Origin of the sequence: Tissierella pigra (genome assembly GCF_009695605.1) — a bacterium.
Lineage (GTDB): Bacteria > Bacillota > Clostridia > Tissierellales > Tissierellaceae > Tissierella > Tissierella pigra.
This window is the reverse complement of sequence record NZ_VUNQ01000003.1, coordinates 115,344-173,014: the sequence shown is the minus strand read 5'-3', so window position 1 is coordinate 173,014 and position 57,671 is coordinate 115,344. Positions and strand designations below refer to the sequence as shown.

General features: G+C 29.9%; 50 protein-coding genes, 2 pseudogenes and 2 other annotated features (2 of these 54 cut by a window edge). Of the genes and pseudogenes, 39 read left to right on the top strand and 13 right to left on the bottom strand.

Translation table 11 applies throughout. From position 1 onward, the window contains the following. Together FYJ83_RS03000 and FYJ83_RS02995 are read left to right on the top strand one after the other, a co-directional pair. A protein-coding gene (locus tag FYJ83_RS03000) for an ABC transporter permease (RefSeq protein ID WP_229768470.1) crosses the window boundary here: on the top strand, positions 1-992 show its final stretch. It extends 1,030 nt beyond the left edge of the window; only the last 992 of its 2,022 coding nucleotides appear in the window; its start codon lies beyond the left edge, outside the window; it ends in the stop codon at positions 990-992. Positions 993-1,031: 39 nt separating this feature from the next. Next, entirely contained in the window at positions 1,032-1,943 is a 912-nt protein-coding gene (locus FYJ83_RS02995) for a sensor histidine kinase (RefSeq protein WP_154438855.1), read from the top strand. Positions 1,944-2,231: 288 nt separating this feature from the next. Here FYJ83_RS02995 and FYJ83_RS02990 read toward each other — a convergent pair whose 3' ends face one another. Continuing rightward, positions 2,232-3,425, bottom strand: a complete 1,194-nt coding sequence (locus FYJ83_RS02990) for a saccharopine dehydrogenase family protein (protein WP_154438854.1) — start codon at positions 3,423-3,425, stop codon at positions 2,232-2,234. Positions 3,426-3,880: 455 nt separating this feature from the next. Between FYJ83_RS02990 and FYJ83_RS02985 the strand changes: the two genes are divergently transcribed. The 10 genes and pseudogenes from FYJ83_RS02985 to FYJ83_RS02940 all read left to right on the top strand — a co-directional run bounded on the left by FYJ83_RS02985 (position 3,881) and on the right by FYJ83_RS02940 (position 16,882). Beyond that, complete coding sequence (locus FYJ83_RS02985; protein WP_154438853.1) at positions 3,881-5,989, top strand: NINE protein; 2,109 nt, start codon at positions 3,881-3,883, stop codon at positions 5,987-5,989. Continuing rightward, complete coding sequence (locus FYJ83_RS02980) at positions 5,979-7,307, top strand: ATP-binding protein (protein WP_154438852.1); 1,329 nt, start codon at positions 5,979-5,981, stop codon at positions 7,305-7,307. The genes FYJ83_RS02985 and FYJ83_RS02980 overlap by 11 nt, the downstream gene beginning before the upstream one ends. Beyond that, complete coding sequence (locus FYJ83_RS02975) at positions 7,307-9,433, top strand: DEAD/DEAH box helicase (RefSeq protein ID WP_229768469.1); 2,127 nt, start codon at positions 7,307-7,309, stop codon at positions 9,431-9,433. Before FYJ83_RS02980 ends, FYJ83_RS02975 begins: the two co-directional genes overlap by 1 nt. A 244-nt stretch (positions 9,434-9,677) precedes the next feature. After that, positions 9,678-10,046, top strand: a complete 369-nt coding sequence (locus tag FYJ83_RS02970) for a BlaI/MecI/CopY family transcriptional regulator (RefSeq protein WP_154438850.1) — start codon at positions 9,678-9,680, stop codon at positions 10,044-10,046. Position 10,047: 1 nt separating this feature from the next. Further along, positions 10,048-13,263 (top strand): M56 family metallopeptidase, encoded by a 3,216-nt coding sequence (locus FYJ83_RS02965; protein ID WP_154438849.1) that lies wholly within the window; start codon positions 10,048-10,050, stop codon positions 13,261-13,263. 168 nt (positions 13,264-13,431) lie between these two features. Further along, positions 13,432-14,301 (top strand): annotated as a pseudogene (locus tag FYJ83_RS20610) (DUF6688 domain-containing protein); the annotation flags it as partial. Next, positions 14,284-14,703 (top strand): DUF6688 family protein, encoded by a 420-nt coding sequence (locus tag FYJ83_RS20605; protein ID WP_425335894.1) that lies wholly within the window; start codon positions 14,284-14,286, stop codon positions 14,701-14,703. The pseudogene FYJ83_RS20610 and the gene FYJ83_RS20605, both read left to right, overlap by 18 nt. Before the next feature lie 151 nt (positions 14,704-14,854). Next, positions 14,855-15,367, top strand: coding sequence for an RNA polymerase sigma factor (locus tag FYJ83_RS02950; protein WP_154438846.1), 513 nt, complete (start codon positions 14,855-14,857; stop codon positions 15,365-15,367). Positions 15,368-15,528: 161 nt separating this feature from the next. After that, positions 15,529-16,056, top strand: coding sequence for a zf-HC2 domain-containing protein (locus FYJ83_RS02945; RefSeq protein WP_154438845.1), 528 nt, complete (start codon positions 15,529-15,531; stop codon positions 16,054-16,056). Positions 16,057-16,060: 4 nt separating this feature from the next. Continuing rightward, on the top strand, positions 16,061-16,882 hold the full coding sequence (locus FYJ83_RS02940) for a YfjL-like protein (protein ID WP_154438844.1): 822 nt from the start codon (positions 16,061-16,063) through the stop codon (positions 16,880-16,882). 170 nt (positions 16,883-17,052) lie between these two features. Here FYJ83_RS02940 and FYJ83_RS02935 read toward each other — a convergent pair whose 3' ends face one another. The 7 genes and pseudogenes from FYJ83_RS02935 to FYJ83_RS20180 all read right to left on the bottom strand — a co-directional run. Further along, positions 17,053-17,997, bottom strand: a complete 945-nt coding sequence (locus FYJ83_RS02935) for an alpha/beta hydrolase (protein ID WP_154438843.1) — start codon at positions 17,995-17,997, stop codon at positions 17,053-17,055. Between the two features lie 199 nt (positions 17,998-18,196). Then, on the bottom strand, positions 18,197-18,925 hold the full coding sequence (locus tag FYJ83_RS02930) for an amino acid ABC transporter ATP-binding protein (protein WP_154438842.1): 729 nt from the start codon (positions 18,923-18,925) through the stop codon (positions 18,197-18,199). Then, positions 18,918-19,583 (bottom strand): amino acid ABC transporter permease, encoded by a 666-nt coding sequence (locus tag FYJ83_RS02925; protein ID WP_216585587.1) that lies wholly within the window; start codon positions 19,581-19,583, stop codon positions 18,918-18,920. Before FYJ83_RS02925 ends, FYJ83_RS02930 begins: the two co-directional genes overlap by 8 nt. Before the next feature lie 2 nt (positions 19,584-19,585). Further along, positions 19,586-20,428, bottom strand: coding sequence for a transporter substrate-binding domain-containing protein (locus FYJ83_RS02920; protein ID WP_154438840.1), 843 nt, complete (start codon positions 20,426-20,428; stop codon positions 19,586-19,588). A gap of 50 nt (positions 20,429-20,478) precedes the next feature. Continuing rightward, positions 20,479-20,700, bottom strand: a binding site (T-box leader). Between the two features lie 7 nt (positions 20,701-20,707). Next, positions 20,708-21,553: a transporter substrate-binding domain-containing protein gene (locus FYJ83_RS02915; protein ID WP_154438839.1), complete on the bottom strand. Its 846-nt coding sequence runs from the start codon at positions 21,551-21,553 to the stop codon at positions 20,708-20,710. A 55-nt stretch (positions 21,554-21,608) separates the two neighbouring features. Next, positions 21,609-21,843, bottom strand: a binding site (T-box leader). Positions 21,844-22,006: 163 nt separating this feature from the next. Beyond that, complete coding sequence (locus tag FYJ83_RS02910) at positions 22,007-22,210, bottom strand: TOBE domain-containing protein (protein WP_154438838.1); 204 nt, start codon at positions 22,208-22,210, stop codon at positions 22,007-22,009. Between the two features lie 34 nt (positions 22,211-22,244). Then, positions 22,245-22,436 (bottom strand): annotated as a pseudogene (locus FYJ83_RS20180) (SelT/SelW/SelH family protein); the annotation flags it as partial. Between the two features lie 276 nt (positions 22,437-22,712). Here FYJ83_RS20180 and FYJ83_RS02900 point away from each other — a divergent pair. Continuing rightward, positions 22,713-23,486 carry an alpha/beta fold hydrolase gene (locus FYJ83_RS02900; RefSeq protein ID WP_154438836.1) on the top strand — a complete coding sequence of 258 codons (774 nt, stop codon included), beginning with the start codon at positions 22,713-22,715 and terminating at the stop codon, positions 23,484-23,486. 69 nt (positions 23,487-23,555) lie between these two features. Continuing rightward, positions 23,556-24,929 (top strand): erythromycin esterase family protein, encoded by a 1,374-nt coding sequence (locus FYJ83_RS02895; RefSeq protein ID WP_154438835.1) that lies wholly within the window; start codon positions 23,556-23,558, stop codon positions 24,927-24,929. Positions 24,930-24,983: 54 nt separating this feature from the next. Here the strand turns inward: FYJ83_RS02895 and truA are convergent, their stop codons facing one another. Next, positions 24,984-25,721, bottom strand: a complete 738-nt coding sequence (truA, locus tag FYJ83_RS02890) for a tRNA pseudouridine(38-40) synthase TruA (RefSeq protein WP_154438834.1) — start codon at positions 25,719-25,721, stop codon at positions 24,984-24,986. Between the two features lie 110 nt (positions 25,722-25,831). On the opposite strand from truA, the gene FYJ83_RS20175 reads away from it, so the two are divergent. The 4 genes from FYJ83_RS20175 (at position 25,832) to FYJ83_RS02870 (ending at position 28,290) form a co-directional block, all read left to right on the top strand. Continuing rightward, positions 25,832-25,963, top strand: coding sequence for a hypothetical protein (locus FYJ83_RS20175; RefSeq protein WP_268233501.1), 132 nt, complete (start codon positions 25,832-25,834; stop codon positions 25,961-25,963). 57 nt (positions 25,964-26,020) lie between these two features. After that, complete coding sequence (locus tag FYJ83_RS02880; protein WP_154438833.1) at positions 26,021-26,338, top strand: hypothetical protein; 318 nt, start codon at positions 26,021-26,023, stop codon at positions 26,336-26,338. A 65-nt stretch (positions 26,339-26,403) separates the two neighbouring features. Next, the gene (locus FYJ83_RS02875; protein WP_154438832.1) at positions 26,404-26,949 is read left to right on the top strand and encodes an SF0329 family protein; all 546 of its coding nucleotides are present in this window, start codon (positions 26,404-26,406) and stop codon (positions 26,947-26,949) included. A gap of 111 nt (positions 26,950-27,060) precedes the next feature. Further along, positions 27,061-28,290 (top strand): glycosyltransferase family 4 protein, encoded by a 1,230-nt coding sequence (locus FYJ83_RS02870; RefSeq protein WP_154438831.1) that lies wholly within the window; start codon positions 27,061-27,063, stop codon positions 28,288-28,290. Between the two features lie 70 nt (positions 28,291-28,360). On the opposite strand, the gene FYJ83_RS02865 is transcribed toward FYJ83_RS02870, so the two are convergent. Continuing rightward, positions 28,361-28,552, bottom strand: a complete 192-nt coding sequence (locus FYJ83_RS02865; protein ID WP_154438830.1) for an H-type small acid-soluble spore protein — start codon at positions 28,550-28,552, stop codon at positions 28,361-28,363. Positions 28,553-28,727: 175 nt separating this feature from the next. On the opposite strand from FYJ83_RS02865, the gene FYJ83_RS02860 reads away from it, so the two are divergent. From FYJ83_RS02860 to FYJ83_RS02830, 7 genes are all read left to right on the top strand, one after another. Continuing rightward, entirely contained in the window at positions 28,728-29,666 is a 939-nt protein-coding gene (locus FYJ83_RS02860; protein ID WP_229768468.1) for a DMT family transporter, read from the top strand. A 188-nt stretch (positions 29,667-29,854) separates the two neighbouring features. After that, on the top strand, positions 29,855-30,679 hold the full coding sequence (locus tag FYJ83_RS02855; RefSeq protein ID WP_195837903.1) for a pyruvate, water dikinase regulatory protein: 825 nt from the start codon (positions 29,855-29,857) through the stop codon (positions 30,677-30,679). 21 nt (positions 30,680-30,700) lie between these two features. Beyond that, on the top strand, positions 30,701-33,331 hold the full coding sequence (gene ppdK, locus FYJ83_RS02850) for a pyruvate, phosphate dikinase (protein ID WP_154438828.1): 2,631 nt from the start codon (positions 30,701-30,703) through the stop codon (positions 33,329-33,331). Between the two features lie 144 nt (positions 33,332-33,475). Next, entirely contained in the window at positions 33,476-34,309 is an 834-nt protein-coding gene (locus tag FYJ83_RS02845) for an MBL fold metallo-hydrolase (RefSeq protein WP_154438827.1), read from the top strand. A 271-nt stretch (positions 34,310-34,580) separates the two neighbouring features. Beyond that, positions 34,581-35,879 (top strand): MATE family efflux transporter, encoded by a 1,299-nt coding sequence (locus FYJ83_RS02840; RefSeq protein WP_229768467.1) that lies wholly within the window; start codon positions 34,581-34,583, stop codon positions 35,877-35,879. Next, on the top strand, positions 35,849-36,004 hold the full coding sequence (locus tag FYJ83_RS02835) for a hypothetical protein (protein ID WP_154438825.1): 156 nt from the start codon (positions 35,849-35,851) through the stop codon (positions 36,002-36,004). Before FYJ83_RS02840 ends, FYJ83_RS02835 begins: the two co-directional genes overlap by 31 nt. A 336-nt stretch (positions 36,005-36,340) precedes the next feature. Beyond that, positions 36,341-38,017 carry a methyl-accepting chemotaxis protein gene (locus tag FYJ83_RS02830; RefSeq protein WP_154438824.1) on the top strand — a complete coding sequence of 559 codons (1,677 nt, stop codon included), beginning with the start codon at positions 36,341-36,343 and terminating at the stop codon, positions 38,015-38,017. 102 nt (positions 38,018-38,119) lie between these two features. On the opposite strand, the gene FYJ83_RS02825 is transcribed toward FYJ83_RS02830, so the two are convergent. Further along, positions 38,120-39,409, bottom strand: a complete 1,290-nt coding sequence (locus FYJ83_RS02825; protein WP_154438823.1) for an L-cysteine desulfidase family protein — start codon at positions 39,407-39,409, stop codon at positions 38,120-38,122. 318 nt (positions 39,410-39,727) lie between these two features. On the opposite strand from FYJ83_RS02825, the gene FYJ83_RS02820 reads away from it, so the two are divergent. Further along, positions 39,728-41,458, top strand: a complete 1,731-nt coding sequence (locus FYJ83_RS02820) for a sigma 54-interacting transcriptional regulator (RefSeq protein WP_154438822.1) — start codon at positions 39,728-39,730, stop codon at positions 41,456-41,458. A 25-nt stretch (positions 41,459-41,483) separates the two neighbouring features. Here FYJ83_RS02820 and FYJ83_RS02815 read toward each other — a convergent pair whose 3' ends face one another. Both FYJ83_RS02815 and FYJ83_RS02810 read right to left on the bottom strand, forming a co-directional pair. Next, positions 41,484-42,383 carry a DUF2935 domain-containing protein gene (locus FYJ83_RS02815; RefSeq protein ID WP_154438821.1) on the bottom strand — a complete coding sequence of 300 codons (900 nt, stop codon included), beginning with the start codon at positions 42,381-42,383 and terminating at the stop codon, positions 41,484-41,486. Positions 42,384-42,446: 63 nt separating this feature from the next. Beyond that, the gene (locus FYJ83_RS02810; RefSeq protein WP_154438820.1) at positions 42,447-44,009 is read right to left on the bottom strand and encodes a hypothetical protein; all 1,563 of its coding nucleotides are present in this window, start codon (positions 44,007-44,009) and stop codon (positions 42,447-42,449) included. A 248-nt stretch (positions 44,010-44,257) separates the two neighbouring features. Between FYJ83_RS02810 and FYJ83_RS02805 the strand changes: the two genes are divergently transcribed. From FYJ83_RS02805 to FYJ83_RS02745, 13 genes are all read left to right on the top strand, one after another. Then, on the top strand, positions 44,258-44,497 hold the full coding sequence (locus FYJ83_RS02805; protein WP_154438819.1) for an NAD(P)H-dependent oxidoreductase subunit E: 240 nt from the start codon (positions 44,258-44,260) through the stop codon (positions 44,495-44,497). Continuing rightward, entirely contained in the window at positions 44,497-45,984 is a 1,488-nt protein-coding gene (locus FYJ83_RS02800; RefSeq protein WP_154438818.1) for a 4Fe-4S dicluster domain-containing protein, read from the top strand. Before FYJ83_RS02805 ends, FYJ83_RS02800 begins: the two co-directional genes overlap by 1 nt. Positions 45,985-46,415: 431 nt before the next feature. Then, positions 46,416-46,892 (top strand): NADH-quinone oxidoreductase subunit NuoE family protein, encoded by a 477-nt coding sequence (locus FYJ83_RS02795; RefSeq protein WP_154438817.1) that lies wholly within the window; start codon positions 46,416-46,418, stop codon positions 46,890-46,892. Next, a complete protein-coding gene (locus FYJ83_RS02790; protein ID WP_154438816.1) occupies positions 46,893-48,764 on the top strand; it encodes an NADH-quinone oxidoreductase subunit NuoF in 1,872 nt (623 codons plus the stop codon). A gap of 2 nt (positions 48,765-48,766) precedes the next feature. Beyond that, a complete protein-coding gene (locus tag FYJ83_RS02785) occupies positions 48,767-50,470 on the top strand; it encodes a [FeFe] hydrogenase, group A (protein ID WP_154438815.1) in 1,704 nt (567 codons plus the stop codon). Between the two features lie 83 nt (positions 50,471-50,553). Beyond that, entirely contained in the window at positions 50,554-51,612 is a 1,059-nt protein-coding gene (hydE, locus tag FYJ83_RS02780; protein ID WP_154438814.1) for a [FeFe] hydrogenase H-cluster radical SAM maturase HydE, read from the top strand. Then, positions 51,605-52,975 carry a [FeFe] hydrogenase H-cluster radical SAM maturase HydG gene (hydG, locus tag FYJ83_RS02775; RefSeq protein ID WP_154438813.1) on the top strand — a complete coding sequence of 457 codons (1,371 nt, stop codon included), beginning with the start codon at positions 51,605-51,607 and terminating at the stop codon, positions 52,973-52,975. The genes hydE and hydG overlap by 8 nt, the downstream gene beginning before the upstream one ends. Positions 52,976-52,989: 14 nt before the next feature. Continuing rightward, positions 52,990-54,204 (top strand): [FeFe] hydrogenase H-cluster maturation GTPase HydF, encoded by a 1,215-nt coding sequence (gene hydF, locus FYJ83_RS02770; protein ID WP_154438812.1) that lies wholly within the window; start codon positions 52,990-52,992, stop codon positions 54,202-54,204. A gap of 163 nt (positions 54,205-54,367) precedes the next feature. Beyond that, positions 54,368-54,832, top strand: a complete 465-nt coding sequence (locus tag FYJ83_RS02765; protein WP_154438811.1) for a pyridoxamine 5'-phosphate oxidase family protein — start codon at positions 54,368-54,370, stop codon at positions 54,830-54,832. A 158-nt stretch (positions 54,833-54,990) separates the two neighbouring features. After that, entirely contained in the window at positions 54,991-55,758 is a 768-nt protein-coding gene (locus FYJ83_RS02760) for a nucleoside phosphorylase (RefSeq protein WP_154438810.1), read from the top strand. A gap of 273 nt (positions 55,759-56,031) precedes the next feature. Further along, a complete protein-coding gene (locus FYJ83_RS02755; protein ID WP_154438809.1) occupies positions 56,032-56,889 on the top strand; it encodes a hypothetical protein in 858 nt (285 codons plus the stop codon). A 166-nt stretch (positions 56,890-57,055) separates the two neighbouring features. After that, positions 57,056-57,385: an SHOCT domain-containing protein gene (locus FYJ83_RS02750; protein WP_154438808.1), complete on the top strand. Its 330-nt coding sequence runs from the start codon at positions 57,056-57,058 to the stop codon at positions 57,383-57,385. Positions 57,386-57,467: 82 nt separating this feature from the next. After that, positions 57,468-57,671 carry the 5' portion of a hypothetical protein gene (locus FYJ83_RS02745; protein ID WP_154438807.1) on the top strand. Its footprint extends 456 nt past the window's final position, so the window shows 204 of its 660 coding nt (coding positions 1-204); it begins with the start codon at positions 57,468-57,470; the stop codon falls past the right edge of the window.

The window sequence follows — 57,671 nt, the reverse complement described above, 5'->3', positions numbered from 1 at the left end:
GGATAAATAGTAATAAGTATAATGTATTAAAAGAAGATGATAAATATAGGATCATAGTTAATCTAGTAGGATTAAGTGATGAATCATTTAAGAAATATTGTAAAGACATTGGAGCTGACTATGAAAAATATAATACAGAAAGTACAGTATCAGGTATATTGATAAATGCAACATATCATACTTTTGATGATTCCAAAATAACAGAGGAAGTGCCCTTATTAAATATAAAAGAAGGTAGTCAAATGTGGCTATACGAAAAAATAGATGATTCTATGCGTACGAATAATAATTTTGATATAAAAATAAGTGATATTACAGATAAATATCCTACTGAAATAAATAGTAATAGATACAATTTAGCTTTAATAGTACCCATGGAAAAGTATATAAAAATAGTTGATGATTTTTCCTCAGAACGTATTTTAGAATCTAACAGAATGTCAATTAGTTTGTTAGTAGGAGACGATGCTAGTCCAAGAGTAAAGAAAGAACTAATACAAATTGCAAGTTCTTATTTAGGCGCAGAAGATTTTAGTATATGGACTTTATTAGAAGAAAAAAATCATAAGGAATTAGTTCAGCAGGCAATTAAGATTAGTATTTCTGCTATTGCATTGATGATTGGTATAATTGGTATTTTTAATGCGTTTTCTATTGTTACAAATAATATGAGATTACGTAAAAAAGAATTTGCTATGTTAAGGTCAATAGGACTAACTCCAAAAGGATTAAATAAAATGCTTACATTAGAAGGTTTGCTATTTGCATTAATGCCGATTCTTATTAGTATACCTATAGTGTTTATTATCTGTTGGTACATGTTAAATTTAACACCGATAACATGGGGTGAATATATAAGTGTTTTTCCAAGTAAATCAATCTTAATATATGCTATACTAATATTTATGGCTATATCTTTTTCATATTGGATTTCTTCTAGGTCAGTAAAAAGAAGTAATATTATAGAATCAATGAGAGATGAAGTATTATAGAATTATAGATATGAGTTGACTAAGGTAAAGGAGCATAATATGGGAGATATTTGGGTAGTTACAACTTTTTTTCTTATATTTTTATTAATTATACTAATTATTTATCATTTATATTATCGTATGAATATTAAACATATAACTAAACAATTAGTAGAAATTATGAATATTACTGACACTAATGGACTTCTAACAGTAAAAGCAAGACAGAAAGATATTTTACAGTTAGTAAATATACTGAACAGATTAATTAAGGACATAAGATCATCTCGTATACAAATCAAAAGATTGAATATGAAATTCAGAAAAGGAATAACAAATATTGCACATGATTTACGGACGCCACTTACCACTGCCCGTGGATATGTTCAATTGCTTCAGACAAATGTTACAGAAGAAGAAAAACAAGAATATTTAAAGATAGTATTAGAAAGACAAAATATGGTTCAAATACTTCTGGAACAATTATTTGAATATGTACGTATTGAATCAGGGGAAACTACTTATGAAAATGTACCTATAGATGCAAAAAAAGTTTTTATAGACACTCTTACAATGTATTATGATGATTTTAATAAAAAAGGAGAGGAGCCCATTGTTAAATTATTAGAAAAACAATGTATAATATTAGGAGATGAACAAGGATTAAAAAGAATCTTTTCTAATATATTATTTAATTCAATTATACATGGTAAAGGAGAATATTCTTTTCAGATAATTGAAGAAGAAAGTTATATTTTTACCTTTTCTAATATTAGTGACCCAATGACTAGGGAGGATTTAGATATAATATTTAATCGTTTTTATACAAAGGATCAAGCTAGAAATAAAAACAATACTGGTTTAGGTTTGACAATAGCTAAAGAAATTACGATGCAGTTTAATGGAAGAATAGCAGCCTTTTATAATGATGGGAAATTTTCCATATCTGTTTCTTTGCCTAAAGCTGAATAAAAATAAATGAAAGTTCATTTTAGACCCAGAATGTAGGAGGCATATTATAATAATATGAGTATGAGTATAGATAAATTAACTTGTTGTACTAGTTAAAATTTACAAATATAAAAACTCCAGCAATTATGTTAACCTATCATTAATAACACTCATGAAATTAATGATAGGTTAATATATACTAGAGTCTAATAATATTTTACAAACAATATAATTGGCGAACTAATGACCATTGATTATGAAAAAACTTGATTTAATTTTTGTGAAAAAATTTAAGAAATTTGTTTACTATTAATATACTTCTCTAACAGTAAGTTCTTCGTTAATAGTAAATCCAAATCCATCTTCACGGATTCTCTTTACTGTTTCTTTTACAAATTTATCTGCATTTTCTATAGCTTCTTCAGCTACCATAATACCTTTTTTAGTTATTTCACCTTTGGCTAACATTTCAGCACCGATAATCAGTGGTATTGCTGTAAGTGGAGCCATGTTTCCTGCTACCCTTCCTATATAAGACGCACTTTTACCATCTTTTTTACCATGTAGCTCTGTGGCTGCACATGCAGTAACTCCTTTTAAAAATTCCTTAAGTTCTTCTTCTGTCATTGCTGGTTTGCTTGCTTTTTGTGCTAATAATACGGCTAGTGCAAAATCACGAGGTGATACAGGATTACCATTGATATCAAGTGGATAATTAGACGTAAGGCCTGCTAAGCTAAGGTCTTTAAAGCCTTCGTATGCTGATACTGGTTCAAGGCTGAATCTTACAGATATGTTTTGAATTCCTGGTGAGTATTTTGGGAATGTAAATACTTCAGGATGGCCTATTCTAGTGACTTTACGAACACCATATGGTTCACCAAAATCAAAATCCCATTCTTCACGGAATGAAGGTTCATTTAATTTTTCTCCGTTTTTAATATATGGAGCATTGTGTACACATTCCAACATATGTCCAAGTACTGCAGGGCCACCTGGTTCTTTCTCGTCACATGCAAAGTAAAATATAGCTTCATTTAGTGAGTCAAAGTAACGTTGCTCTGCACTACATGCTAGTACTGATAGAAAACCTGGACTTGCACCAAGACCCATTATCATACTAAGATTTTTTTCTTCAGCTTTCTTTGGTAAGTCTGATTCAAATATTTTATGAAATGCTTCAATATCATCGCAGAAATCAATATAGTGTTTTCCAGCCTTTATTGTAGTTTCTATAATCTTATATGCAAGAACATGATAAGGACCTGTACAGTTAGCAACTACATCACAATCCTTTATAAGTTCGTATAAGGCTTCCTCATCAGAAACGTCAACTTCTGCAGCTTTTACTATTGGTGAGTTAAGACTTTCTACGATTTTCTTGTTCTTTTCAAGATTACGAGATGAAATTATTACCTCGTCAAAGATACTACCATGATTGATTAAATCCCTAATTCCATAAAGTGCTTGAGAACCTGCTCCACCTAATACAACTAATTTCATAATAATCCCCCTTAAATAGTTTTAACGTATTTTATTATCACCTTATTGTTAATATTATATCACCAGTAATTGGAAAAGTCTAACTGTTAAGGGATAGTGTCAATTAACTTATTTGTCTTATTTAGTGTAACCTATCCATCATAATTATCAAAGTATTAATTTTAATATACTTTAAAAAGTTATAGAAAATAACTTAGAAGATTTTAAGGAATTTATTTATTTAATCAATAAACTTTAAATAAGAGATAAACCTTATAATTGCTAAAAATAGCTGTTATAGGGTTTGTTTTATGTTGTATAAGTTTAAGTTTAGAGTAATTAATAATCAAATTTAGCTCATATCACTTTATATACTTATTATTCCTATAATGGACAAAAAATTATCTATAAATTATAATATAGTTTAATGGGAAGGTTTCAAGTTAATGAGGTTTAAAGAAAGGGGGATATAGGTTATGCAGATTAGTAAAAAAACAAACTATTTTGTTAGTGTGATTGAATTTAAAGAAATCAATAAAAATCCTTTCATAGCAGGACTATTATCAATATTTTTAGGAATCTTTGGAGTACATAGATTTTATCTTAAAAGAAAGCTAACTGGTTTTATATTTTGTATAATAGTCATTACTTCTTTACAATTTGGAGATGCAAATATTGTTGCTATATTACTGTTATTATCTTTTATAGAAGGAGTGATATATATAATTAAGGGAATAGGATGGTTGAAAGATAAACTTATAAATAATAGTATTAGTAATAATGAATATATGGACAAACTACAGAGAGTAACTGATGAAGAAAAAATTAATATGGATGGAAAAGAGACGAGAGATGGACTAAATGAAAAGGAAAAAATAAATGAAATAGAGATAATTGAAGTATCTCATATTGAACCTAAAAAGATACATACAGAAACAAAATCAAGTAATAAATATCAAAATAATTGGACAAAGAAGCTAGATATACCTTATGAAAGGTACATAATGGAAATATCTCAAGTTAAAGATGAAACTATAAAATTTTATGAGAAACTATGTAATTACCTTGATGAAGAATTAAGAAAAAAACAAATATCTCTCAACAAGGAAATAAAGAGGATATTAGAAGAGGGAGGACGTTATAACAATATTTTATATACCATTTATTGTATATCAGAAGGTCATGTAACCAAAGCATATAGTGGAGGATATGATTATTATGATCCTGGATATTCATATGGAATACTAGAAGAACATTTAGGAAAAGATATTAGAGATAAAGTATTTGCTAAAGCACAAGGGCTTGAAAAGAATGTAGCACCTCCAATGGACGAGGTATTAATCTATTTCAATCTAACAGAAAATGGATTGCCAAAAAAATGGTGGGATAATGATGGGAAGCTTAGGAAAAACATGGAATTTAATACTAAAGACCTAAATGTTTTAACAGCTACTCCATCAAGAAATACAATAGTATGGGATATTTATAGTGCAAAGAAAAAAATTATAAGTTTATATTTGGTATTATGGGAATCCATATCTAATGGATTAGAAGCAGATGTAAAATGGATAAAAAAGAAAAAAGATGTTCTTAAAAAGATAATTGATGGAGAATATAGGTACTATATAGATTATGAAAATGAAAATATTTTAGCATCACTAATAAAGATTTCAGAGAATACATTAAGAGAAGTTATTCCCAATACTCAGATTTTAAATATTACTAATGATCAAGAGAATATCGATAAGTACTTACCAAAAGAAGTTGTAAAGGACATAAATAATAAAATTATAGAGTATAAAAAAGGTATAAGTAGAAAAGAGATAGAAAATATATTAAATGAAATGATTGAAAAAAGGCCTAGTGATTGGAAACTAAAAGCAGAAAAGATATTGATGGCTGATATTGATATGGGGTTAAAGGATTTAATAAGTTATGAACAAGATGAAAATTTTTTAAAGATAGCAAAAGAGATAATTAAAAAATCGGATTATAAGGAGTTACTATTGTTGTCTTTATATGGAATAGGAAAGCAGGAAAATTTAAGTCAAAAAAATATTAAGTTGTTGGAAAGTATTATATATTCCAGTAACTTATCCATATATAAAGAACTTGTAGAGGACAAAATAGCATTATCTATGGAGTTATTAAATAGATTAGTAGAACTTACGATGCCCATTAGAAAGAAGATAGAATTGGATATGAACAAAGTTGAATTATCGAAGAAGGAGCTTACTGAAACTGTAAATATTGTACAAGAATACATAGGGGAAAATGAAGATAAAATAATTGAAACTGAAAATAAGAATCCAATAGAAAAAATAGTAGAAGAAATTGACGATAAATTAGATTTTAAGTATGGTGAATTTTTAAATTTGATATTAAATATAGGTGCTATGAAGATTGAAGATGGAAAAAGAATAGCTATGGATAATGGCACTTTATTAAATGCTTTTATAAGTGAAGTTAATCGTGAATTATATGAATATATACAGGATCAAACTATAATAATTGACGATGATTACATTAAGATAGATGAATTTTATGTAGATATGGTAAGGGAGTTGATAAAAAATGAAGAATAGGGTAAATCCTAAGGAAGCTGATAATATTATAAAGGCACTAGAGGGAGGAGTAGTACCACGAAGAGGAATTCAACATCTTTTAGTCGGACGAAATGAAGAGGTTCAGGAGATTATTTCAATTTTAGAATCTATAACTCAAGGCGGCAGTGACATAAGATTTTGGATAGGAGATTTTGGTAGTGGAAAAAGTTTTATGCTAAGAACCATAGAATCTATTGCTGTACAAAAGAACTTTGTTGTATCTACAGTGGATTTAACACCTACAAGAAGATTCTATTCATCTGATGGTAAAGCAAAGTCTCTATATAATGAGATAATAAATAATATAGTTATACAGACCTCGCAAGACGGCAATGCTATAAATACTATAATAGAAGAATGGATAAATAGGATTATCACAAACATATCTGAGAGAGACAATATACCTATTAATCAATTGTTAATGATAGAAAATAAAAAAATTGTAGAAAATGAAATACTAAATATTACTAGTTGTTTTAAATCAGTAGGACTATCTTATGAATTAGGACAGGCTATTTCTAAATATTATGAAGGTATAGCAGAAGATAATAAAGTGTTGAAGTTAAAGGCTCTAAGATGGATACGTGGAGATATAGACACTAGAACTGAATCTAAAAGAGAATTAGGAATAGAAAGAATAATAAATGATGACAATTGGTATGATGCTATTAAAAATTTAGCAGAATTATTTTCTGATATAGGATATTCAGGATTTGTAGTAAATTTTGATGAGGCTGTTAATTTATATAAATTGCCTATGGCTCAGACAAGAGAAAGGAATTATGAAAAGATACTAAATATATTTAATGAATGTAAATCCAATACTGCAAGAGGATTATTTATAAATTTTGGAGCTACAAGAAAGACTATATTTGATGAACATCGTGGTATGTCTAGTTATGGTGCTTTAAAAGGAAGATTAGGAAGTGATGGTAACTTAAATTCAAGATTAATAAATACAAATAAAACTGCTTTGCTACTCAAACCTTTGACTGTAGAAGAGATATATACATTACTTGATAATCTAAATAGTATTTATAATATACACTATAGAAAAAATATATCCATGACAACTGAAAATATACAAATATATATGGAAGAACAATTAAACAGACCAGGTGCAGCTGAATTTTTAACTCCACGTGCAGTTATTAAGGATTATCTAGAAGTACTGGATTTAATTAGGCAAAATCCAGATGAAGAGATTGAAAGTATAGTTTATGGAAAGTTTGGTAAAGAACCTATGCCAGTAACCAAGGATGAAGCTAATAAAGATGATGATATTGAGGTTCTATGATGAGCAGCTATAACTTGTTGCGAAGAGAAATTAGAGAATATATATATGATGAAGGTTGGGAGGCATTAAGAAAAATACAAGAGGCATCAATAAAACGTGTCAATGATACGGAAAATAATTTAATATTAGCTGCACCTACTGCTTCAGGAAAAACAGAAGCAGCGTTTTTACCAGCTATAAACGCAATAGAAAACTGGGATTCTGGTCTTAAAATTATGTATATATCTCCCTTAATAGCACTTATAAATGATCAATTTAAAAGAATACATGATTTATGTGATTATATGAATATACCTGTAACATCTTGGCATGGAGAAGCATCTAAGTCTAAGAAAAATAAGTTGTTGAAAAGGCCACAAGGAATACTTTTAATAACTCCAGAATCTATGGAGGCTATGTTATCTTTGAAATCAGGAGAAGCAAAGAGTCTTTTTAATGGTACGGAATGGATAATAGTTGATGAAATACATAGCTTTCTAGAAAATAATAGGGGTATACAGTTAAAGTCCCTGATGGAAAGAACAAAACTATATATGACAAAAGAACCTAGATTTATAGGTATGTCAGCTACTTTAAATAGAGAAGATTATAAGATAGTTAAGAATTTTTTTATCAGCAATAGAGATACAGATGTATTATTAGATAGTAGTAAAAATCCTTTAGAAGTTACCAAGAGCTATTATAAATCAAATATAAAAAAAGAATCAATTGAAGCATTAAATGAGATATACGATTACTCGCAAAGAGAATCCATGTTGATTTTTCCAAATGCAAGAAGCGAAGTAGAAAGATTATCAGTGAGTCTCAGTAGATTAGCACAAAAGATGGGTTCAAACACTAGATATTTTGCTCATCATTCTGCAGTAAGTAAGGATACGCGACTTACTGCAGAAAATTTTGCTAAGAATAGTAAAGAGGAATTATTCTCCATATGTTGTACATCTACTTTGGAATTAGGAATAGACATAGGTTCGGTAGATAGTATAGTTCAATATAACGCTCCACACTCCGTAGCAAGCTTAGGTCAAAGATTAGGAAGAAGTGGTAGAAGAGAAAGAAAAAACGTATTACATTTTATTGCAACTGATGAATGGTCATTACTACAAGGTCTAGCTGCATTATCACTTTATGAAGAAGGAATAATAGATAGAATTGATCCAATAATAAAACCTTATGATGTTTTGGCACATCAAATAATATCTATTTTATTGGAGAATACTGGAATTCCATTTGAGAATTTAAAAGCTTTAAATAAAAAATTTAATTCATGGCAAGATATAGAGGATAATGAGTACCTAGAATTATTAGAATACTTAATACAAAAAGAATATATAGAGATATTAGAAGATGAGGCAATAACAGGTATTGAATCAGAAAAATTATTGAGGGGTAGAGAGTTTTTTGCCCATTTTGAAACAGAAAATAATTTCTCTGTTTATAATAGCCAAAAAAAGATAGGAGAGATTCCACTATCTCCTAGTGTACAAATTGGAATAAATATATTTTTATCTGCACAGATATGGAAAATAACAGATATAGAATTGAAGGGTAAAAAAATATATGTAGATAAAGCCATAGACGGAAATCCACCTATGTTTTTTGGAGATGGTGGTAACATAACCAATGAAATAAGAAATCGAATGAAAACTATATTGAAGAATGAGGGGCATTGGGAGTGCTATAATGATGACATTAAAGAGGTCTTATTAAAGCTTTCAGAAGAGAATTTAAAGTATGACGGTTTTCACTGGGTAGAGAAAGATGATAAAGTTGGGCTTAGAACATTTCAAGGGACAAGAATAAATAGAACTTTACAGCTCTTATTAAATATGCTAAATAATAGTATAAACTATAAGCTTGAAGATAAAGAAACCTTTATATATGGATTGAACATAAGAGAAGCTATAAATAAGGTAATGGAAAGAAATTTTAATGAAAATGATATTTTTTTATATTTAATAACTCATCCAGAAATAGTGGAATTATATTTATCTTTTAACAAATATAGAGCACTATTACCAGATAATTTAAAAGTTAAATATGTGATTAATAATAAATTGGATTTAGAAGGAGTAAAAAAATATTTGAGTAATTCAGTAACTAACACTTTTAATGGATTCTTTTAATTTAGAGTCAGATTTTTTGAAATCACCAATATACTTTAAGTTGTTTAATATTAGTTGGAAGTAATTAATAAAGGTTTTGAAGTCCTTTTAAGTAGGGGTTTCAACCTTTTTTATTTTGAGAAAAAAATATAGTTTGATGACCTTAGAAAATGATTTATAGGTAATCTTTAAACTTGACTTTGTATTCTACATGATGTAAAATAACTGCAATACTACATAATGTAGAATAAGAGGAGTGATAGGATTGGATATAATTAAAATTTCAGATGCAGAATATGAAATAATGGAAATTATTTGGAATGAGGGTAGGGAAGTTACTACAGTTGATATAATTGAAAAACTGGGAGAAGATAATTTTTGGAAACATACTACTATACTTACATTAGCTAAGCGATTAGTAGATAAAAATGTATTAAATGTAAGAAAAGAAAAGAGAGTTAATTATTATTCTCCAAATATTAGTAAAGATGAATATAAATCCTACCAAGCTGACGGATTTATAGAAAATATGTATGGTGGCAGCATAAAGTCTTTAGTAGCGTCATTATATGATAATAAGAAGATAGATGAAAATGACTTAAAAGAGTTAAAAGACTGGATTAGGAGGTTATGATATGGAAACTCTAAATACAGTATTTAATATGTCTATTACAGGGAGTATTATATTTTTTATATTTTTATTCATAAAGCCTATAACTAAGAAACATTTCAATTCATCTTGGCATTATAAAATGATTATCTTAACATTAGTTTTCTTTATTATACCAGTAGGAAATTTTATAAAAATTCCTATAAAATCAATTCCTAATATTTCTAATTTAGAAATTCAAGATTCAGATGGAGAAAAGGATATAATTAAAAATGAGACAATAAGGGATATAGGCAATAGTCCAAATACAGAAAAACAGAATCCAGAATATGAAATGAAAGGTAAAGTAAAAAATAATTATACCAATATAACAGAAGCAGAAAATCATAATCTTCAAGATATAAAATTTAATATGAGTTTTTATATGGACATAATTAAATATATTTGGATAATTGGTATGGTTATTTTATTGTTATTAAAAATCATACCATATATAAGGTTTAAATTTTCTGTTTTAAAAAACAGCATAGAGATAGAGGAAAGTTCTGTTTTAACAGTGTTCAATCTATGTAAAGATGAGTTAAATATAAATAGCAGAATACCTTTAAAGGTTTATGATGTTATTAGCTCTCCAATGTTAATAGGAATATTTTATCCTATAGTACTAATTCCAAAGATTGATGAAGACTATAAAAGATTGAAAATGATATTCTTACATGAACTAGGTCATTATAAAAGAAAAGACATTATAATAAAGACTTTTAGTCTTATTGTAAATGCTATACATTGGTTCAATCCACTAATATATATATTGCTAAAAGAAATGGATAAATACTGTGAATACTCCATAGATGAAAAGGTAGTAGAAAAAATGGATATTAGTGATAGAAAGTATTATGGAGAAACTATTTTAAATTTAATAGGTAATTCCATGATAAAGAAAAGTTCTCTTACAACAGCCATGGGAAGCGAAGGAAATCTATTAAAGTCTAGATTGGAAAATATGATATTTTCATTTAAAACAACTAGAAAAAAACATATTATTTCATTATTTACAGGAATTCTGATATTAATATCAGGAATCACCTTAGCTTGTAGTATTTTGCCTAATAAAGTAATAAAAGAAAATGATTCTTTTGTAGTATATATCAAAGAAGATGGACTTTATTATTCTTATTTAAATAGTGAAGAAGAGATAAAAGTCCATGAAGGAAAAGAATTTATTTATCCTCTTATTTCCAAATCTGGAAGTTATATAGCTTATACTAATAAAAATAGTCTTTATATTTATGATATAAAAAATAAAACCTATGAAAAGACAGCAGATAATATTAATCATTATTATATTTCCTATGACTGGATAGATGATAAAACCATAGTATATTCTACAGATAATCCTGGTTTTACAATATATAATGTATCAACCAAAGATAAAAAAGAGCATTTAGACGAATATTATTATGATAACCTTAGGTCAGCTAATAAAGATACCATTTATGGTATAAAAATCAGCAAATGGACATCAGAAGGAACAGATTATGCTGCTAATAATGGTGTAGTAGAAATAAGTCTAAAAGATTATGATTCCAAGATAAAAATGTTCCCAATAAACACCATAATAGAGTCCAGAGAAACTACAGATGAGGTGATAGGGTATAATCCTATTATATGGGATGTAACAAAGGATGGGAAATATGTTTATATAATGGAAAAACCTGCTTCTGGTTCACTAAGTACTGATGGAATAGGTATTGGAGTATATGATGTAGAAAAAAAGGAACATACAGAATTTACAGATATAACATTATTACCATATAAGGATAATCTTTCTATAAATCCTAAGAATAATGATTTAATTGCAATAGTAGAGGGTTCAGGCAGAGAAATGATTTTATCTAAAGAGGTGATTTTATTAGATATAAATAAAGATAAAACATTTAAAAATATTGAATTCATGGATAAAGACTTAGTAGCCATGACTCCAAGTTTTACATTAGATGGAGAAAAATTATTATATTCAGCAACTAATGGGCAAGATGAGTCTTGGGATTTTGATTATAATAAGGCTTTTGAGGACTGGGAGGTTCAACCTCATCATATTTATGAATATGATTTAAATACATCTTCAGTAAAAAATATAACTGAAGGAAATAATTTTGATTTCATGCCTATAAGTATATCAAAGGATAATATACTGTTTTGCAGATATAAAGGTGAAGGGTACCATAGTCTAATAAAACTAGTTAATGGAAAAGAGGAAGTATTAGCAGATAACATTGTTATTGATTATGAACTTGAAGAATCAGGGTTTGGATTTTATGGGCATTTAGATACGGAAAAAGGAATAGATATTTTTATAAATAAGAATACAGATTATATGGAAGAAAAAAATAAAGATATTAGTAAAATAGATGATTTATATAAGCTTAAAGGAACCTATATAGGAGATAATTCAAAAGTTAGTAATATAATTAATTTTTTAGATTTCCCAGAAGAATTAATACCAGTTGGAATAGAATTATTTACTAAGGAAGAGCCTTATGGATTACAGATTAATTTTAAGTCTAGTGTTGAAACTAGATCAAAGTATATAGCTACGAGTTCTGACCATATTTGGAGATCTCAATCTTTAATTTTATTCTCACTTATTGATAATTTAGACTATATTAAATATGCTATAGACGGTGAGGATATGAATATTATTGTGTCCTATATAAATAGGGAGGTTGGCGATAGCCTAACTATGTCAACATTAGGACATAAAACTTCTGAAGTGGCTAAAAATAAAAAATGGTTCAAAGAATTTTATAAAATATGGGGTGAATATAATACAAAAACAAACCAACCAGAGGCATTAGTAGGGAATATAGTAATAAAGGATAATACATTGTATTTTAACGAAGTGGAAATCGTAGAGTGGGAAGATCAAGAAAGAGTAAAAGAACTGGGTTTAAATGAATATGATATGCCAAGTGGATATATGATTATTGACAAGAATAAAGGTGAGAGAGTCTTTGAATTAGCAGATGAAGTTATATTTACTTTTACTGATGTTAACCTTAATTTTGTAAAAGATTCAGAAGGTGATAGACTATATACTACAACGAAAAAGGATGAATTCATAAAACATTTAGGAAAGTTAAATGAATTTCCACTATCTGAACAAAACTTACCATTTTTCATTGAAGTAAAAGATGGAAAGATAATTAGTATTACTGAAAAATTTAAATATACAATTTAAAATATAATAAAATATTGAAAAAGACAATATTAGAGAGAACAAATCAGAAAAGTAATCTCTAAATTCTATCCATTTGTATATGACAAGATGTTATAATAATTACATGTAAGTAAGGTATATGATAAAAATGTAGAAGTTGTTTATTTAGAATAAATAGAGGTGTTTTAAATGAAAGTTATTTTCAGGAAGATAGGAAAGTATTTTTATATAGCTCCTATTTTAACCACACTAATACTTAGCTTTATAGGCTCATTTTTCATTGTAGCAACATTATTGATTATTAGTATAATCCAAAATTCATCAAATTTTCTTTTTCAAGATATATTGCCTGGACTATTGATATATTCATTATTAACTTTACCTATTGTTTTAACAATTGAAAATATTATTTTACTTTTTATCAAACCTAAAACAGAGGAAAAAGAAAAGGCAATAAAAATATGGGAAGTTGTAGCAATGAGTATTGGGGTGACATTTACACTTTTTTATGTGTCATTGGTTAACATTGTTTTTGACGATTAGAATGTGCAATTGTATAACCATGAAATACATACTCCAATTGCGACAAAATCATTTTTGACTATGGGTATTATTGCTTTAGTAGCTGTTCTTGGATATATGATTCTTAGATTTTCCCCCATTGAAAAAATGCCTCCGCTTTTTGCAGTGCTATGTATTTCTGCACTATACCTTGGTATTGCAGAATGTATTCTATGGTGTGTTCAAATATTTAATGCACTAGATAAAGATATGATTTTACTCTGCTTATTCCCCTTAAACTGGGTTTTGATCGCTATAAGAACAATAAAAGATGTTGTGCATCAACAAACTTTCAAAAAAGAAAATGTCTCTCATAAATATAAGCATCTTGTGATATTACTAAATAATACCTCTAACTGGCCATGGATTGCTTTTCTTGCTGCAATTCCTCTGCTTGGTATTTTAGTTGCTGTATTGATTCTTTTTGGTCAGGAGCCAGACAGCTTTATAAAAGCGTGGACAGAAACTGCCGATTGGAATTTGTCACAGAAAGTTGCACCTCAAAACATTTATAGAGATGAACATTATTTATGTACAGTTGCTGCAGGCGGACATCCAACAATTGTAAAACCCATGCGTACTGGGAAACGACATGGCCATAGAGTGATTGTAAATCGACAGTTATGTATCGCCAATGCTTTTGAACAGCTTCTTGAAGAACGGACACCAAATTTTCATCGTTTTGTGAGGACTTTATATGATAAAACTGGCTATCCAATAGCAAAGCATATACAGTCTCCATATATTGCTGATGCTATATATTTTATAATGAAACCACTGGAGTGGATATTCCTTTTCTTTCTATATATGTTTGATGCAAAGCCTGAAAATCGTATTGCAGTTCAATATCCCCATTCAGTCCCACCAACATTAAACTCTGCCTTCTACCAGCAAAAGTAGAAAGAATGGTGAAGATACTTTGTATAACATATGGAATCTAGGCAGGATTTATATAATTAATACCAAGCTGTTTGCTTAAGCAAACAGCTTTTTAAAATAGTTTGTAACAAATCTTTTGAAAACAACACTAATATATTGAAAGGGGGAATTTATGCTGTTTATAAAAAAACTTTATGAAGACTATAAATCAGATGTATTTTATTACCTTGTAAGTATAACACATGATTCTGACCTTTCTGAGGACTTGACATCAGAAACATTTTTAGCTGCAATAAAATCCATTTCTAGATATAAAGGTAATGCAGATATTAAAACATGGCTATTTTCTATTGCAAGATATAAGTGGTATGAACATTTGAGAAAAAGAAAAAATGAAGTTTCATTCGATGATTTAGCAGAAATTTATATTCAGCAAAACGAAGATATAGAAAATCGACTTTATCGAAGTGAAATTGCAAAAATGTGTTTAACTGTTTTAGATAAGGAACCTGAGCAAGCAAGAAATATAGTTAAGATGCGTATTGAAGGGTTTTCGTATTATGAAATAGCTAAAAGATATGGAATCAGTGAAAGCTCAGCAAGAGTAATTAATTTTAGAACAAAGAAAAGAATAAGGCAGATTCTTGAAAAGAGATATGGTGATATGTCAGGAGATAATTTCTAAAAAGAATCAAAGAAGTGTCCTTTGTTAACTATTCTTGACTATATTTTAGCATTAGGATATTTCAATCAAAATTGTATTTAAATATTTAATATAAAAAATAATAATATGCTTAGACCACTTATAAAAATGTTTCTAAATATATTATAGGAGGAGGGAAACTTATGAGTAAAATAACCTGCAATATTTGCATGGATTTGATTCCTCTTGTAAAAGACGGGGTTGCCTGTACTGATAGTGAGAAGGCTGTGTTTGAACATTTAAAAGAATGTGCTGATTGCAACAGCTTTTTTAAGGACCTTGATCAAAAGCCAATAATAAACGATAAAAAAGCTTTTGGAAAAATCAAAAAGCAGGTTAATTTATCAATTTTAATTATAACTGTACTGAGTATTTTATTTGGTATCGGATTATCAATGAGTGAAAACATGTTTTATAATATAGTTATTATGCCTGTTATCGGAGTTGTCAGTTTTATAATTTTAAAAAACAGAGCATATGTAGTTACTGTATTTGTTTTTGTAGTATCATATATCTGGCATTTTGTTATGTTTTACTCAGAAATCAGTTATGGAGGTTTTTTAAGTAATTTAATAGCTTCGTTATATTGGGCTCTGATTTATTCTGGTTTATGTGCTCTTGGGACACTGATTGTATTCTTATTGTACTTTGCTTTTAAAAAGGAGGATTGATATTATGAAAAAGCTTATGAAGATTTTAGCTGCAATTGTAGCATTTGCTATTATTGTTGGTATATTGTGGTTTGCTAATGGTTTTTTGGGAAATCCTGTTTCAAAAATACTTGCAAAAAATGCAGCTAAAAATTATATCGCTGAAACTTATGCTGATAGAGATTTCATTATTGAAGAACTTAATTATAATTTTAAAGATATGGGTTATTATGCTCATGTAAAATCTCCATCAAGTGTAGATACTTATTTTTCAGTATATATTTCAATGCTTGGCAAGATTAAACGTGATTCTTATGAAAATGTATTAAATGGCTGGAACACCTATCAAAGAATTGAAGACGAATATCGTCAAATGGTTAACAGTGTGTTCTCTTTACCAGAATTTCCACTGGTAAGTAATATAGATTACGGTACAATTGAGATAATGGAAAAAGATACAACTGGTGGATTTGATAAAGCAAATTATGGAATAAAGATGAGTGAGCTTGAACTTGATAAGGAATATAATATAAAAGAACTGGCAAAAACGGCAGGTCACATTGTTTTCTATGCGCAAGATGATGAAATATCATTTAAAAGGGCAAGTGAAATTCTTTTAACCCTAAAAGAATTTTTAGATAAAGCAGATGTTCCTTTCTATGCTATTGACTTTATTTTGGAAAAACCTCGCAATGAAGACGAAACTCCTAATCAAGATAGAACCACCATTAATACGGCTAATTTTTTATATGGCGATATTTATGAAGAAGACCTTGAAAAACGTTTAGAGGAAGAACACAATGCTTTGATGGATTACTACAAAGAACAAGATGCAAAAGGAAAATAACAAACAGTTCTGTGGGCTTATGGATTTTTCATGGCAAAAATGTATTGACGTGAATATCTATGGATAAAGATGAAATCGCAAATTTAAAAGAAATAAAAATAATATTATATAAAGAAATATTTCTACTTCAAATAGTAGAAATATTTCTTTTGGATTTAGATTTATCTTCATTAGTAATTGTTATTTAAGAAGTCTAAAATAGAATTACTAAATTCAGTATCTTGTAATGGATTGTTAAAGTATTCTTCATAACAAATAAAATGTTCATCTCCTTCACGAACAAATGTAGAAGTATCTATATTATATTTTTCAGCCTGTTTTTGCAAGCGCTGAAAACTAGGATAAGGTACTTGAGAATCTTTGGTGGAATGCATCAATAACAAAGGTCTGTTATCAAAGTTTTTAAGTGCTTTTAGTGGAGAATAATTAGTAATATTAAATCCATAATGAATCCCTGAATATAGCCTTACAAATGGCTTTTCTAATGTACAAAATAATTTAGGAGCATCCATTAAATTCATATTGTCTGAAAAAACATCTTCCCAACTAGAAAAAGCTGAAACAGCAATAACCCCATCAATACGAGAATCTTTACCTGCTGCCATAATACTAGTAGCACCTCCCATGGAAGTTCCCATGGCAATAATAGGAAGGTCAGATACTTCCTGATTACTTGATAAGTAATTTACTCCAGCAACTACATCATTCCACTCTGTATAACCTAAACCAATTTCTTTACCCTCACTAAGATTTCTTCCACGCATCTCAATTAATAAAGAATCCCAGCCATTATCTGCAAACATCTTCGCATATCCAAAGAAAGCTGTTACTGATGGATTTTCTATTCCAGATAATATTATGACTGTTCCCTTAGTGTTATTAGCCTTGGTATGCCATGCTGCAAGTGAAAGACCATCTTCAGTTTTAAGAGAAATATGCTCAGCTTCAATACCATAGTCTGAGGATTTATATTGTGGACGTTCTACTCGTTTGCCTAAAATAGGTCTCATAATAAAATGAGGAATTACCGATAAAAAGATTAAAAGTAAGATAATAGCAACAATCACAATAGCAATAATAATACGTTTAAATTTATTTTTTTTACTTAATTCCATCTACCTTTTCATCCTTTCCATAAGATTTTATACATAAATAATTGTATCATAAATTTAAATAAAAAGAATCAGTTATAAATAAAATATGCTCCTTTCTAGTTTTCATCTTATTTTGAATCCTATTAGATAAGAGAACTTACTTTTACTTAGGCATAGACCTAATTAAATTTAAACGCTTTTATTTATTCTATTTATTGTCTTAATACTCTAATACCTTTGATAAAAATTCTTTAGTTCTAGGATTTTGTGGATGTTCAAATAAATCTACAGCCCTATTTATTTCTACAATTTCACCATCAGCCATAAATATTGCCCTATCAGCTACTTGTTTTGCAAATGCCATTTCATGAGTTACTACTACCATTGTCATACCTGTTTTTGCTAATTCCTTCATTACATTTAAAACTTCCCCAACCATTTCTGGATCAAGAGCAGATGTAACTTCGTCGAAAAGTATTACTGTTGGGTCCATGGCAAGAGACCTGGCAATTGCTATTCTTTGTTTTTGTCCACCAGATAGAGAGGAAGGATAGACATCTTTTTTATCTAACAAGTCCATGGTTTTTAAGAGGTCAATGGCTTTTTGTTCTGCTTCAATTTTTGTTAGTTGTCCCGTTAAGATTGGGGCTAAAGTTATATTTTCGAGAACTGTTTTGTGAGGAAATAGGTGGAAATGTTGAAATACCATTCCTATATTCTGTCTTATTTTATCGATCTCTTTCCCAGATGTAGCTATATTTTTACCATTAATATATATGGACCCGGAAGTAGGTTCTTCTAAATAATTTATACATCTTATAAGTGTGCTTTTACCGGAGCCAGAAGGACCGATAAGACTAATAACTTCGCCATCATTTATTTCTAAGTTTATATTTTTCAATATATGTTTATCTCCAAAAAATTTATTTAAGTTTTGTATTTTAATCATTATGTGACAATCTCCTTTCAAATAAACCTATTAATTGTGATAATGTAAATGTAAATATAAAGTATATTACTGCTACTATTATTAATGGATTAAAGGGTTGAAAACTATTACTTTGAACTATTTTTGAGGCATACATAAGATCTGCTACTCCGATTGTAGAAGCTACAGAAGTCTCTTTTATTAAAGTAACAAATTCATTTCCAAGAGCAGGTAATATATTCTTTATTGCTTGTGGCAATATTATATGTTTCATAGTTTGTTTATGGGAAATTCCTAAGCTTCTACTGGCTTCTGCTTGCCCCTTATCTATTGATTGAATCCCAGAACGGATGATTTCTGCAACATAGGCAGAACTATTTAAAGAAACCGCTATTAGGGCAGCTAAAAATCCATCTATATTTACACCCAACATTACATAGCTTCCAAAATATACTAAGGCAATTTGCACCATCATAGGTGTTCCACGAAGAGTCTCAATATATACAGTAGAAATAAATCTTAAAATCCTATATTTTGATAACTTTAAGAGACTGATCAATGCTCCTACAGTACTTCCTATAATAAGAGATAAAAAAGATATTAATAAAGTTATTTTAATTCCTGTTAAATAATAGTATTTATATTTTATAAGTAATTCTATAACGTTCAAATCATTCACTCCTAATCATTCTTTATTTCTTTATCACTTAATTCTTTAGCTTCCGCTTTCCACTTTTCAACTAAATCTAGTTCTATTAATTCATCTATTATTTCATTTAAATACTCGGTCAATTGATCATTACCTGTTTTTAAGGCTATACTTGCACCACCATTTTCATGGGTAAGATTTATTTTTTCCACTATGACTATATCATCATTAGTTTGTTCATAGGATTCAGCAACTTCTTTTGAGATTACAATTCCATCTACTTTTTCAGTTTTAAGTTCCATAATAAGAGTATTTAAAGCTGGAAGTTCTTTAACTTTGGAACCTTCTATATTTTCAGCTATATTTTTTTGTATGGAACCTGTTTGAACACCTAAAGTTGCACCATTAAAATCTGATTCAGACTGAAACTTATCTTTATCTGACTTTCTTATTAAAATTTTATGAATTTCATCTATATCATAGGATTTTGTAAAATTGGCATCTCTATCAGGTTCATTTACCATGCCAGCTATTACAATATCTAACATACCAGTAGATAGGCCACCTAGTAAGTTATTAAACTCCATATCTTTTATTTCTAACTCAACACCTAATTTATCAGCAATATATTTTCCAATGGATATGTCGTATCCAACTATTGTATCCTTTCCATCTAATAAGACATGGAATTCATTTGGTGGGAAATCTGCACTTGTTCCCATTATTAATTTGCCTTTACTCTTTATTCCTTTTAAAGAATAGCTTTTAAACTCTACACTGTTTGAGTCTGAATTTATTTGTTTTCCATTATTACAAGCAATAAGTAGGTTAAAACATATAATAAATCCTATTAATAAACTGATTTTCTTTTTCATCTCATTCACCTCATAATATTAATTAATAAAAAAGCCTCATCTCTATATATAATAGAGACGAGACTTCCCGCGTTGCCACTCTAATTGGTTTTGTTAAAACCCAACTCAATTTAAATAACGCTTTAAATGCGAAATAAGATACTGACCTAATAGGCTTTGTCTTATTTGTTTCTACAGCTCTTTTCCTTATAAATTCAATCACCTGGTTCTCAGCTTTTCCAGTTCTCTGTAGGATTTACTAATATAATTACTCTCTGTATCATAAACTTTTATATTTAATTATAAACCTTCACTACTAAGTTTATCTGCTTCAATTAGCCATTTATCTATTAAACCTTCAGATTTTAGTTTTGCTATTATTTCATTTAATTTTTTCGTTAGTTCATCATTTCCTTTTTGGATAGCAATTGCAACTCCTCCTGCACCACTATCAATAGTTAAATTCTCCACTACCATTAAATCATCATTTGCCTTTGCAAAGGATTCAGCAACTATTGTTTCCATGACTGCACAATCTATTTTTTGGGTTTTTAGATTCATTACTATATCTGGGTTTGTACTTAAACTTTTTACTTCAGCATCTTTTATAGTTGTTTGGACTATATTTTCTTGAGTTGTACCAATTTGTACACCTATACTTTTTCCGATTAAATCATCAATGGTGGCAATACCAGATGGATTATTTTTAGAAACTAAAACGGAAAGGTCTGCTTCATAATAAATATCTGTAAAATTAGCCTCTCTGCCATCCTCTGGAGTCATACCAGCTATTACAATATCCAACATTCCAGTTGCCAGTCCACCTAAAAGTTTATCAAATTCCATATCTTTTATTTCCAATTCTACTCCAAGTTCATCTGCTATATATTTTGCAATTTCAATATCCAGACCAACTATTGTATCTTTGCCATCTATCATAGTGTGGAATTCAAAGGGTGGATAATCTGCACTAGTTCCTAGTACGATTTTTTTCTTTTGAATAATTGAATCTAATCCTTGTACCTCTGATTCTATATTGTTTTCTTCATTGTTTATCTGTCTATTGGATGAATTCCCTCCGCAAGCCGTTAAAATAATACTAAACAACATGATTCCTGCCAATACTAAACCAATTTTCTTTTTCATCTTAATTTCCTCCTTAGTAAATAATATTTTAAAATAAAAAAACTCGTCTCTTACTATAAGAGACGAGTAATATACCCGTGGTGCCACTCTAATTATATTTTAACTTAAATAGAAAAAATATAACTTGTAACAAATAACGCTTTGAATGCGGAATAAGATACTAACCTTTGGCTTTGTCCTATTCATTTCAGCAACTCTTTTCATTAAGCTTTCCATTATCTGGCTCTCACCTTACCCAGTTCTCTGTAAAATGTACTTATCATAACTACTCTTTGCTTCACCAATATTTTAAATTATTTTTTTATAATGTATACTATCATAAATAGATTTAGAGAATTTGTCAAGTAATTTTTTATAATTATAATAATGAGGTTTATAAAGAGAGGTTAAAAGCAGATTTTAATAATAGAAAGTAACTTTTTTGAGTAAATGGTTTTCTAGTTTGTATTAACTTTATTTTCCAATCATTACAGAACTAGCTTTAATAACAGCGGTAGCTTCATCACCTATATTAAGGTCAAGGCTTTCTGCTGATCCTGTTGTAATACTAGAAACAATATTTAATCCATTTATATCAATAACGACCTCTGTTGAAACTGGACCTTTTTTAATATCAATTATTTTTTCTTTGAGCTGGTTTCTAGCTGATAGCTGCATAATATTCCTCCTTAAATAATCTTTAGTTTAATATTTAAGCTAGTTTAGTTCTAACTATTTCTTCTATTTCGTTTTCTTCAGGATAACGGTCTAATTCTTTCTTTGAAAAAATTAATTCATCGTTAAATGTTACTTCAAATACTCCTCCAGAAGAAGGGTATAAGATAACTTCAGATATTTTTTGTTTTTGCTCACTTAAAATAGATTGAGTTAGAGCAACTGCTCTTCCAAGATAGCCTCAACCAGTACAATATTCAATAGTTAGTATATTTTTCATTTAATCATCCTCCTAATATTAACTTTATCTATAAATACCCGTTTTACTATAAATAAAAACTATAATAAAACAGTTATATCATATCCATTCCCATAAATAATATTCTAAGATTTAATATTATAAATTTTAGATATGATATAATATTGTAAAATATGGTATCAATAAAATTAAGATGGAAATATTTAAGATAGAAATATAAGAACAGTAGAGAGAAAGGAGTTTAGCATGACTAATTACTTAAAATCTAATAATATAATTGAGGATAAAATCAAAATAGGAGAAATTCCAGCTATTTTGTTCAGACCTAAAGACGAAAGAGAGCTAATTCCAACGATAATTTTTTATCATGGTTGGAGTTCAAATAAGGAAATACAAAGAATTAGAGGGTTTATACTGGCTTCCGTAGGTTATCAAGTAATAATTCCAGATGCCATATATCATGGAGAAAGAAAGGCTTTAGATAACTATGGAGGAGAAAATGCTGCAAAGTATTTTTGGGATATAATATTTAGTAATATAGAGGAATCATATAGTATAATAAATGAAATAATATTAAATTATAATGGAGACCCAAAAAGAATAGGGGTTATGGGTCATTCTATGGGTGGTATTACAGCAGCAGGAGTATTTACTCATAATCCTAATCTAAAAACTTTGGCTGTCCTCAATGGTTCCTGTGGGTGGCAAGATTCTAATAATAGATTTAAGGAGTTTTTAGAAGTAGATTCCTATGAAAGAGAATTAGAAGAAAAAGTAAATAAAATGGATCCAATGAATAATCTCAATTTATTAATAGATAGACCTATTATTTTGCTGCATGGAGATAGTGATACCTTAGTTCCTATAGAAAGTCAGGAATTATTTTATGAAAACCTAAAGCCGTTATATAATCACAAAGAAAAATTAAAGATTATGAAATATTTAAATTTAAATCATTTTGTAACAACTGATATGATGGAACAAAGTATAGCTTGGTTCTATAAATATCTATTAAACTAGTTTAATAGATATTTATAGAAAGTAGAGGAGTATGGATTGGAGAATAGATTTAGATAAGGGGGAATCTAAATGTATAAAAGATTAACTATATTAACATTAGTTGTGATTATTTTCACAACCTTTATGGGAACAGGGGCCAATACAGAAAGTAATTTAACTACAGAGTTGAAAGAAAATTTAATTCCGTTAAAGACTGTAGAAGCAGAAAGTGGATTTGAGGATCTTATGCCATTGAAGGAAATCCTTAAAGATAAACGAATTATAGGTATGGGAGAAGCAACTCATGGAACTAGTGAATTTTTTAAGATGAAGCATAGAATGTTTGAATTTTTAGTGGAAGAAATGGGATATAGGGTATTTGCCATAGAAGGTGAATTTGGTGGAAGTCAAGTTGTAAATGAGTATATTCTTTATGGTAAGGGAGATATAAATAAAAGCTTAGAGGCTATGAACTTTTGGATTTGGAGTACAGAAGAAGTAGTTGATATGATTGAATGGATGAAGAAGTATAATGATGATCCAAACAATAAAAGAAAGATAAAATTTTATGGTTTTGATATACAGTCAGCAGATAATAGTCTAAGTTATGTTCTAGATTATTTAGAGAAGGTAGGCTCTAATAATATTGATGGATATAGAAAAGGTATAAAAACTTTAGAGGAGATATACGCTGAACTTAAAGAAAATAAAGATGAGTATATAAAAAATAGTTCAGTAGAAGAGTATGATTTAATATTTCAGCATGCAGTAGTTATAGATCAATGGATTGATTTACAAAGAACTAAAGAAAGGTTTGAAACCAGAGATCATTATATGACAGAGAATATAAAATGGATTTTAGATTATGAAAATAAACATTATGGAAATGATAAAATCATGCTGTGGGCTCATAACGGACATATATCTAAAGAATTTATAAAACTTAATATTGGTAAAAGATTGAAGGATTTGTACAATGATGATTATTATTCTTTAGGATTTGATTTTTATGAAGGAGATTTTATAGCTGGTACGTTTACACTACTTGGTAGTAAAGGAGCCAATTTTCATATAAGTTCATCACCAAATGGATCTTATGGGGATGAAATGAACAAGACAGGTATTCCAATTAGTTTTTTAGATTTTAAAAAAGCTGAAAAGAATAAAGTGGTGTCGGAGTTTTTATCATCAAAGATTTATAGTAATAATATTGGTGCGCTTTATTTGAGAAAAAGAGGTAATGAAAATGATATAAATAAGAAGGTAATGAGAGATACCTACGATGGTATGATTTTTATAAATTCTACTACAGCATCAAAAATGATTAAGCCATATTTTGATAGAGTAAAAGATGGAAATAAGATTTTAGTATATAATCGTATTACTATATTAATTTTAGCATTAGGAATCTTTATAATTCCATATAAACTATATAAAAAAAGAAAATTATCTCAAAAGCAATAGAAATCACTCCTAGTATAATTAAATTATACTAGGAGTGATTTAAATTTTTAAAATCTAATATTTGACTTCCATTAAGCAAAGACCTTTAGACTCAATCATAGGACCAGCTATACTACGGTTCTTGGACTCAAGGATAAATTGTACATCTTTTGCAGTGATTTCTCCTTTTCCTACTCTGATTAAAGTTCCGGTAATTATTCTAATCATATTATGAAGAAAGCCATCACCTTTAAAGTTGATATAGATATAATTATTTTCTTTAATTATATCTATATCAGTTATGGTTCTTATGGTACTTTTCTTTTTCGATTTCATTGTAGTAAAAGCTGCAAAATCAAAAGTACCTATTAAAACCTTTGCTGCCTCCTCCATTAAGGATATATCTAAGGCTTCTGGTATATGAGAAGTAAATTTTCTTCTAAAGACATCTTGATACTTGTTATTATCTATGGTGTAAGTGTATAATTTAGACACTGCATTGTATCGTGAATGAAACCTTTCATTCATTTCACAAAAATCATGTGCTACAATATCGTCTGGTAAATAACGGTTAATATATTCTTCTATTTCATCTATTATCATACTAGAATCAGTAAAGAAATTGCAAACTAAAGCCTTAGCGTGAACTCCTTTATCAGTTCTAGAACATCCTATTACATTTATGTTTTCTCCAGTCATTTTATTTAGTAAAGTTTCTAATTTTCCTTGAATAGTGTTGTCATTGTCTCCTAGTCTTTGCCATCCTTGGTATCTGCTTCCATCAAATTGTAAATTCATCTTTATATTTCTCATTTTATCCCTCACTATATTTAGTATAACTATGATACCATAAAAAATAAATCATTGTAAACTTTAATAATGCCTCAAAATTCCTTAGTTTAAATTGCGTTATGTAGAATTATATGGGTATATTTAATGGTAAGTTAATAATTTATCAAGGAGAGGATATTGCAAATATAATATTATTTCTAGTATCAGATGAATCAAGGTTTGTCAGTGGAGTTACCATAGTAAGTAATGGGGAGGGGCTATAAATTAAGGAAATAAGGATTTGTATCATAAAAATATTATTAAAATTAAGGAGTGGAGTTTTGAAAAAGAAAAAGGTACTTACTATAACTATAATTTGTGGCATTATAGCTTTGTATATTGTATTCCATATTATACCAACCTTAGCATTAAGAACTCATTTATTTATGAGTGGACATCCTATTATTGCATTTACAACAGAAATAGTAGATGATGAATTTCACAATAAGACAGATAAACAAATTCTTGAAAGTCAAAACGCTAGATGCTATACTCTTACAAAGCCAGTGTTTGATAAAGAAACAAAAGGGCAATTAAGAAATTATAAAGTGACTAAAAAAGGTTTTATATATTTTGCTGAATACTACGGAGAATTATAAAAGTTGAGTATTATAGATTCATTTGAAACTAAGAAGTTTATGGAAGTTTAAGGAGGATTTATTGAATGGGAAATTCGTGGAGTGGATTGAGGAGAGAATTAGAGAATGATTATTTATGTGAATCATTACAGGGAAGAGTACAATATTTTGTAACTCATTATCATAAAGCACCTGATAACTATGGAAGAATTGCAGTTAGAGTGGATGGCAAAGAAGTTTTAATGGGCAATCCCTATGATTATTATGTAAAGGGTTATGTTTATAAGCAACATATATTAAAAAAGGAGATGGGGGTTCAGCCAAGAAAGTGGGTAGGAAATGAAACTTTGAATGATAAAGAAAACAAACAGGTTGAAGATATGGTAAATGAAATGGCTGTTAATGACGGAGTATTTGATATTGATGATATTACATCTTCCATTAGGGAATATAAAAATTTAGATATAAAAGAAAGTATTAATTCTGCAAATCCTTTAGTAAGGATGCTTGCAGTTATGGATAGAAGAATAGGAAAACGAACTCTTACGAAGTTGAAATCAGAAGTTGATAAACAACCTGAGTGGTTACAGTTCTTTTACAATCTAAGGCTTGAGTCAGAGAATTTATTCTAAAGAAGGTTATACTTTAATATAGATTTTGGAGTGGATATGTATAGAATATTTCAAAAGAATTTTTAGCTTTCTTTGGAGCAATATTCTGAAATAATATAAATATATATAGAAATGGAAATGATAGATATGAAGATATTACATGTTATAGCACAGTTGCCATCAAGGACAGGTTCGGGAGTATATTACTCCAATATGATAGAAGAATTTAAAAAATATAACTATGAACAAAAAGTTGTCTTTGGGTGTCAAGATGAATATATATGGAAGATTTTAGAACATGAAGATCAATATCCTGTGGTTTTTAAAAGCAAAGAAATACCTTTTCCAATAGCTGGAATGAGTGATGTCATGCCTTATGAAAACACCTTATATTCATCTATGACTAAGGATATGATGGATATTTGGAAAAATGCTTTTAGGAAGAGATTGGAAAAGGTAAAAAAAGAATTTAATCCAGATATTATATTCTCACATCATCTTTGGATTTTGACATCTTTAGTTAGAGAAATATTCCCAAATACGAAAATAATTGGGCTGTGTCACAATACAGATTTGAGACAAGCTAAGATGAACCCTCGTATTAAACATAAGTATGTAGATAAAATACATGAGTTAGACTGTATATTTTCAGCTTCTGAACAGCAAAAAGATGAAATAGTAAAAATATATGGTGTAGATAGATACAAGATAGTTGATGTAGGAGGAGGATTTAATCAAAATATTTTTTATCCTCCAAAACAAAAAACTTATACTGATAAAATCAGACTTGTATTCTGTGCAAAAATAGACCCATCTAAGGGAATTTATGAACTTATAGAGGTTTATAAATCCTTAGGGTTAGATGATTTAACTTTAGATATTATAGGAAGTCCAGATGAGGAAAACAAAAAGAAAATAGAAGAGTATATTAAAGATGATAGCAGTATAAAGGTATATAATGTGCGAGACCAAATAGCTTTAGGCAACGAATTAAGGGGAAAAGATATATTTCTAATGCCTTCTTATTATGAAGGTTTGGGACTTATGGCTATAGAAAGTTTAGCCTGTGGATTATATGTAGTCACTACAGAAATAGAAGCATTAATGACACTTTTAGGAGAAGAAATAAAAGATTCAGGTATAATCAAATATGTTCCTCTTCCTAGAATATATGATATAGATAAACCAGTTAAAGAAGATTTACCAGAGTTTAAAGAAAACCTAAAGGGAGCTATATTAACTCAAATAGATAAGGTAAGAAGGAAGGAAGCTTTCCATAATGAAATGGAAGAAAAGATAAAATCTTTTTCTTGGGAAGGGTTAGTTGATAATATGAACCATATTATAAGAACCATATTATAATGAAAGGCTTAGAATAACCTAATGAATCAAATTCTCTTTTCTGGTTGAGCCAGAAAAGAGAATTATATCTTTATTTTAATTCAAGTCCTTGGCTATTTAATTCATTTACAGGGACTTGCATTTTTTCACCAGTAGCTATTACTGAAACTAGTGCTTTTTGGTTTTCTACGTCTATATGTTCTAGCCATACTAATTTATCTTTATATGTCACTTCATGATTTACATTTCCCTTTAATATTTCCTGTGCTTTATGGGCTTTCATAATATTTCCTCCTAAATTTGTATTTCATAATTAGTATAGGTAAACTACAATTATATATGTCATGTAAAATGTGGATATATATGGAAGAACAATGGTTTAAATTATGATGATCTTGATTATAAAAAGGTAAAATACAGTCATATACTATTGATAGTGTAGATTAAGGAGTGATGTTTTGGAAAAAAATAAAATTAATAAAGTGTATTTTGCAGCTATTATGTATTCTATTATTACAGGATTATCCTTTTTATTTGGTAAAATAGGTTTGGAATATAGTAATCCTATTGATTTATTAGCCTATAGATTTACGGCAGCTTTTTTAGCTATTTTATTACCCGTATTATTTAAAAAAGTTAAAGTAGATATTAATAAGGAAATGATAAAAAAGGTACTTCCTATGACTCTTTTCTACCCTTTATCCTTTTTTGGATTTCAAATATTTGGACTTAAATATACTCCGTCTGCTGAAGCAGGTATATTATTAGCTGTAGGTCCAGTATTCACAATGATATTAGCTTCATATTTTTTAAAAGAGAAGGCTACAATTCTTCAAAAGATATCTATTTTACTATCTGTATTTGGAGTGATTTATATAACATTTAAAAAAGGATCTTCTTTTGAATTTAATAGTATGAAAGGTATAGCATTTTTATTGATATCAGTCATATCCTTTGCAATATATAGTGTAATGGCTAGAAAACTTACACAGGACTTTTCTGGTATACAACTTGGCTATATAATGATTGGAATTAGCTTTATATCCTTTAATATTTTAGCCTTATCACAGCATTTAATAAATGGAAGTATAGGAAGTTTCCTTACTCCATTGAAAGAATTTAGATTTATTATATCTGTATTATATCTTGGAGTACTGTCATCATCTGGAACTTCATTTTTAACAAACTATGTTCTATCTAAAATTGAGTCCTCTAAAATGAGTGTATTTGCTAACTTGGCAACAGTTATATCCATAGTAGCAGGTGTTGTTTTTTTAAAGGAAGAAATATTTTATTATCATATAATAGGTTCAATCCTCATTATAGTAGGAGTTATAGGTACAAATATATTTGATGAAAAGAGAATTTCTAAGGAAGATAGTGGAGATGAAATTTAGATTGTAATAGAATATAAATTAATAATTCTATTCATAAACCTTGCGACAATTGGGAATAGTTGTCGTAAGGTTTATTTTATATATAAAAATAAATAAATTAAAAAAATTTTTAAATTTTTATTGACATGTTAAGCAATGTGTCATACTATAAGATATATAGTATAACGTTATTGAAGGGGGAGGAAGAATTGGAAGGACTTAAGGTATTTATTGTGTCAGACTCATTGGGGGAAACTGCTGCACTAGTAACCAGGGCTGCCATATCTCAGTTTAAAACAGATAACTACGAAATCAAAAGATTTTCCTATGTCCAAGACTTAGATGTGTTAAGGGGAGTTCTTCAAGAGGCCTCTCTCATAAAAAATTCAATTTTAATCTATACCTTAGTTGATGAAAGCCTAATTGAATTCATAAAGGAATATTCAAAGAACACAGGTCTATTAACTGTAGATTTAATTAGTCCTCTAATAAATGTCATTAGCCAGACATTAGATATTGAACCTACAAGGGAACCTGGAGTTATAAGAAGATTAGATGAAACGTATTTCAAGAGGGTAGCAGCTATTGAATTTGCTGTAAAGTATGATGATGGAAAAGATCCTAGGGGAGTGGTAGAGGCAGATATAGTATTAGTCGGAGTATCTAGAACATCAAAGACGCCTCTTAGTATGTACTTAGCCAATAGAAATTTAAAGGTGGCAAATATTCCTCTAGTAGTAGAAGTAGATCCACCTAAAGAATTATTTAATATACCTGCAAAAAAAATCATAGGGCTTACAAATTCTCCTGAAAAATTAAATGAAGTAAGAGAAGAAAGGCTAAAATCTTTAGGCTTATCTAGTGGCTCTAGTTATGCAAGCTTAGGAAGGATATTAGATGAATTGGAATATGCTGATAAAATCATGAAAAAAATTGGATGTCCAGTTATAGATGTATCAAATAAGGCAATAGAAGAAACATCAGAAATAGTACTATCATTACTTAGAAAAAATGGTATAAGTTTTAGTGAATAAAAATTGAAAGGGGATTAAGAAATGGAAAATAAGTATGTTTATAGCTTTCATGAAGGTAAAAAAGAAATGAAAAGTTTACTTGGAGGTAAAGGTGCTAATTTAGCTGAGATGACTAATATTGGTCTTCCTGTACCTTCAGGATTTACTATTACTACAGCTGCATGTATTCGCTACTATGATGAGAATAAAATATTGTGGAATGAATTATTAGATGAAATACATGATCAGTTAATGGGACTAGAAAAAAGAATTGGCAAAAGCTTTTCTGATGAGAATAATCCATTATTAGTATCTGTAAGATCTGGATCTGTTTTTTCCATGCCGGGAATGATGGATACTATACTTAATCTAGGACTAAATGATATATCTGTAAAGGGACTTGCAAACTCAACAGGTAATGAAAGATTTGCCTATGATAGTTATAGAAGATTTATTCAAATGTTTTCAGATGTAGCTATGGGTATTCCAAAAGTAAGATTTGAATCTTTACTTGAAGAGATGAAAGAAAATAAGGGAATCATAGAGGATACAGATTTAAATGCTGAAGACTTAAAGGTTTTAGTTGAAAAATATAAGGAAGTTTATTTAAATGAATTAAATGAAGAATTCCCTCAAGATCCTATTAAACAGTTAGAACTTTCTATTAAAGCTGTATTTGATTCATGGAATAATCCAAGGGCTAAGGTATATAGAAGACTTCACAATATATCAGATAATCTAGGAACAGCCGTTAATGTTCAGTCCATGGTATTTGGTAACATGGGAGATACATCAGGTACAGGAGTGGCCTTTACAAGAAATCCAGCAACTGGAGAAAACCACTTGTTTGGAGAATACTTAATAAATGCTCAAGGCGAGGACGTAGTTGCAGGAATTAGGACTCCAGATGAAATATCTCATTTAAAAGATATTATGCCAGAGGTATATGATGAGTTTGTAAAGATTACTCATACATTAGAAAATCATTATAAAGATATGCAAGATATTGAGTTCACAATAGAAAACGGAAAGCTTTATATCCTTCAAACTAGAAACGGAAAGAGAACTGCCCAAGCAGGAATTAGGGTAGCTGTTGATTTAGTACATGAAGGCTTAATAAATAAAGAAGAAGCAATTATGAGGGTTGAACCAAATCAATTAAATCAGTTATTACATCCTACTTTTGCAGAATCAACTTTAAAGGAAGCTATAATAATAGCTAAGGGGTTGGCTGCATCTCCAGGAGCTACATCAGGTAAGATTTATTTCCATGCAGATGACGTAGTAGAAGCTAAGGCAAGGGGAGAAAGAGCAATATTAGTTAGACAGGAAACTTCCCCAGAGGATATAGAAGGTATGGTAGCAGCAGAAGGTATTCTTACAGCTCGTGGAGGTATGACATCCCATGCTGCAGTAGTTGCAAGAGGTATGGGTAAGTGTTGTGTTGCAGGATGTAGCGATATAAGAGTTAGTGAAGAAACAAAGATAATGAGAACCAAAGATCAAACTTTTAATGAAGGAGACTTTATTTCCTTAGATGGCAGTACAGGAATTGTATACAAGGGAGATATAGAGAAGGTACAACCAACATTAGGTGGAAGCTTTGGAGAATTTATGGAATGGGTAGATGAAGTAAGGGTAATGGGAGTTAGAGCAAATGCAGATAATCCAAAGGATGCAGCACAGGCTCTAGAATTTGGAGCAGAAGGTATTGGACTTTGTAGAACTGAGCATATGTTTTTCGAGGAAACTAGAGTTATGTCTGTGAGAAAGATGATACTTGCAACTACCTTAGAGGAAAGAAAATCTGCATTAGATGAACTTCTGCCAGTGCAAAGACAAGATTTCTATGAACTTTATGAAGCAATGGAAGGAAAACCTGTTACAGTAAGACTTTTAGATCCTCCACTACATGAATTTTTACCTGTAAAGGATGAAGACATAAAAGAATTAGCTGAAGCTATGAATGTAAGTTTTGATGATTTAAAAGATAGGGTAGAAGGATTAGCAGAGTTTAACCCAATGTTAGGTCATAGAGGTTGTAGGTTGGCAGTAACATATCCTGAAATATATAGAATGCAGGTAAGAGCAATAATAGAGGCAGCAATAGATATTAAAGAAAAAGGCCATGAAGATATTTATCCAGAGATTATGATTCCTTTAATCGGACATATAAATGAATTGAAATATGTAAAGGATGAAGTATTAAAGGAAATAAATCTTGTATTTGAAGAAAGAAACAATACAGTAAAATATATGATAGGTACAATGCTTGAAGTTCCAAGAGCCGCCATAACTGCTGATGAAATAGCTACTGAGGCTGAATTCTTTAGTTTTGGAACAAATGACCTTACTCAAATGGGATTTGGATTCTCAAGGGATGATGCTGGTAAATTCTTAAATGAATATGTAGAAAAGGGAATCTTTGAAAAAGATCCATTCCAAGAAATTGATAGGGCTGGTGTAGGAAAGTTAATGGAGATTGCCATAGAATATGGTAGAAAAACTAATCCAAATTTAAAGTTAGGAATATGCGGGGAACATGGTGGAGAACCAAATTCAGTTGAGTTCTGTCACCAAATAGGACTTCACTATGTAAGCTGTTCACCTTTTAGAATACCAATAGCAAAATTAGCAGCAGCACAGGCTGAAGTAAATTATCCAAGATCATAGAACTAATATAAGGGCATTTCATAACTGATCAATCAGTTATGAAATGCCCCCCTTTGTCTTTATGGTAAATAGTTTATAGGGGTGTAATTAAATTGAAGATTAAGTTTATATCTAAGGGTAATAATCATATAAGAGGTGAATAGGATGAAAATAGCTACATTAATTGAAAATAAACCTGGAGATAGGGAAGAGTTATATACAGAATATGGATTATCAATATATATAGAGGTGGATGGAAATAAGATATTATTTGATACAGGGCAAAGTGGAGACTTTATAGACAATGCAAAGGATCTAGATATTGATTTGAAGGATTTAGACTATGTGATAATTAGTCATGGACATTATGATCATAGTGGTGGGTTCGAAAGACTTATAAAAGAAATAAATCCTAGTATTAATTTATATTTAGGAAATGGATTCTTTAATAAGAAATATAATTTAATGGAAAGTGGAGAATATGAATATGTAGGAAATCCCTTTGAGGAGCAGTTTTTAAGTGAAAATAATATACAGGTAAAATACATAAATGAAGATATATTAAATATTACAGAAAATCTAATTGTTTTTACAAACTTCAATAGAAACCAAGAATTTGAAAATACAAATCAAAATATGTATTTAAAAGAAGACGAAGAATATAAAAAAGATATGTTCCTAGAAGAAGTGTCCTTAGGAATTAAGACTAATAGAGGGCTAGTAGTAATAGTAGGATGTTCTCATGCAGGAATTGTAAATATATTAGATACTATAATAGAGAGAATAGATATGAATATATATGGTGTAATAGGTGGAACTCACTTAGTTGAAGAAAATGATGAAAAGATAAATAAAATAATAGAATATCTAAAGGAAAAGGATATTGAGTTAATAGGTGCCTGTCATTGTACAGGAAAACAAGGAGAAACTATGCTTAGTCAAGGATTGGAAGGAAGTTTTATTGATAATAATACTGGAGATATATTATATATAGAATAAATAAGCTACTAGACAATATAAATCTCAATAAAAGTTTTGAATTTTTTATGAATATAATGTATAAACATTCTGAGGGGCATATTTCGGCAATACAAGTGTTTGACTTATTGAATCTTTTTTAATATAATTATCTCGAATTATATAAATAAAATAAAAAAATCTATCTTTTAATGTTTAGATGGATTTTTTTATTTTGAAGGGATCTGAAATATTGAAAAACCATATAAAAGAAAACTATATTTTTTCCAGAAAAAATCTTATTTATCTCATTATGCCTCTTATATTTGAGCAGTTACTGGCTGTGGCTGTGGGTATGGCAGACACAGTAATGGTTGCCAGTGTTGGGGAAAGTGGAGTATCAGCCGTATCTCTAGTGGATTCAGTAAATATTCTGCTTATAAATTTATTTGCGGCATTGGCAACAGGTGGAGCTGTAGTTGCAGGACAGTACATAGGAAGAAATCAGAAGGAAAAGGCTTCAAAAGCAGGGGAGCAGCTTATGGTATTTGCAACACTTATTTCACTGGTCATAATGGTAGTAGTATATGTTGGCAGAGGGTTTATATTAAATGTGGTATTCGGTTCCATTGAGGCTACTGTTGCAACACACGCCAATACCTATATGAATATAGTATTTGCCAGTATTCCGTTTATAGCAGTATATAACAGTGGGGCAGCTTTATTCAGAGCTATGGGAAATTCTAAAATTACTATGAAGACCTCCTTGATAATGAATACCATCAACATTGTGGGAAATGCAATATTGATATATGGATTTGGCATGGGAGTTGAGGGAGCTGCCATTCCAACCTTGATATCTAGGGTAGTAGCTGCTGTAATTATAGTTTTGTTGCTTAGAGATGAAAGCCTTCCCATTTATATAAATAAGCCATTTAAATATAAATTTGATGGTAAAATGGTTAAGAATATTCTTCAAATAGGAATACCAAATGGAATAGAAAATAGTATGTTTCAGCTAGGTAAGATATTACTATTGAGTGTCGTATCTGGATTTGGCACTGCGGCTATTACAGCAAATGCAGTTGCAAATACAGTTACGGCCTTTCAGTTTCTTCCTGGTGCTGCCATAGGATTAGGTCTTGTTACTGTAGTCAGTCAGTGTGTAGGAGCTGGAGATTATGATCAGGCTAGATACTATACAAAGGTACTTCATAAATATGCCTATATGGCTTTAGCTCTGGTAAATGGAATTATAATACTGGCATCCCCCTTTATACTGAAGATGTATAATTTATCACCTGAAACTGCTGCATTGGCAAGAAAGATAATAATATTCTATGGAATACATGCTTCCTTAGTGTGGCCATTGGGCTTTACTCTCCCAAACACCTTAAGAGCCGCAAATGATGTACAGTATGCCATGATAATAAGTGTGAGTTCTATGTGGATTACAAGGATTGGACTTGGTATATTATTTGCCAAATATTTAGGTTTTGGAATGTTTGGAGTTTGGATTGCCATGATTTGTGACTGGTATGTAAGAGCAGCATTTTTTATTCATCGATATAGAGGAAGTAAATGGGAAGAAAAGACTACCCACCATTTATAAAAATGCTGGGTATTTTATTGAAGGTAGGGGAAAATTTGGAAGGACCTAAGGCGTTTATTGTATCGGACTTATTAAAAGGAGTTCTTCAAGAGGCTTCTCTCATAAAAAATTCAATTTTAAATTGAGTCCATATGTGAAGACACAATATTTTGGAAATATTACAAAAAAATATTTTAGTATAATTTAAGTTATGTATTAAATGTGGGTATATAAAGAATAATAAGTTATTTCAATTATAAAAATATTTTTACAATAAACAAATTTATATTAAAGAAAAACTATTTAGTATTAACAAATTAAAATTAGTATATCTCACTATGACTCCTTAGTTGAAATGAGTTGAAATTTTAAATTAATATATTGATTATTCCAGAAACTGAATTGTTAATATATTGATATATATAATGTAATTGAAAGTCATTAAGGTTATTTTTATACACCAATATTTAGGGGGGAAATAAATGAAGAATAAGAGTATAAGAAGACTTTTAACTACTGTAATACTGAGTTTACTACTTTTAGCCTTTGTTGTAAGTGCAGTTTTTACAAACTTAGTTCTAAAAGAAAAAAGTAAAAATGTACTAATTGAAAAGGCTAAGGAACAAGTTTTTGAAATGGCAAAACAAGTAGAAGTAATTTTGAATAATGAAACTAATCCAATTCCAGAATTACAAAAATTTGTTGAATTAAAGTCAACTCAAAACAATGTCACCTATGCTATTGTAATCGACAAAGATGTTCAAGCAGTGGCTCATAGTGATATACAGAAACTTAATAAGGTTTATGAAGATGAGTACACTATTGATGGAGCTAAACATGGAAAAAATCAATTTACTAGATGGTATGCAGAAACACAAGGAATATGGACTTATGATATAATGGAGCCTATTTATAAAAATGGAGAGTTATATGGAGTTTTAGATATTGGTGTTCCAGAAAGTGGCATAAAGTCTATTTCAACTGCTGTGTTGTTTTATCAAATTATAATAGGGTGTGGAAGTTTTATTGTAATAGGGGTTTTAATGTGGTTTATAATTGATCGTATTATTGTAGCCATAACATTATTAGAGGGAGTTATTCACCAAACTGCTATACTTGATTTTACTGAAAACCCTGATTTAGAGGTTTTATCTAATAGATGTGATGAAATCGGATCAATGGCACAGAAGATTATTAGTATGCGTGACTCCTTGAAAAATGTAATATATGCTATATTAGATACCAGCGAGGAGTTAACAGAATCAGCAAGGGTATTGACAGTTATTTCTGGTGATACAGTTAGAACTACAGATGAGATTAATTCAGCAATTAGTGAAATAGCAAAGGCTACCGAAGAACAAGCTCACGATACTGAAAAAGGTGCTGAACAAATAGGTCAATTGTCTAAGAACATTGACTATATAATTGATAGTACATTGAGCATTGCAAATATGACAAAGGATATAGATAAACTTAGTAGTGAAGGAGTTTCTATTGTTAGTCAGCTTTCTGAATGGTCTGAAAAAAACAAATTGTCTTCTCAGCAAGTAAGTACAATTGTTAAAGAAGTAGATAAAACTTCTTCCGATATTTCAAGTATAGTAAGCATTATTACAGAGATTGCTACTCAGACAAATTTATTGGCTCTTAACGCATCTATTGAATCTGCAAGGGCAGGGGAGGCTGGAAAAGGGTTTGCAGTTGTGGCAGAGGAAATTAGGAAATTATCAGAACAAACTTCTAAGGCAACAGGAGATATTAAGAATAAAATAGATGCTATTCAAGATATATCTAAAAATGCAGTAAATGAAATTGAAACAAGCTTAGATATAGTTAAAGAAAATGTGAAATCTTCTGAAGATACTAGTGAAATTTTCAATACTATTAAAGAAGCTTTGGATAAAATAATAGGAGTTGCTAAAAATGTAGAAACCCTTTCTAGAGAGATGAATGGACGTAAAGAGCAAATAATCATTGCAATAGAAAATATTTCAGCTTCTGCCGAAGAAACATCTGCTGGTACTGAACAAGTTTCAGCTTCGGCATATGAACAATTAGGAAGCATAGAGATGGTTTCTGAAAAGGCTAAGGGCTTAAATGATGTAGCAGAGTTATTGCAAAATGAAATGAAGAAATTCAAATTAAGTGAAACTATATAAATATGATTTTACTTGATAATATAGATGAACATCAGAAATGTGTACTTTTTATTATATGGTATGTTAATAAATATCCTCTAGAATTTTCCTAGAGGATATTTATTAACATTTATTTAACATTACATCTAATATAATATTATCAGTATTATTCATACCAGTATTTGATACATGAGCTAGATTTTTAATGGTTTGTTCTGTTGTCTCGCCTAATATTCCATTATCTATTGGTATAAAGATATTCTTTAATGCCATATTAGAAGCATCAATAGCTGCATCTACAGATATTGATAATTTATAAGAACAGCCTAGTTTTGCACCATCACATATCATTCCAGTAATACCAGCAATCATATTATTAATAGAACCTTGAATTTGTACATGGTTTCCACCACCCATGAAGGTAAGTCCAGCGGCACAACCAACTCCAGCAGCAACACCACATCCACATACAGGAGATAGAGAGCCTATATAGGACTTAACATAAATAGTTACTAAATGACTAAGAGTAATGGAACGAATGATTTTTTCCTCTGAAATATTTTTCTCTTTTCCAATTATACTCAAAGGAATAATTGCTACAAGTCCATGGTTTCCAGAACCAGCACTACTCATTACAGGAAGTGGGTATCCAGACATTCTTGCTTCTGAAGCACCAGAGGTATATGCCTTGGCTTTAGTATATACGTCCATTACATTATCATATAGGTATTTACCTAGCCCCATTCCTAAATCTTCAGAAATACCTATTTTTGCAAGGCATAGGTTCATATCTATTCCATCTTGAATAAAGGATAAATCTTCAATATTTCCATTTATTGAAAAGTCTATAAGCTGTTTGATATTAAAGTTCTGAATTTCATATTTTATTTCATAATTTGAGCTTGTACTAGAAATACTCTGTTCTTTATTTAAATTATCCTTGTTAAGTAAAACTTCATCATTTTTACTTTCAAATACTATATTTGTATGGGAATTTTTAATTATAACTTTTGATGTATTATTTTTACTAAAAGCTTCTACAGAAATATAAAGTCCTTCTGCCTCTTTGTTTAATTCTAAAGTAATAATCTTAGAGTTTACAATGTCTAAGGCTTCTTTTATACTTTCTTTTTTTACATCTTTAAGAACTTCCAAGCCATATTCAGATTTCCCTATAACTAAGGAAAGGGCAGCAGCAAATATAATTCCACGCTCATTAGTGCCGGGTATGCCCACACCTAATCCATTTTTTAATATATTACTATTAACGCCAATAATTAGATTTTCAACATTGGAATCAAGTATTTCTTTAGCACGAGCAACGGCATATGCCACAGCTCCAGGCTCTGTACACCCAAGAGCTGGTTTTACTTGATCCTTTAATATTTCAATTAAAAGATTATTATTTATCATAACATCCTTCTCCTTTCGACTATTAATTAAGCAAGTACTATGCCAATAAAGGAAAAATAGTTAAATATTAAACAAAATGGTTAAATTCAAATATTAGATATATATTAAGTCCATATAAATAAATAAATCTTTCTCAAATATGATAAACTTATTGAAGTAACAATTAATTTTTCATTGATATTTCATGGTATATATGAATTTATCAATTTTGAATAATTATTCTCAAAAATGATAATAAAAGTGGGTATATTTATTGATTATGATATATTTATATGATAAACTTATTTGTAATCAAAGTTTTAAATAAAGGATGATAAAATGAATCTTTTAAAAAGTATAGCTCCTGAGCTCAAGCATATTATTGATGCTATGTATTCTGTAACCAATATAGATATTACAATAGTAGATGAAAATCTAAATCGAATTGTGGCTACAAATAATATAAATAAGGTTTTTAGAAATAAAGCCCCTGTGAATTCAGTTTTTCACAAAAGTTTAATGACGGGAAAACAATACCTGATTACTGATACTATAAATGATCCTCTCTGTTTAAACTGCTTTAACAAAGACAGCTGTAATGAATTGGCAGAACTATGTATTCCTATACATTTTAATGGAAAAATCATAGGGGTACTTGGGATGTGTGCTTTCAATGAAAAGGCAAGAGATAATATTATAAACAATAAGGATAGTTATATAAAATTTGAAAATCAACTAAGTAATATTATTTGTACTATTTTAAGTGAGAAGCGATTTGGAGAATTATTAGAGTATCGTTCAACTGAGTTGGTTACATTGATTAATTCCTTAAATGAGGGAATAATTATATTGGATAATAATATGAAAATAATGACAAAAAATAACTATATCAATGAAAGACTTGATTTAGATATAAATCTTATTTTAGATATTGAGGAGATAATACCAAAAAAGAGTTTAGAAGAATTAGATAAAAAACATTTCTATGGAGAAGTTGGACCTGTTAAAATCGGGGAATATGAATTTATTATTAACTCAAATATAATAAAAATTGGGGGAAGTAAGCAAGGGATAATTTTAGTGTTTTCTGATTTTAATAAGATGAAGGAATCTGTTTTAAAGTCTGATTTAAACAAGCATATAACTACCTTTGATAATATAATCGGAGAAAGTGAACTTCTTATAAATGCCAAGCGACAAGCTATTCAGGTTGCTGAAAAGGATGTATCTGTGTTATTAATAGGAGAAACAGGTACTGGTAAAGAAATATTTGCAAGGGCAATACATACAGCTAGTCATCGTAGGGAAGATGTTTTTATGGCTATTAACTGCGGAGCAATTCCAGAAAATCTAATAGAATCTGAATTGTTTGGATATGAGAAAGGATCTTTTACTGGTGCAAATACTACTGGGAAAGTAGGTAAGTTTGAAATAGCAAAAGAAGGAACATTATTTTTAGATGAAATAGGAGATTTACCATATTCTATGCAGGTAAAAATCCTACGTGCTCTTGAAGAAAAGGAAATAACCAAAGTAGGAGGACATAAGTCTATTAAAGTTAACCCTAGAGTTATTTCTGCCACTCATAGAGATTTGCATAAGATGGTAAGAGAAGGGTGTTTTAGAGAGGATTTATTATATAGATTAAATGTAGTTCCTATTTATATACCACCCTTGAGGGAACGAGGATATGATATTATAATGCTCTCCAGATACTTTCTAAATCATTTTTCTAAAATATATAAAAAGGATTTACTTGGGTTTTCAGCAGAATGTGAAAAGTATCTATTGGGATACTCCTATCCAGGGAATATTAGGGAGCTAAAAAATCTTATAGAATATGCTACTATTTTTGAAGAAGATAGTATTGTAGGTGTAAAAAATATAAGAAAGAAAATAGATTCTAAAGACAAACAGGATAGTAAAACATTGGCTGAAATGACTAAGATTTATGAAAAAACTATTATAGAAAATTATCTAAATCGTTATGGAAATAGTTTAGAGGGAAAGACAGAGGTGGCTAAACAGTTAGGTATAAGTATGGCTACTCTTTATAGAAAGATAGAATAATCATAAGAAAATCTGATGGATTACATCAGATTTTCATTTCCTTCAATATTCTAATATAGTGATTTGCTTCTCTTAAAATATGGTCCCCTAATAATGGTGGAATAATTGATTTTATCTTACAATTCAACAATCCTTCTACAGCAGATACTTTAAAATCTCTAAATTCTTTAGTAGTAATTAAACTCTTTTCAGCTAATTGTTTTTCATGACATTTAATAGATTCCTTTACTAATTCTTCAAACTTTTTAACAAATTCTTCAGCTCTACGTTTTAAATCTTTTTCAGTAGGGTCTAACATTCCATCTATGAATTCTCCGTGGTCTTCCATTATATGATTCCAAAATCTAAGTTCATCGCATATGGGTTTATTAGGCAATGTTTTTTCTATTAAGCATAATAGTAGGTCTTTATAGAGCTTTGCTTCATCAATAAGATGATGTAACATATGGGGATACATTGTCATAAATATTTTGCAATTTAAAAATAAATCTAAGAGTTTTTCTTTAAATTTTATTACTTCTTCTAGAAGATTTAAGGACCTGCAATTAATATTTTGCACCTTTTCTTCTAGCCATTCTGTGTAGTCAAAATCGGGATCTGACCTTAAATCTAATTCAGCTTCAGTAATATTAGTATTTATTTTTAATCCAGTTAGTGTAGATGTTATTTCTTCTGCTCTAAGTGTATAGTTGGTGACTAATTCATTTGATTTCAATACGCTTTCTCTTATGGCACAGTTTCCAAATATAATTGTTTCTCCTAAAAGGTCTTCAAAAGAAGATTTAAGTAAGTTGGATTCAGTAATATAAGAAGCATTGACAGATGGAAGATTTACTTCTATTAAAGCTAAATGTTCCTTCATGATTCTTTGGAAAAACAAATTTGTTTCTAATGAAGCTTGAATAAATTCTTTTCTTGCCAGCAAAAAAATCCCCCCTCAATAATTATATGAATTAATACATACTATTATGAGAGAGGATTTTTGTTACTAATTTAACCTATCATTTAATTTGTTTCTGATTTCATCATTAATTATATTATTATTTGCTTTCAAATCATTTACAAAACCTTGTATTATATTTGCAAAATTAGTATATTCGTATTTTTCTATGGTCTTTTCAAATTCATTTATGACTTTTTCTTTCATTACAAAGGTTCCTATATCGAAGTTTGGATCATGATTATCTCCAAAAAAATAAGTTTGCATATACCAATTATAGATTTCATTTATCTTTGGTAAAAAATTTGAATAAGGATAGATCATTTTAAAACTTTCAACTAAAAGTATTCTTTCTGCTAATTTATCCATGGTTATTACTAGACTTCCATCATTCATAAAAGGTTCATTAGTTTCTAATGCTAATATCTTTAGATAATCACTATATTCATTAGTTATATTTCCATCAAATATATTTATAAACTTTTGGTTATCAACTTGATAATAATAAATGCCTTCAGAAGTCACTAATTTATATCCTAAATTAATATGCTCTATTAGATGTTTTTTTAATTCTTCTTCATCTTTTAGTACTTTTTCACGATTTAGATATTCTAAACTATTTAATTTTTCCATGGATAAACCATATTTTTTAAATAAATAATCAAAATTTTCATCATTTTGATATTTGATAAATAGATTTTCTACTTCAATTCCTTCATCGTAGGACATTTCCTCTAGATGTTCAATATACTTTATTAAAAGCTCAGTATTGTGAAATTTAGATAGTTGACTTTTATGCTCATCCATATATTTTAAGCTTTCAGAAAAATCATTTTCTATTAAAGTTTTGGCTTCATTAAATACTTCTATATTGGAGTCGTCCTTAGAATAATCTTTTCTTTCTATTTTAACTAAATCAGCACTGTCGCTACCATCCCATTTATACCAGAGAGTCATTTTATCAGAGTCAACAGAGGAGGAATCTTCTGTTTCAGGGTCAATCGTATATATACTGAATTCAAGTATACCATCATTATCTATGTCTTTAATCTGATTATTAGTATATATGGATATTAAAGATAATTTCTTATCATTAAGTATATTTTTTAATTTTTCATCTTCTAATATAAATCCGTAGGTTAGTCCTGAATGAGCACCAACTTGATTGTTTAAAAATAAGCCATTTTGATTTTCAGATATTTTTCCTATTACAATTTGATAGTTATCATTATCATAGTTCATTGGGACTTTATCTATGGAAACATATTTTTCGCCGTTAAATTTATAAATTTCTAAACTTCCTTCATCATTTACATTATTAGGATCTCTTTTGTTAAATATAGCCAGTTCAGGAATATTATCTTCACTAAGATTGCCTAGTGCATAAATGGGAGATTTACTTTCAGTAAGTTCAGAACTAAATTTATACATATGTTCTATATAGGACGCATCCTTTAAAAAGTCATAATTAGAGCCTTTGGATATGATAATTTCCTTAATTGACTGCTCTAAATTTAATGTAGTTGGAAAACTTTCATTTTTAGAACAAGCTATAGTAAAAATAGTTAGACATAGGATGGATATTATGAATTTTATAGACTTTTTCCACATACAATATTCTCCTTTCAATATTTATATTATACACTTGAACAATAGGCTTTAGGTAACAAACAAGTTACAAAAATAATATATAATTATTAAAACTATTGATGAAGGATTTAAAGAATGGTATTATCTAATCATAATAATAAATAAGTTATATTTTCAAAATGATGCTGAGAATATATAAGATATTTAATATTATTCTGTATTTTGAACATGCTAAAGTCATAGCAAATACATAGGAAGGAAGTGGTAAAATGGAAGTCAAGGTAAAGATTTGTATGGGGACTCATTGTACAATGATGGGGAATTTAAATTTAGAAGAAAATCTTGAAAGATTACAATCAGAATATCCAGATCAAATTGAAATTGAAGCAGTAAAATGTTTAAAGTATTGTGAGAATAATAAAGCACCTGTAGTTGAACTAAATGGCAAGATAATTACAAATGCCAGTGCAGAAATAGTTATGTCAGAAATTCTTGAGGTGGTAAAATGATGAGAGGCATCTTTACTCCCATTACATATATAAGAAGACAAGTATTTACAGAAATCGCAAAGATAGCTTGGGAAGGAAGAGATCCATTAGAAGTAGACGATATACCATATAAGGTAATTAATGGTGAAGTACCTCTATACAGGGGAAGTATTTTTCATGAAAGAGCTATTGTTGCAGCTAGAACTAGGCTTGGACTAGGTTTAGATAGAAAAGTAAATGTGGATAATGGTCGTCTATCTAAGGTAGTAGATGAAGCAGTAGTGACCCATAGTATAATCAAAGAACCATTAGTTAATGTGATTCCATTTGCTTGTACTGCATGCGAAAGCTCTAAACATTTTGTTACTGATAATTGCAGAAAGTGTATTGCCCATCCTTGTATAATAGTATGTCCTGTGAATGCTATTTCCATGGGAAAGGATAGAGCTATAATAGATAAAGATAAATGTATAGATTGTGGAAAATGTGCTAAGGCTTGTCAATATCATGCTATTATGAAATTAGAAAGACCTTGTAAAGCTGCATGTGGAGTAGATGCCATAGAATCTGATGAATTGGGCAGAGCAAAGATAAATTATGATAAATGTGTAAGTTGTGGTATGTGTATAGTAAATTGTCCTTTTGCGGCAATTACAGATAAAACAGATATATTTCAATTGGTTCTTGCTATTAAAAGGGGAGAAGAAGTTCACGCAATAATAGCACCTTCTTTTGTAGGTCAATTTGGACCTTTTGCAACGCCTGGTAAAATAGTAAAAGCAGCAAAGAACTTAGGGTTTACAGAAATTATAGAGGTGGCATTAGGAGCAGACGTTGCTGCTAAACATGAGGCTGAAATGTTTCCACAACTTGTACCAGAAAAACAACCATTTTTGGGGACATCCTGCTGTCCGTCTTGGACTATGACGGCTAAGAAATTTTTCCCTGATTTATACCAATATATATCTTCTTCTAATACACCAATGGTAGAGACAGCTAAGGCAATTAAAAGAAGAAGCCCAAGTGGCAAGATAGTATTTATAGGTCCATGTATCTCAAAAAAAATTGAAGCAATGGAAGAAGAGGTTCGACCATATGTTGATTTTGTACTTACCTATGAAGAACTTGCAGCAATATTTGTAGCAGCCAATATTGATGTTGCTGAAATTGAAGAAGATGAAATTGTTGCAGATGCATCAACAAAAGGAAGAAACTTTGCCTTTGCATCAGGAGTTGCAGCATCAGTGAAGGCAAGTATAGAAAAAGCACATCCAGATGTAAATGTCCTAACTCATAATGCCAACGGTCTGTCAGAATGCCGCAAGATGTTGGCCATGGCAAAGGCAGGAAAATTCAATGGCTACCTATTGGAGGGAATGGCATGCCCTGGAGGTTGTGTAGGAGGACCAGGAACAATGTTACCAATAGAAAAAGCTGAGAAAGAAGCAAAAGATTTTGCTAAGAAATCACCATATGATAATGTTTTTGAAAATCCACTTATAGAATAAATAAAGTTTAACTTAAAAAGGGGCAAAGGTTCATAGAAACTTTTACCCTTTAACTTTAGTAAAATCAAAGTAAAAGCAATGTTAAGAAATAAACAATAATAGTATAAAAATATTTAATATTAATTGATTATATATAAAAAGTATTTTATTAAAAGAGTTAAAATAGTCGAAAAAATTATAATAATATGTATTGACTAAAATAATAATTTTGATAAAATTACATTATTAAGATTTAATAAATTCTTCAATATATTGAAACAAGCAGGTTTGATAATTCTATTCTTTTTGAAAATTCTAGCATTCTAATCAAGATTATAATTGATGATCGGAGTAAATATCCAATGTAAATAAGAACACTTTGTATAAGGGATTTCTAAAAATCAAGGTTAAATAATTAACAAAATATATAAAAATAATTAGGAGGTTAAATTATGCTTACTTTGGAGATGAAAGATACCATTGATGAAGTTGTAATGAAACATGGAAGTAAACAATCTTCAATAATTACTATTTTACAAGAAATTCAAGGAAATTATAGGTACTTGCCTGAAGAAGTGTTGGAGTACATAGCAAATAAGATGGATATTACTCCCTCTAAAATTTATGGTATTGCCACATTTTATGAGAACTTTTCATTGGAACCAAAAGGAAAATATGTTATTAAGATTTGTGATGGTACAGCATGTCATGTTAGAAAGTCTATACCTATACTTAATGCGTTGCACAAGGAGCTAGGTCTTAGTAAAGATAAACAAACTACAGATGATTTGATGTTCACTGTTGAAACAGTATCATGTCTTGGAGCTTGTGGTTTAGCACCAGTACTAAATATCAATGAAAAGGTTTATGGCAAAATGACTCCTGAATCTACAGTGGAACTCTTAAATAAATTAAGGGAGGAAATATAGATGACAATAGCTAGTATTCAAGAACTTATGGATGTATCTAAGGCATTTAAGAATTCTTTAGATAAACAATATAAGCAAGTCCTAGTTTGTGGAGGGACAGGCTGTGTAGCAGGTGGTTCATTAGAGATTTATGCTGAGATAAAAAGACTAATAGAAGAAAAAGGTATATTGGCGGATGTGGAATTATATGAAGAAAATGAGGGCATAGGAATAAAAAAGTCTGGATGTCATGGGTTTTGTGAGGCAGGTCCATTAGTTAGAATTGAACCAGATAAATTTCTATATTTAAAGGTTAAGTTAGAGGATTGTGAGGAAATTGTAAATACTACTTTAGTAGAGGGAAAACCAATTGAAAGACTTATGTATAGTAAAGATAATAAAGTCTATCACCAACAGGAAGAAATACCTTTCTATAAATCACAAACTAGAGTTGTATTGGAACATTGCGGACATATAGATGCAGAGTCTATTGAAGAATATATTGCTTATGGTGGATACCAAGCATTAGCTAAAGCTTTAGATACTATGACACCAGAGGAAGTTTGTAAAGAAATATCTGATGCAAACTTACGTGGAAGAGGAGGCGGAGGCTATCCTGCTGGAAAGAAGTGGCTGCAAGTTTTATCATATGATAGTGATATGAAGTATGTAGTATGTAACGGTGATGAAGGAGATCCAGGTGCGTTTATGGATAGGTCTTTAATGGAAGGGGATCCTCACAATATTATTGAAGGTATGGCTATTGCTGCCTATGCTACTGGAGCATCAGAAGGATATATTTATGTTAGAGCAGAATATCCTTTGGCAGTTGCTAGGCTGAACAAAGCTATAGAACAAGCAAGAAAAATCGGATTACTAGGAAAAAACATTTTAGGTACAAGTTTAAACTTTGAACTTCATGTAAATCAAGGAGCTGGAGCCTTTGTATGTGGTGAAGGTAGTGCCCTTATTGCATCTATTGAAGGGGAAAGAGGAATGCCTAGAGTAAAGGCAAAAAGAACTGTAGAAGAGGGACTTTGGAGAAAACCTACTGTCCTTAATAATGTGGAGACCTTTGCCAATGTTAGACATATAATTATGAATGGCGCAGAATGGTATAAATCCTATGGAACAAAGGGAAGTCCAGGAACAAAGGCGTTTGCACTGACTGGAAATGTGAATAATACTGGATTAATAGAAGTGCCTATGGGAACAACTCTTAGGGAGATTATATTCAATATAGGTGGAGGCATTAAAGATAATAAAGGATTTAAGGCAGTTCAAATAGGAGGACCATCAGGTGGATGTTTAACGGAAGAACATTTAGATATGTCCCTGGATTTTGACTCCTTAACAGATGCTGGTGCTATGATTGGCTCTGGTGGAATGGTAATAATGGATGAAGATACTTGTATGGTAGAAGTAGCCAGATTCTTTATGAACTTTACCCAAAATGAATCCTGTGGAAAATGTGTTCCTTGTAGAGAAGGAACTAAGATTATGTTAAATATTTTAGAAAAAATAGTATCTGGACAAGGAACAGTAGAAGATTTAGACTTACTTGAGGAGATGGCAGATACCATAACCAATACTGCTCTTTGTGGATTAGGTAAAACTGCGGCAAATCCTGTAGTCAGTTCCTTAAAATATTTTAAAGACGAATATTTAGACCATGTAGAAAATAAGAGATGTTCTACAAAGACTTGCCAAGGATTAAAGGTAATAGAAATTAGCTCTGAGCTTTGCAAAGGATGTAGTAAGTGTAGCAGAATTTGTCCTGTAGGTGCAATTAGTGGAAAAATAAAGGAACCATTTGAAATTGATCAAAATAAATGTATTAAATGCGGTGCTTGTATAGAATCCTGTGCATTCGCAGCTATAAGGGAGGCTTAGGCATGAAAGGTACAATGATTATAGATGGTAGAAAAATAGATTTTGATGGAGAGAAAAATATATTAGAAGTAGTTAGAAAAGCTGGTATAAGTTTACCTACATTTTGTTACCATTCAGAATTAAGTATTTATGGTGCTTGTAGAATGTGTATGGTGGAAGATAAATGGGGAAATACTTTTGCATCATGTTCTCAATTACCAAAGGATGGTATGGAAGTGTTTACAAATACTCCAAAGGTACAAAAATATAGAAAAAATATACTTGAAATGATACTGGCAAACCATGATAGAGATTGTACTGCCTGTGATAGAACTGGTAAATGTCAACTTCAAGAATTAGCTGTTAGATTTGGTATAAAGGATATTAGATTTGATGAAATAGAGAAAAGTCTGCCAATAGATAAGTCTAGTTTAAGTATAGTAAGAAATCCAAATAAATGTATATTATGTGGAGACTGTGTAAGAGTATGTGAAGAAGTTCAAGGAGTAGGTGCTCTAAGTTTTGCTCATAGAGGTTCAAGTATGACAGTATCTGCTGCTTTTGATAGGGATATTGCTGAAGTAAACTGTATAAATTGTGGACAATGTAGAGCAGTTTGTCCTACGGGAGCCATTATAATTAAGAAGGAAAATCATAAAGTGTGGGAAGCAATTCATAACAAGAGAAAGAGAGTAATAGCTCAAGTAGCACCAGCAGTAAGAGTAGCCTTAGGTGAAGAATTTGGATTGGAGCCTGGAGAAATTACTATAGGTAAAATAGTTGCAGCTCTTAAAACCATTGGAATCCATGAAGTTTATGATACGGCATTTGCTGCAGATATGACAGTAATAGAAGAAAGTAAAGAATTTGTAGAAAGACTAACTAAAGGAGAAAACCTACCACTATTTACTTCCTGTTGTCCAGGATGGGTTAAATTTGCAGAAAACAAATTCCCAGATATGGTAGATAATATTTCTACGTGTAAATCTCCTCAGCAAATGTTTGGGGCAGTTATAAAGGAATATTATAAGAAAATAGATAAAGAAGAAGATAAAGAAACTATATTAATTTCAGTAATGCCTTGTACTGCAAAAAAAGCGGAGGCAGCTAGGGAAGAATTTGAATATAACGGTGTTAAAGATGTAGACATAGTAATCACTACTCAAGAATTGGCACTTCTTATTAAAGAAGCAGGAATTATATTTGAACAATTAGAGGAAGAATCCTTTGATATGCCTTTTGGTTTAGCCAGTGGGTCTGGTATAATATTTGGTGCTACTGGTGGAGTAACTGAAGCTGTAGTTACTAGACTATTGAAAGATAAACCTGACCACTTTGCAAAGGATTTGTTATTTAGCGATGTTAGAGGAATGGAGAATTTAAAGGAAGCAAGTTTTGATGTAGATGGAAAAGAGGTTAAAGTTGCCATAGTTCATGGCCTGAAAGTTGCAAATGATTTAATAAATCAAATAAAAGCAGGAGAAAGGTATTACGATTTTGTTGAAGTAATGGCCTGTCCAGGCGGCTGTATAGCAGGTGGAGGACAGCCAGTTCCTATGGATACAGCTATGAGAAAGGAAAGAGCTAAAGGGCTTTATAAACTTGACAGAACATCCCATATTAAGAGTTCAGAAAAAAATCCTTTGGTGATGTCCTTGTTTGAAGATTTATTAAAGGATAATCATGAATTATTACATGTACACAAGAAGTCAGGGGCTGACGCTTAATTGTGAATTAATAATTGGCAGTATGGATAATATCCATATTGCCAATTATAGTATCTCTAAGAAACTTAAAGAGAGGGAAACCAATGAAGATAAAGAATTTAATAGATAAATTATATAAAAATAATTATTTAGATTTTGATGAAATAGTATATATACTTAATCATATTGAAAATCAAGGAAAAGACTACCTTATAGAAAAAGCTCATGAAACCCGAATGAAAACCTATGGAAATAAGGTTTATATGAGAGGTTTAATTGAATTTAGTAATTATTGTACAAAGGGATGTAAATATTGTGGTATAAACTCTTTCAACAAGAATGTGGAAAGATATAGATTAAGTTTAGAGGAAATTCAGGAGTGTTCAGAATTAGGCTATAGTCTAGGATATAGAACTTTCGTACTTCAAGGTGGAGAAGATAATTACTATTCAGATGATATGATAGTGGAAATAATAAAGGAAATAAAAAATAAATATAAAGATGTGGCAGTTACCCTTTCCCTAGGAGAAAAGCCTTATGAATCCTATGAGAAATATTATAATGCTGGAGCAGATAGATACCTTTTAAGACATGAAACAGCCAGTAAAGAATTATTTGAAAAGATACATATAAATACAGATTATAATAACAGAATAGAATCCTTGTGGAATCTAAAGAAAATAGGATACCAAGTAGGAGCAGGATTTATGGTTGGTATACCAACACAGACTAAGGAAGATTTAGCCAAGGATTTATTATTTTTAAAAGAATTAGACCCAGAAATGGTAGGTATAGGACCATTTATTCCACATAAAGATACTATTTATAAAAATCAACAGGGTGGTACTTTGGAAGACACTATTACTATGATTGCTTTAACTAGATTATTTTTACCCCATGGATTATTACCAGCAACAACAGCACTAGGAACCATTGATCCCCTTGGAAGGGAAAAAGGAATAAAGGCAGGAGCAAATGTAGTTATGCCAAATCTATCACCTACTACTGTAAGAGAAAAATATTCTCTATATAATGGAAAGATTTGTACTGGAGATGAAGCAGCAGAGTGTAGAAATTGTATAGAAAAAAGAATAGTATCATCAGGATTTTCCATAGACATGTCTAGAGGAGACAATATAAAATGGAGGCAGAATAATGATTAACCATGAATTTATATATAAATTATTGGAAGAAACTAAAAATGTGGCAAAGGAAGATATTAAAAGAGTACTAAATAAAGCTAGAAATAAAGAAAACCTTTCTTTTAAAGATATAGCTATTCTACTTCAAGTAGAAGATGAAAATGAATTAAAGGAAATCTATAAAATTGCAGGAGAAGTTAAAAGAAGTATTTATGGTAATAGAATTGTGATTTTTGCTCCCCTTTATGTAAGTGATTATTGTGTAAATAATTGTAGTTATTGTGGATATAAGTACAATAATGAATTTAACAGAAGAAAATTAACGAAAGAAGAAATACAAGAAGAAGTAAAACTATTGGAAAAAATGGGACACAAAAGATTAGCCTTAGAAGCAGGAGAAGATCCAGTAAATTGTGATATAGATTATATAATAGATGCAATAAAATCCATATATGAAACTCAAAATGATAATGGAGTTATTAGAAGGATTAATGTAAATATAGCATCTACTACAGTAGAAAACTATAAAAAACTTAAAGAAGCTGGAATAGGAACTTACATATTATTCCAGGAAACTTACCATAAACCAACCTATGAAAAGGCACATCTAAATGGACCTAAGGCAAACTATGATTATCATTTAACTGCCTTTAACAGAGCTATGGAAGCTGGCATAGATGATGTGGGAGCAGGAGTATTATTTGGACTTTACGATTATAAGTTTGAGATATTGGCTTTAATGCTTCACAATGAATATTTAGAAAGAGAATATGGAGTAGGATTTCATACTATTTCTGTACCAAGACTTAAAAAAGCACAGGGAATGAACTTAGAAGAATTTCCTTATTTGTTAACTGATGAGGAATTTAAAAAAATTGTTGCTATTATAAGACTGGCAGTTCCCTTTACAGGAATTATTTTATCTACAAGAGAAACCCATAAGATAAGAAAAGAAGTAATAGAATATGGGGTGTCTCAAATAAGTGCAGGTTCTTGTACAGGTGTAGGAGGATATAAGGAAAGTGAAGAAGGAAATAAATTGCAGTTTGAAGTATCAGATAATAGAAAGCCCTTTGAAGTAATAAGAGAGCTAATAGAAGAGGGACATGTTCCCTCTTATTGTACAGCTTGCTATAGAATGGGAAGAACTGGAGACAGATTCATGAGTCTTGCAAAATCTGGACAAATACAGAATATCTGTGGACCGAATGCTATGATGACTCTTTTAGAATATTCCTTAGACTATGGTGATGAAGAACTTCAAAACACCGTAGATAATATGATCAATAGAGAAATAGAGAATATAGAAAGGGAAGATATAAAAAATCTTCTTTTAAATAAGATAGATAGGATAAAAAAAGGAGAAAGGGATTTATATTTATAAATAGGTGAAAGATTATGAAAACACCAAAGGCTAATAGAAAACATATAGGATTCTATGGAAAAAGAAATGCAGGAAAATCATCTATTATGAATGCTATTATAGGGCAGGAAATATCCTTAGTATCGGAAATCAAAGGTACTACAACAGATCCAGTATCTAAGGCAGTGGAGTTAATTCCATTTGGACCTGTGGTTTTTATAGATACAGGGGGAATAGATGATGAAGGTTGTCTTGGAGAACTGAGAGTAGAAAAAACCATAAAGACCCTAGAAAAAATAGATTTTGCTATATATGTAATAGAGATAGATGATATAGATAATAAGTATCATGAAAAATTTGTAGAGGAGTTCAAAAAGAGAGATATTCCCTATATTATAGTTGTCAATAAAATAGATACAGTTTTAGAGGAAAGATTGGAAGAAATTAAGAGAAAGTGGAATAGTGCTGTATTTATGTCTATAAAGGATAATGCCACAATATCTATTTTAAAGGATGAATTAATAAAAAGACTTGATGTAGAAAAGGAGGAGGAAACTTTAATAGGAGATATTATTTCCCATGGTGGAAAGGTAATAATGGTAGTCCCAATAGATGGGGAAGCACCAAAGGGAAGACTAATTTTACCTCAAGTTCAACTAATAAGAGATTGTTTAGACCATGGAATAAAATCCTATGTAGTAAGAGATACAGAATTGGTTTCAGCAATAGAGGATTTAAAGGATATAGACCTTGTAGTCACAGATTCTAAAATATTTAAAGAGGTAGATAAAATAGTGCCGAAAAGTATAAATCTAACTAGCTTTTCTATTATAATGGCTAGGCAAAAAGGAGATTTAAATACTTTCTTAAATGGAATAAGAACTGTTGAAAGGTTAAAAGAAAAGGAAGTACCTAAAGTTCTAATTATGGAAAGTTGTTCCCATAACACCTCTCATGAGGATATAGGAAAGGTGAAGATTCCCACACTGCTTACTAAGTATTTAGGTAAAAAAATAGACTTTAATTTTAGAATGGGAGAGGATTTCCCAAAGGATTTAGAAACCTATGATTTGGTAATACACTGTGGGTCTTGTATGTTAAATAAGAGGATCATGGAAAATAGGATAAAGATATGTAGTGACAAAGGAGTACCTATTACCAATTATGGAATCTTATTGGCATATTTGACTGGAATACTCAATAGAGCTGTAAAGGTATTTATAGACAACAGGAATAATGTCAGTCTTTAGGATAAAGAACAAGGCAGATGATGAGGTATATGCTTCATCATCTGCCTTGTTTTAATTTAGATGAAAATATTAGTTGAAAAAAGAAGGAATTTGGGAATTTATGCAGAATTAAATATGTTATAAGAATTTGCTGTATGAATAAAAATTTTAGGGGGACTTGAAAATGAATGCTTATGAAAAAGCTATGGAGGTCATGAAGGAATTATTTGCAGAGGATTGTCAGTTTTCAATGGCAACAGTAAAAGATAATGTGCCATCAGTTCGAGTTGTGGATACTTTCTATGAAGATAACTCATTTTATGTAGTCACATATTCAAAAACCCAAAAGGTTCAGGAATTAAAGAATAATAGCCCAGTTGCACTATGTAATGAGTTCTACCGATTTAGTGGAAATGGCTACAATATTGGACATCCATTGCTAACGGAAAATAAAGAGATTAGAGAAAAATTGATAAAGGTATTTGAGCCTTGGTATTTCGCACATAATAATGAGAATGATGAAGATATGTGTTATGTAAGAATTGAACTTAATGAAGGATTTTTCTATAAGGATGGAGTAGGATATAAAGTAAACTTTAAAACAAAAGAAGCAAAACAGTTTCCATTTGATATTGATCCTGTATTATGATTTTTAATGTTATATATATAGGTATGTGGAGCAAATCACCTAGATATGTTTAGGATTATAGCAAGTCCATGAATAATCAAAATAGTAATGAGAACTGAGGTAAATGAATATAATGGAGTATTTGAGAAAAGAAATAATAGTAAAAGGGAGGAAAAATCATGTTAAAAAAAGATTTTCCTATACTGGAGTTTGATTCTAGTCCAAGGGCTAAAATTGAGCCGTCTGAAGTTATAAAAAGACAAGATGTTCCTGAGTATTGTGTGATTACATTTTTTGGTGATGTTATTAAGAAAATGTTAGATGAAGGAAAATTAAAGGAAATTGCTAAATTTTATACAGCAACAGTTGTATTGCCTATATATGAAACAGAATTTAATGGCAAACCAATAGGAATAGTTCAAGGTTACTTGGGATCAGCGGGTTCTGGTGCACAACTGGAAGAACTAATAGCAATGGGATTTAAGAAGTTCATTGTATGTGGAGCAGCAGGCGTATTGAAGAAGAATATCCAAGTAGGACATTTGGTTGTTCCCTATTCAGCAGTTAGAGATGAAGGATTATCATATCACTATTTAGAACCATCTAGAGAAGTAGAATGCAACGAACAGGCTTTAAAATGTATTACAGATTATCTTGAAAATAATCAGATACCATTTATTAAAGCTAAAACATGGACTACAGATTCGTTTTATCGTGAAACAGAAGAGAAAATAGCATTGCGTGTTTCAGAAGGGTGTATAACTGTTGAAATGGAAGCAGCTGCATTTTTCGCAGTATCTAAATTTAGAAAGGTTATCTTAGGACAAATACTTCATGGTGGTGATGACTTAAGTGGAATTCAATGGGATTCCAGAAATTGGGTAAGGAGAGAAGATCTTAGAATTAATCTAGTAGACTTATCCATGGCCATTTGTTTAGAGTTGTAGTTTTTATATAAATTAAGGCTAAATTTGAATCAGGATAGTATGTTAAATAGGAAATAAATCCATTATTTGAACTTATGTAGAAGATGCTGGACATGAATTATGTACTACAGTATTTGAAAGAGACGAATTATATAAATGGCTATTTGAAAAATCAAAATAAAATAGAATCATGGGACAGAGTTTAGGGAATTATTGTTAAGAATATCGAGATGTTAGCGAATCACCTATATGAAAAAAAGTTAAGTGGCATATTATAAATGGAGAGTGGTGGTTATGAATGATTATAAGAACTCAAAGTGGGCATCGGATATAATTGATTTACAGAAGGATGATGGTTCCTGGGGATATTTTCATACTCTAAGTGAACCTTCGAAACAAAATCCAATAACAACTGAACAGGCCATAAGAAGATTGGAAATATTAGGTTATACAATAAATGACAGTCCCATAATAAAAGCAGTATCCTATATGCAAGATTGTTTAGCAGGGAAAAAAGAAATACCTGATCGAAAAGAAAAATTACATAATTGGAATATATTTACAACACTTATGTTATCAACTTGGATACGAAGATTTACAAAAGATGATAATAATGCAAATAATGTGGCTAGAAAATGGATTGATATAATAAGTCATGCCTTTGAGAAAGGAGTATATGACAATAATATTTATATAGAAACATACCAAAAAAAATATAAATTACCACCAAGAGGAGGGCGGTTGCTTGATTTATCAACTTTTTATCAAATTTCATTAATTGCTAACTCTCTTGAGGATGAAGTAGCAGTAGCATTATTTGATTATGTATTGCAACATCAATCTGGTATTTATTATATATATGATAAAAAGATATCTGTTTTGCCTGAACTTTTTAAATCGAAACAGGCCAGTAGATATATTGGAGCTATTGAACTATTGTCTAAGTATAAAAACCCAGGTTGTAAAAATAAGCTTGAATTTGTAGTAGAATGGTTAAACAATAACAAAGAACCAGAAGGTTTTTGGGACATGGGAACTACAGTAAAAGATGGAGTTAGATTTCCATTATCTGATTCATGGAGAAGCAAAGACTTACGAATTAAGGATTGCACATATAGGATATCAAATGTCATTAATAAAATAAAGGATTGATAGATAGGGACTTCAAAATATAACTACATTTAATATTTTATCAGTAGTTTTTAGCCATAATACAAATTATTAATGCTTATAATAATTCATGAAGTTATCACTGTATTGGCTACAAAAGTATGGACACTGAAAGTTTCAATAAAATTTTAGATAGGATGTGAATTGTTTGAAGAAAGTCAGAGTTAAACCTTCAAAATTTAGTTCTGCCATAGCAGGAGTAATAGGAATTATTTTTGTAATATTTGGTATTACTCAAATTTCAGTCATGGGGATATTTGGAGTAGTTTGGACATTAGGTGCTGCTGGAGTTACGGGGTATCATTTATATAATCTATTTAGTTCAAAAGGAGCTGGAGTATATGAAATTGATATACATGAGCAGCAAGAGGATTTTGATGCTAAACTCCGAAAGCTTGATAAATTATATCAAGATGGAATTATTTCGAAGGAAGAATATGAAATCAAGAAAGCTGAAATATTGAACTCAAAATGGTAATGATAGCAACATTTTTAATATTGTTATAATTTTTAAATACAAGTGAAATTATAAAATGTTTTATAGCTTAGGAGGAATAGACATGGACAATTTATCAGCTTATAAAGGTATAAATCAGTTTGGTAGAGCCTATGCAATTATGTTGGAAAATGATATTCATGGAAAAAATTCTGTAGATAGAGTTATTTTTGAAAATATGATTAGATTATGTGACGATACTAAAGAATATTTATATGGAGATTATACTAAAAAAGAAATTGAATATATTCTAGGTTCAAGAGCTGAT

Coding starts and splice junctions, on each gene's coding strand:
- FYJ83_RS02995 (WP_154438855.1), top strand. CDS start 1,032: ATGGGAGATATTTGGGTAGTTACAACTTTTTTTCTTATATTTTTATTA.
- FYJ83_RS02990 (WP_154438854.1), bottom strand. CDS start 3,425: ATGAAATTAGTTGTATTAGGTGGAGCAGGTTCTCAAGCACTTTATGGA.
- FYJ83_RS02985 (WP_154438853.1), top strand. CDS start 3,881: ATGCAGATTAGTAAAAAAACAAACTATTTTGTTAGTGTGATTGAATTT.
- FYJ83_RS02980 (WP_154438852.1), top strand. CDS start 5,979: ATGAAGAATAGGGTAAATCCTAAGGAAGCTGATAATATTATAAAGGCA.
- FYJ83_RS02975 (WP_229768469.1), top strand. CDS start 7,307: ATGAGCAGCTATAACTTGTTGCGAAGAGAAATTAGAGAATATATATAT.
- FYJ83_RS02965 (WP_154438849.1), top strand. CDS start 10,048: ATGGAAACTCTAAATACAGTATTTAATATGTCTATTACAGGGAGTATT.
- FYJ83_RS02950 (WP_154438846.1), top strand. CDS start 14,855: ATGCTGTTTATAAAAAAACTTTATGAAGACTATAAATCAGATGTATTT.
- FYJ83_RS02945 (WP_154438845.1), top strand. CDS start 15,529: ATGAGTAAAATAACCTGCAATATTTGCATGGATTTGATTCCTCTTGTA.
- FYJ83_RS02940 (WP_154438844.1), top strand. CDS start 16,061: ATGAAAAAGCTTATGAAGATTTTAGCTGCAATTGTAGCATTTGCTATT.
- FYJ83_RS02935 (WP_154438843.1), bottom strand. CDS start 17,997: ATGGAATTAAGTAAAAAAAATAAATTTAAACGTATTATTATTGCTATT.
- FYJ83_RS02930 (WP_154438842.1), bottom strand. CDS start 18,925: ATGATTAAAATACAAAACTTAAATAAATTTTTTGGAGATAAACATATA.
- FYJ83_RS02920 (WP_154438840.1), bottom strand. CDS start 20,428: ATGAAAAAGAAAATCAGTTTATTAATAGGATTTATTATATGTTTTAAC.
- FYJ83_RS02915 (WP_154438839.1), bottom strand. CDS start 21,553: ATGAAAAAGAAAATTGGTTTAGTATTGGCAGGAATCATGTTGTTTAGT.
- FYJ83_RS02910 (WP_154438838.1), bottom strand. CDS start 22,210: ATGCAGCTATCAGCTAGAAACCAGCTCAAAGAAAAAATAATTGATATT.
- FYJ83_RS02900 (WP_154438836.1), top strand. CDS start 22,713: ATGACTAATTACTTAAAATCTAATAATATAATTGAGGATAAAATCAAA.
- FYJ83_RS02895 (WP_154438835.1), top strand. CDS start 23,556: ATGTATAAAAGATTAACTATATTAACATTAGTTGTGATTATTTTCACA.
- truA (WP_154438834.1), bottom strand. CDS start 25,721: ATGAGAAATATAAAGATGAATTTACAATTTGATGGAAGCAGATACCAA.
- FYJ83_RS20175 (WP_268233501.1), top strand. CDS start 25,832: ATGGGTATATTTAATGGTAAGTTAATAATTTATCAAGGAGAGGATATT.
- FYJ83_RS02875 (WP_154438832.1), top strand. CDS start 26,404: ATGGGAAATTCGTGGAGTGGATTGAGGAGAGAATTAGAGAATGATTAT.
- FYJ83_RS02870 (WP_154438831.1), top strand. CDS start 27,061: ATGGAAATGATAGATATGAAGATATTACATGTTATAGCACAGTTGCCA.
- FYJ83_RS02865 (WP_154438830.1), bottom strand. CDS start 28,552: ATGAAAGCCCATAAAGCACAGGAAATATTAAAGGGAAATGTAAATCAT.
- ppdK (WP_154438828.1), top strand. CDS start 30,701: ATGGAAAATAAGTATGTTTATAGCTTTCATGAAGGTAAAAAAGAAATG.
- FYJ83_RS02845 (WP_154438827.1), top strand. CDS start 33,476: ATGAAAATAGCTACATTAATTGAAAATAAACCTGGAGATAGGGAAGAG.
- FYJ83_RS02840 (WP_229768467.1), top strand. CDS start 34,581: ATGCCTCTTATATTTGAGCAGTTACTGGCTGTGGCTGTGGGTATGGCA.
- FYJ83_RS02835 (WP_154438825.1), top strand. CDS start 35,849: ATGGGAAGAAAAGACTACCCACCATTTATAAAAATGCTGGGTATTTTA.
- FYJ83_RS02830 (WP_154438824.1), top strand. CDS start 36,341: ATGAAGAATAAGAGTATAAGAAGACTTTTAACTACTGTAATACTGAGT.
- FYJ83_RS02825 (WP_154438823.1), bottom strand. CDS start 39,409: ATGATAAATAATAATCTTTTAATTGAAATATTAAAGGATCAAGTAAAA.
- FYJ83_RS02820 (WP_154438822.1), top strand. CDS start 39,728: ATGAATCTTTTAAAAAGTATAGCTCCTGAGCTCAAGCATATTATTGAT.
- FYJ83_RS02810 (WP_154438820.1), bottom strand. CDS start 44,009: ATGTGGAAAAAGTCTATAAAATTCATAATATCCATCCTATGTCTAACT.
- FYJ83_RS02805 (WP_154438819.1), top strand. CDS start 44,258: ATGGAAGTCAAGGTAAAGATTTGTATGGGGACTCATTGTACAATGATG.
- FYJ83_RS02800 (WP_154438818.1), top strand. CDS start 44,497: ATGAGAGGCATCTTTACTCCCATTACATATATAAGAAGACAAGTATTT.
- FYJ83_RS02795 (WP_154438817.1), top strand. CDS start 46,416: ATGCTTACTTTGGAGATGAAAGATACCATTGATGAAGTTGTAATGAAA.
- FYJ83_RS02790 (WP_154438816.1), top strand. CDS start 46,893: ATGACAATAGCTAGTATTCAAGAACTTATGGATGTATCTAAGGCATTT.
- FYJ83_RS02785 (WP_154438815.1), top strand. CDS start 48,767: ATGAAAGGTACAATGATTATAGATGGTAGAAAAATAGATTTTGATGGA.
- hydE (WP_154438814.1), top strand. CDS start 50,554: ATGAAGATAAAGAATTTAATAGATAAATTATATAAAAATAATTATTTA.
- hydG (WP_154438813.1), top strand. CDS start 51,605: ATGATTAACCATGAATTTATATATAAATTATTGGAAGAAACTAAAAAT.
- hydF (WP_154438812.1), top strand. CDS start 52,990: ATGAAAACACCAAAGGCTAATAGAAAACATATAGGATTCTATGGAAAA.
- FYJ83_RS02765 (WP_154438811.1), top strand. CDS start 54,368: ATGAATGCTTATGAAAAAGCTATGGAGGTCATGAAGGAATTATTTGCA.
- FYJ83_RS02760 (WP_154438810.1), top strand. CDS start 54,991: ATGTTAAAAAAAGATTTTCCTATACTGGAGTTTGATTCTAGTCCAAGG.
- FYJ83_RS02755 (WP_154438809.1), top strand. CDS start 56,032: ATGAATGATTATAAGAACTCAAAGTGGGCATCGGATATAATTGATTTA.